Here is a 57,671-nt window from a genome sequence, read left to right on the forward strand (position 1 = left end):
GAGAATCACTAGGTTTCATCTCTCGCTCGTTCGACTTGCATGTGTTAGGCACGCCGCCAGCGTTCATCCTGAGCCAGGATCGAACTCTCATCTTATATCCGTGTTTCCGAAGGAAATTCGGATGCCGCCCAGCCGGCGAGGCTGGTTTCGGCTTTAGCCGAAATCAAACGAAAATGCCTGCGCAAAGCGCATTCAAATGGCATTTTCTCTGATTTCATGTTAAGAGATTTCTCTCTTTAAGTTCATCCCGTTCAGAACTCACTAGCTTAGCTTGTTCTGTCCGTTATTCTTTACTGCGAATAAATTCGCTTGACCTCTTTGGTCGCTGAAAAATTCAAATTTCTTAGAATCTTCAGGGTCTGTGTATTAATCGATCTTTGATTTTCAAGGTTCTTTATGTGCTTTTCAGGAGAACTGTTGTTTAGCTCTCGCTGACAGCTTGTACACTATATCAATTTCGTTTTTGATTGTCAAACACTTTTTCAAAATATTTTCCATCTCTTTTTCCGACAGACAAAAAATCACTTCGGAAGCGGGATTCCGATTTCCGAAGTGATCTCAATACCATTCTCTTCGCGCTTATGATCAGAATAGCGATATCATCTCAGATTGAATTTGCCAACCTCTCCAGAAAGACTCTTAGCCATTCTTGTCATTTCTTCACTTGCAGCTGCACTCTGCTGTGCTGTAGCTGCATTGGTCTGAACTACAGATGATATCTGATCAATTCCTTCAGTAACCTGCTTGATACCGTTAGCCTGCTCAGCAGAAGCAGTTGAGATTTCCTCAACCAGACTTGTGATCTGCTTTGCTCCGTTTGAAACTGATTCAAGAGCCTGAGCTGTATCTGCGGAAATCTCTCCGCCCTTCTGAACCGCTTCAATAGTCTGTTCGATTAGAAGCGCTGTATTCTGCGCAGCTTCCTGAGACTTCTTTGCAAGGTTACCAACTTCGTCAGCAACTACAGCAAAGCCTTTTCCAGCCTGACCTGCTCGTGCAGCTTCGATGGCAGCATTGAGAGAAAGGATATTGGTCTGGAAAGCGATATCATCAATGGTCTTGATGATCTTGGAAATCTCATTGGATCTTTCAACGATCTCTTCCATAGCCCGGGACATCTCATGCATCTTTCCGTTACTTGTGACCATATCTTCTCCAACCTTGTTTGACAGTGCAAGAGCCTGCATTGACATATTGGCAGTATCATCAACCTTGGAGGATATATCGTTCATATTTGCAGAAAGCTCTTCGATAGAGGATGCCTGCTCAGTTGCACCCTGTGCCAGCGCCTGAGCTCCTGAAGAAACCTGTTCAGCTCCTCTGCTTACATTGTCAGCAGCATCATTGATTCCTCCAAGAGTAGAATTAAGATTCGTCAGAACCTGTTCCATATTACTCTTAAGCTTTGCGAACTGTCCTACATACTCTCTCTGAAGACGAACATTCAGATTACCCTTGGACACTTCGGACAATGCATCAGAAATTTCATCAATGTAACCCTGATAATTGTTCATCTGTTTTATAGTATGCTTAAAAGCCTCTGCCAGAACGCCTACCTCATTTTTAGCCTTAACATCCAGTTTTACATCAAAATCGCCTGCAGCAATACTTTCGGCTGCCGATGTGACCTTTCTGATAGGTGTTATGATCCATGTACCCAGCATAGCTGAAATAACAAAGAGAACTACAAACCAGCAAAGAATAAAGATGATCATATTTATAACGATCTTATTCATTGCCTCATGGGCTTTTGAAACATACATTTCCTCAGCTTCATCAAGATCATCTATCCATACACCTGTTCCAAGCACCCACTGATAAGGTTCATAGGCGCAGGTATAATTCTTCTTCGGAAGTGGCACAGTCTCATTAGGCTTTGCGAACTGGAGATCAGTAAATCCTCCTCCATCCTGCATTCCGTTCTTTATCATTTCCTGAATGAAATAAGTTCCATTCGGATCAACAGATTCCCATCTTGACTGACCCTCTGTATCTCTTCCCAGAAGAACCACATTGATACCCTCATAGGTATCGATCCAGAAATATCCGGCTCCGTCATCATATCTCATATCACGCACCAGATCAGCCGCCAGCTTCTTTGCCTCTTCTTCAGTATATTTACCTGCCAGCTCATCCTGATGAATCCTGTCGATTACACTTATAGCTATTTCCGTTTCCTGCTTGAGTTTCTGCATAACATCCTGTTCAAGTCTGCTTCTGTAGGCTGCGACCTGATCATAGGTATTTACAATTGTGCCATGCACAGAAAAAACAGCTATTCCTATAGCTGTTAGCAAAGCTGTAGCCAAAAGCAAAACAACGATAGTGAACTTCAGTGAATTAATACCTCGAGTAGCCGTATTCTTTTCCATCTCTTTTTCCTCTCAAAAAAACCTCTGCACGCCTTTGCAAGATTAAAGAGTCCATTGAAAAAATCACTTTTCATTAATTGATACTTTCTCCTCAATCAAAACTCCGTAGGAGATACTTCGTCATTTTTGTCCAAAAAAATAACAGATAACCCGATATATTTGTAAAATCATGAAATCCACCCAGCCATTCATATGAATACAGGCATTATCGCAAAAAAGAACTGTCGCAACTGCAACAGTTCTTTTCCACAAACATATCCATATGATTTAAATGTATGAAACCGATCCCGGATCTCTCCCGGCTATCACGTTCCAACCACATTTAGCACTTTATATCTGATAATTCAGGCTCTTCCATTAAGAAAATCATCAATTCCCTTTGCGGCAGCCTTACCTGCACCCATTGCAAGAATAACTGTAGCTGCACCTGTAACAGCATCTCCACCTGCAAATACTGCAGTCTTTGATGTCTGTCCATTCTCTTCCTTGGCAATGATACAGCCATGCTTGTTTGTATCAAGACCTTCTGTAGTCTGCTTGATAAGAGGGTTAGGGGATGTTCCGAGTGACATGATGACCATATCACAGTCAAGATCATACACATCTCCTGGAATCTCCTCAGGTCTCCTACGTCCTGAAGCATCAGGCTCACCAAGCTTCATTCTCTGAATCTTCATGCCCTTTACCCAGTCATTCTCATCAACATAGATCTCAACCGGATTCTGAAGAAGATCAAAGATAATGCCTTCTTCCTTGGCATGGTGAACTTCCTCTACTCTTGCAGGAAGCTCTTCCTCGGAACGTCTGTATACAACATGTACCTCTGCGCCAAGACGAAGGGCTGTTCTTGCAGCATCCATGGCAACATTACCGCCACCAACTACAACAACCTTCTTACCAACCTTGATAGGTGTGTCTGCATCCTCACGGAATGCCTTCATGAGATTGTTACGTGTAAGGAACTCATTTGCCGAATAAACACCGTTTGCTGACTCACCTGGAATGTTCATAAATCTGGGAAGTCCTGCTCCGGATCCTACGAATACCGCATCAAAACCTTCATCGTTAAGAAGATCATCGATTGTGAGAGAACGTCCAACGATAACATTGGTATCGATCTTAACTCCAAGCTTCTTAACATTCTCGATCTCAGGACGTACTACTCTGTCCTTAGGAAGACGGAACTCAGGGATACCGTAAACAAGAACACCGCCCGGCTGATGGAATGCCTCAAAGATGGTTACATCATATCCAAGCTTTGCAAGATCACCTGCACATGTAAGACCTGAAGGACCGGATCCGATAACAGCAACCTTCTTACCATTTGGCTCTCCTGCCTTGGCAGCAACATAATCATGCTCTCTTGCCCAGTCTGCAACATATCTCTCCAGCTTACCTATAGAAACTGCCTCGCCCTTGATGCCTCTTACGCACTTACCTTCACACTGTGTCTCCTGAGGGCAAACACGTCCGCAAACCGCAGGAAGAGCAGATGACAGTGCGATAACATCAGCAGCACCTGCGATATCCTTCTCCTTGATCTTTGTAATGAAATCAGGAATGTGAATAGAAACCGGACATCCCTTCATACAAAGCGGATTCTTACAGTTAAGACATCTTTCAGCCTCAAGAACTGCTTCCTCATCATTGTATCCAAGACAAACTTCATCAAAGTTTGTAGCTCTTACCTTCGCATCCTGCTCACGAACAGGAACTCTTGTCATAGAATTATTCATCTTGTGCCTCCCCGATCATTTATCTGCTTCGCATCCGCCGGAGTGTGTAGCACCCTCCTGAAGTGCCAGCATCGCTCTGCCTTCTTCATCCTTGTACTGTCTCTGACGCTTCATAGCGAGGTCAAAGTCTACAAGGTGTCCGTCAAACTCAGGTCCGTCAACACAGGCGAACTTAACCTGATCGCCAACAACAAGTCTGCATGCTCCGCACATACCTGTTCCGTCAATCATTATAGGGTTCATGGATACGATAGTAGGAATGCCAAGATCCTTTGTTGTGAGGCAGGCAAACTTCATCATGATAACAGGTCCGATGGCAATACACTGAGTGTACTTTTTGCCCTGCTCGTTAACAAGCTTCTTGAGTATGTCTGTAACGACGCCCTTGTCTCCATAGGAGCCATCATCAGTACATACATAAACATTGGCAGCAACCTTACGAAGATCATCCTCCATGATCAGAAGGTCTTTGCTTCTTGCTCCGAGGATTACGTCAGCCTCGATACCATGGGCATGAAGCCACTTTACCTGAGGATATACAGGTGCTGCTCCTACACCACCGGCTATAAAAATAATGGACTGCTTCTTGAGCTCATCAATCGGAGTATCTATCATCTCTGATGGCTTTCCGAGAGGTCCAACAACATCTGTAAAGCAATCTCCGGCCTTGAGTTTGCTCATCTTCTCTGTAGAAGCTCCGACTACCTGGAAAACGATAGTGATAGTTTCTTCTTCTCTATCATAGTCAGCGATGGTAAGCGGAATTCTCTCTCCAAGCTCACCGAGCTTTACAATCAAAAACTGACCGGGTTCGCATTTCTTGGCAACAAAAGGTGCTTTAACAACCATGAGCCAATCCTTATCAACTAAGTGCTCTACTTTAGTGATTTCGTACATGATCTCCTCCATGATATTCATCGAAATTTGCAAGGATCTTTAGGCGCAAAGACTCTATTCCTAAATCCGATTTGCAATCAGCTACAATTATAAACATTTTGAACTTCATGAACAATAAATTTTTAACAATCATCAGAGGATATTGCCAAATATTGTAAAAAAAATATGTATACACTGTGCAGATACCATAATTAAATTATTCAAAATTATCCCGAATTTAACAAAAAACTGTTGGCAATCCAAAATAAAGTTCCTACAATATATATGTTAAAAATAGTTGCGATTTTCATTTTTCGGCTTTACAATTATCTTTCGCGCTATGACGCCAGAATAATTTCAGCAGGAGGTACGCCATGGATGAACTGAAGAAGCAGGATGAAACTCTTGTTTTAAGTCAGGAAACAACAGAAGCGGGAAAGCCTGTTTCAACTGATGATATTAATACAACTACCGATTCAATCAGTAGCGAGGCAAAAAAGACCGATAATCTGACGAATAACGACAACTCATCTTCTGGATCACGACAGAACAAACGTCGAAATGATATTCCGGATGAAGATGATGAGGATGAAGAGCCGGAAATTCCGGAGGAATCAAGACCCAATCTTACTGATCTTTTCGAATCTATTCCGGATGAAAACAAAAAGGATAATGATGAACGAAATCTTATCCATACTGATTCAGACGATTTTGATGATTCAAAATCCTCTGACGAGGATGAAGAAGACGAGGACGAGCTCGAAGACCTCATCGACGAAGGTAATAAAAAAGACATCAGTGATTACTACGAAGACATGCAGACCGCAGACTTCGTTGAAGAGATCGATGATCTGGATGACGAGGATATCGAAAAGCTTCCTGAATTCCTCAACACAGAACAGCTGACCGAGATCATGGAGGAGGCTGACGACGAAACCCGTCAGCGTATCGGTGATCATCTTTCAGATGACACACTTCTCGAAATGTTCGAAGAGATGTCCAAGGATGATATCGTTGATATCCTTGGCGAGATGGAAATAGCCAGACGAAAGCGCCTTCTGAATCGCATGAAGTCCGGCGATCGTAAGATCATTCATACTCTCTTACAGTATCCGGATGACAGTGCCGGCGGTATCATGACTACTGAGTATATCGCTCTCCGTGAGGACAGAACCTGCGCAGAGGCACTGGATACCATACGTGATATCGGTCCAAAAACCGAAGTTATCGAGACCATCTATGTAACCGATGAGGATCGCCTGAAAAAACTGGTTGGAACAGTCGATCTTCGTGATCTTCTCAGTTCACCACGTAATACCAAGCTTTTGGACATCATGGATGACCAGGTGGTCTCAGTCGAACCCGAGGTCGATCAGGAAGAGGTTGCACAGGTCGTATCAAAGTACGACTTACAGGCCATTCCTGTAGTTTCCAGCAAGGGTTCCATACTTGGAATCATCACTGTCGATGATATCATCGATGTAATCAATGAAGAGCATGATGAGGATATCGCTCACTTGGGAGGTACATCAGCAGAGGAAGGTCTCGATACCACTCTTTGGGAATCCGCACGTTTACGTCTCCCATGGCTGCTTGTGAATCTTCTCACAGCATTCCTTGCATCTTTTACTGTAAAGATTTTTGAATCCACCATAGCTCAGGTCGTAGCATTATCCGCCACCATGACCATAGTTTCCGGTATGGGCGGCAATGCAGGTACACAGACCATGTCCATCATGGTTCGTGAGCTTTCAAACGGAGACGTGGATTTCAAGGAAAACTGGAAGTCTTTTGTCAAAGAGATATTACTCGGAGTAGTAGATGGCGCAGCCACCGGACTTGTGACCGGAATTATAGTTTCACTGGTTTATGGCAATGCTTTCCTCGGACTCATCATCTTCCTTGCCATGATAGGAAACCTCATAGTCTCCGGTATTTTCGGTTTCCTAGTGCCTTTGATCCTTGATAAGATGCATGCAGACCCCGCACTTGCTTCAAGTATATTTGTAACCACCGCAACAGACGTTTTGGGATTTTTCATTTTCCTTGGTCTTGCGGAGCTTTTCCTTCCGGTTTTGATCTGAAGCATGTAATTTTTCCATTGCCGCTTTCTATGGCCGGGATGTTAACTTAATCCGGTTTTGCATAATGCCTGCGCATTTCAACGTAAATCGTTTTATACCTAAATATCACAAAAGGGTTACCGCTTTTTCGGCGGCAACCCTTTTTTATTTTTATGTATGATAGTTCTATTTTTCAGGTCTCAATAAATTCAGAAATCAACTTCTGTATCATAGTAGCAGCACTTAAGCAGCTTTTCCATCTCCTCCTGGCTCGGCTGACGAGGATTGGAGCCTGTACATGCATCGCCGATAGCAAGCTCTGCGATCTTAGGAAGTCTCTCGAGGAATACCTCTTCAGGAACGAATCCCTGCTCTGTTGGATATGAATCCTTGCCATAGTTCTTAATGCAGTGAGGAATGTTCATATCATCATTCATCTTGCGGAGATACTTGATAAGAAGCTCAACCTTCTCGTCATCATTGGAGCCACCAAGGTGCATATAGTCTGCGATCACCCCATATCTCTTCTTTGCTGTCTCATCCTTTGCGTTGAATGCAATTACCTTTGGAAGGTACATGGCATTGGCAGCACCATGGATGATGTGTGCACCGTAATCAGCAAATGCAGCGCCTGTCTTATGAGCCATGGAATGAACGATTCCGAGAAGTGCGTTGGAGAAGGCCATACCTGCAAGGCACTGGGCATTGTGCATAGCATCACGTGCTGCCATATCCTCATTGTATGACTTAACGAGATTTTCCTGGATCATCTCGATGGCATGAATAGCAAGAGGATCTGTAAAATCACAGTTTGCTGTAGAAACATATGCTTCAACAGCATGTGTCATAGCATCCATACCAGTGTGAGCAACCAGCTTCTTAGGCATGGTCTCTGCAAGCTCAGGGTCTACGATGGCAACATCAGGTGTGATCTCAAAATCAGCGATAGGATATTTAACACCATTCTGATAGTTAGTGATGATTGAGAATGCTGTTACTTCAGTTGCTGTACCTGAAGTTGAAGATACTGCGCAGAAATGTGCCTTACGACGAAGTTCAGGAATACCGAATACCTTGCACATGTCTTCAAATGTGCAGTCAGGATACTCGTACTTGATCCACATGGCCTTTGCTGCATCGATCGGTGATCCGCCGCCGATTGCAACTATCCAGTCAGGCTTGAACTCTGCCATGGCTACTGCGCCCTTCATTACTGTCTCAACAGAAGGGTCTGACTCGATACCCTCAAAGATCTCTACCTCAAATCCTGCCTCTTTGAGATAATCCTCTGCCTTCTGAAGGAAGCCAAATTTCTTCATGGAACCGCCGCCTACACAGATCATAGCTCTCTTTCCCTTAAAATTCTTGAGCTCTGCTAATGATCCCTTGCCATGATATACATCTCTTGGTAAACAAAATCTTGCCATATCACAATCTCCTTTAGTCTTTTAGTGCCCGGTTGGCAATCTATATTCAAACCTCAACGCCAATCGTTATTTTTTTAACGTTCTTCAACATTATATCACTGCCTGTGACCGGTAACAATACAAAAGCCTGAAACTTTGATAAAATTTTAACCATTCTTTTTGTTAATGTTTCTCCTTGACAAATCTGATACAATAGTCGGTGATAAATTATGCTTTTTAATTTAATAAATATAGAAAGAGGTATATATGCTTAAAATCGAAAGAACTTCTGTTATGAATCTCGAAAATGCCATGAGGGGAGCCCGCAATCCACTTAACTCATGGGCACGTTCAGACAGTTCCTATGATGAGGACGGAAATTATATCCTTGGTCCTAATGACCTTTCACTTGCGAAGCGTCTCCGTATTGCCGGTTCTGACCACCGTAAATACGTTCGTATGATCATGGTATGCTGTGACATCACAGCTCCTATCTACTGGTGGAAGGAGTATGACACATATAAAGTAGCCACCGTTGCGAACTCGACTTCTACCATGCACAAGATCCACAGCAAACCTATCGAGTACGATGACTTTTCCCACGATCACCTTACACCGGATGCAGAAAAGATCATGAAGGATTACATCGCTGAGATCGAGAAGATCCGTCAGCGTTACATGGAAGAAGGAAAGAACAAGGAAGACTGGTATGATCTCATCCAGATGATTCCCGAGTCCTACAATCAGATGAGAACAGTAACCCTCAACTACGAGACTCTCATCAATATCTACTTTGCACGCCGTAATCATAAGCTTCAGGAGTGGCACACCTTCTGCGAGTGGATCGAATCACTTCCATATGCTAATGAGATCATCATCGCAAAGAACGACGAATCTCAGCCTGAGGCATAATTGAAAATAGCATCCTGAAGCAGCTTAATGGAAATCCGCTTAAGATGCTTTAATAAAGTAAAAAACCACGCTATCGAATCCGACCGGGACTCAATAACGTGGTTTTTCTTTTAAATTACAAGTATAACGTTAAGCGATCCGATATCTTCAGTCTAAGACAGGATAATATATCCCCATTACACCGGTATACTCTTCCCGAGAATAACCGAATATATCAACCTTTCCTTCACCCTTTTACCGGTGATGGACTCCAGCGCCTTTCCGTAAAGCTCCAGCTGCTTTTTATATCTTCCTATAAGAATATCTGCCGATTTTACACGGTCAGTCTTATAGTCAACAAGGACTATCTCATCATCCTCTATAAAAAACGCATCGATGATTCCCTGAAGCAATATATGCTCGGTAACAGTTCCTGTGCCGAACAATTCATTGTGGGGAAGATTCAGCATAAAATGCTTCTCTCTGAAAAGCATTCCGTTTTGTTGAGCTTTTCTGAAACGTTCCGCAAGATCGCTGTTCAGGAAAGCTCTGAACCGTTCCTCCTTCAAAAGCTTATACTCTGCCTCTGGAAGCTTCTCTTTAAGCTGATGCATAAATCTCTCGGGGGCATCCTCATAATCATACTTTTCAAAGGCATGGTGGTAGGCATCACCGATCACGGCGCCCTCTACGCTGTCCCTGCCTTCGGATGACTGCTGAGATGCGTAAACATTGCCGGAAAGCCCTTCCGTATCGGAATGATCTGCCGTTATCATCCAAGGTGCTGCCTCCTTAGACTGTCTCACCTCTTCAAACTTCTCGATCTCAGCTTCCTTGAGCTCGGAAACAGAATGCTTCGGATAAAGTCCTACTGCATCCTGATGAGCATATTCATATGAGAATTTATGAAGTTCTCTTCTGTACAGCTCATCATCGGTCTCAAGCTCCATGATCTGCCGTATCAGGGCCTCCTGCTGCTCCTTGAGGCTTTCATCCCTTTCATTCATGCTCCTCTTTATATCCGCGAGAGTATAGGTCTTAACAGTGATAGGATCGGCAATGTTTCTTCCCTCACTGCTGCCTTCCAGCTTCATCCTTCCTTCAGCCATAACTATCCAGTCAAGGTAATTTGAAGCATTCCTGACCGTCGTACTGCTGAGTTCTGTTTCCGCATCACTGAACTTTTCCAGAATCTTCTCCGCATCATTTACAGTGGCTGTAAGTATAAGCTTGTGAACCGCTCTTGTCATGGCTACATAAAGAACACGAAGTTCTTCTCCCAGCTGATCTGTTTCCAGCTTTTCCTTTATGGCCGCTCTCTTCAACGACGGAATCTTAACCTTATTTTCCAAGTCAATGTAGTTACAGCCTATACCATATTCGGAATCTATAAGTATCTTTGCATTGAGATCCTGCTTGTTGAACTTTCGCCCCATTCCTGACAGAAAAACTACCGGAAACTGAAGTCCCTTTGATTTATGTATGGACATGACTCTGACGAGATCATCCTGATCGGAATAGATAGAGGCTTCTCCCTGATCATCATCATATTTCTTCAGCTTCTCTATATACCTGATATAGTCAAAAAGTCCCTTGTATGAGGTCTTCTCAAAGGACAGAGCCATATCCACCAGTGCATCGAGATTAGCCTTTCTTCTGCTTCCTGACGGCATGGCTGTCACATAGTTGTAGTAGCCGGTCTCATCATATATTCTGTAAAGAAGCTCGTGTATAGATAGGTAATGGGACATCTGCCTGAATCTCTCTATATCTCTGTAAAAATCCAGAAGTTTATCCGCAAGCTCCTCACTCAGCGGCTCACTGCTTCCCGCCTTCTCTTCATCATATATACTGTATATTCCATAGGTATCCTCATCCTTTTCCTTCAGGCTTCGAGACTCCGAATCTTCGGAAACAATGATACACGGCAAATCATCCTGCCCCCCTACATTACCGTTTTGTATATCAAATACAGGGCGAAGAGTGCCTCTTGCATTGACTATCTCCGCCATCTCATCGTCTGTGAACTTATAGATATCGGAATGCATGATGGCAGCAAGCGGTATATCCTGCTGCGGGTTATCTATGACATTCAGGAGACTCAGAACAGTCTCCACCTCCACGGTGTTGAAATATCCTTCATTGCTTGTGCAGTATGCAGGTATTCCCTCTTCATTCAGCACATCAACGATGGTGTCAGCCCATGATCCCGGAGAGCGTGTCAGTATGACAATGTCTCTGTACGGGGTCTTTTCCTGTCTTTCGTGAAGCTCATGTATACGGTGGGCTATGAGACGTGCTTCCGCCTCTTCCTTTGCCAGCTCCTCACCTTCAAAAAGCTCCTTTGAAAGAGACTTGTCATTCTCCATGATGAGAAGTTCAGTCATGTATTCAGACTTCAGCGCATCATCATATTCCGCGTCGGGGAATCCATAATGAAGAGCCGCCTTCTCTGTGTAATCAATTCCACCCACAGGAGCGATCATGACACGTTTAAACACATCGTTCGCCGCACTTATGACCTCATTTCTGCTTCGAAAATTCTTACTCAGTTCTATAGTCGGATAATTCACATCATTGTATTTCCTGAGAAAAAGATCAGGTCTTGCCTGTCTAAAGCTGTAAATTGACTGCTTCACATCTCCCACCTGAAAAACATCAGGTCTTCCGAAGCGCTCGGAAGAAAGGGCGGCTATAAGCTCCTCCTGTACATAGTTTGAATCCTGATATTCGTCAACAAGTATCTCACGATACCTTTTAGCGTAGTCATCCGCGATCTGAGAAAAGCTCCTGTTTCCCTCTTCATCCACAGTATAGAGGATCTCCAGTGCCTTATGCTCCAGATCTCCAAAATCCAGCATATGACGTTTTATCTTCTCATCCTGAAATCTCCCGATGAATTCCCTTGTGAGACCCACAAGCACCTTTATACCAGCCTGTATACCGGCCTCCATCTTCTCTTCTGTTTCTTTATCCAGAATAACTATTCCTTCGGCTATGGACTTAAGATCCTTTTTAACAGCATCTCTTATATCCTTCGCCTTATCCTTAAGCTCTGCCTTTGAAGCCTTTAGTCTGCCAAAGCTACCATTAACCGACTTTACAGCGGCCGCAAAGCTCTCTATATCGGAGGCTTCAAAAATCGCATCTATAGCGTTGAGATTCGCGGTAAACTCATCTATATAGACCTCCGGTCCCTCCGGATCCTCACAGATGGATAATGCATATTCCATATTCGCCGCGTCATCCCTGACTCTCGCCTTGAGCTGATTAAGATAGAATCTTTTCCAGTTATGTTCTCCCTCGTTCTGATCTATACAATTGTCAAGATACTCCATGGGCCATGGATTGGCTTCGGCATAATCGTGAAGTCTGAGAATAAGCTCTTCGATTCCGGAGTCCCCTTTTCCTCCGGAAAAAGTATCCACAAAATTCAGAAAATCCACATCCTCCTGAACAGCATAATGCTCCTCCAGAAGATCTGAGATCACATCACTCTTCAGAAGTTTCAGCTCACCGCTGTCGCCCATTCTGAATCCCGGATCCAGATCTATAGCAGCATAGTTTTCCGTTATGAATCTCTTACAGAAGGAGTCAATGGTCGAGATATTGGCATTCTGGATATTTCCGGCCTCACGAATGAGTCCCGCATCATAAGGGTTCTCCGAAAGCTTTTTATCTATGGCTGCTTTTATTCGCTCTCTCATCTCCTGAGCCGCTGCATCCGTGAAGGTCATGATGACCATCTGTTCCAGTGACAGAGGATCATCCTTATCCATTATTCTGGATATCACATGTTCAACGAGGACCGCCGTCTTGCCGGAGCCCGCAGCAGCAGCCACCAGCAGATTTCCGTATTTATGGTCTATGACCCTTTGCTGATCATCCGTCCACTTCATCCTGAGACTCCTCCGGCATTATTTCTTTCCAAATTTCTTCGGGTTTCATCATTATCTGTTTCCTGTATCTGTATCCGTCGATACGTCTGTCAAATTTACATATACTGTGATAAGGACAGTAATCACAGGCTGTGCTGTTCTTACCGAAATCCATGGGATCCACCGAGATCCTTCCGCATTTTATTTCCCGGGCAAAACGCTGCATGAGCTTATCGACATACTTTTCAAGAGCCGAAAACTGACTTGTGGAAGCGACATATTTTTTACTGAGGTCTACGGCATCCCCCTTTATGGTAACCGGAAGAACCTCCGAATCCTTCACTATGTCTTTATCAAGCTTTTTCACTATATTAAGCTCAGAATTTACAAGTCCGTCCACCTTAAGCTCCTTTAGAAGCTCCTTTTCAGCATTCTCCGCGGTTCTTTCAGCTTTATACTCAAGTACCGGATCCTGAATCCTGTAGTACAGCATGGCTGCAGGCAGCACCTCCTTATTCTGATTTCTGTTTCTGTAATCCGTCATGGCATAGCTCATATAAGTCACAAGCTGCAACTGCAGACCGTTATAGATCTTAGTGAGATCAAATGCGGTTTTACCGGATTTGTAGTCGATTATCTTCACATATACATGGTCATCGTCTCTCGCAACATCAACTCTGTCTATCCTTCCCCTGAGTCTCAGTCCGTTTCTCACATAATCGAACTGCTTTTCCATACCATCCACATAAAACTCTCCATGCTTAAGCTGCTCTGAAAGCGCCCAGAGAGTAAGCTTTGTAATGCTTTCAGCCTTATGAATGAGATACTGGTTCCTGGCAGTATCAAAAAGCATCCCGTAATTGTAGGTCTCCGCCACATCACGGACGCTGCTTTCAGCAAGCGCATTAAGCTCATCAGAGCCAAGCTCCTCCAGTTTTTTATGCATGTTAAATGTATCCCTGAAGCTCTTCTCGATGGCCGAATGATAGAGATTTCCTATATCGAACATCTGAACCTCAAAGGTCTCTCTTTCGCTAAGCTTCAGTCCATACTGAAGGAAATGGGCATAGGCACACTGACCGAATCTTTCAAGCCTTGTGATGGAACCGCTTATCATGTCTCCATAAAGCATGTCTGCCACTTCCGGCTCAAGCTCAGCATCAACATAATGTGTAAATGCTGCGGAAATGAGATCCAGAGTCTTCTTTCTGTAATTCTCATCATCATAAAGAAGCCTAAGTAACCTAAGAAGCTTCTCATATTCCGAACCCCCAGTCACAGGCTGACCGACAGTTTCAGGGAGCTCCGAAGCGATAAAACGCACCGCTTCCTTTTGGGTAAATATCTTTGGCTTAAGCCTTCTTAATTTCTTTATCTTAAAATCCGAGAACATATCCTTGATATCCCCGATAAGTCCCGACGGCTTTACTCCCTTTCCATCCCTTCCCTTCATTGGATAACTGAGTATAAGTCTCTCAGATGGATTTAAAAGCGCTCTATATATGTAGAATCTTTGTATCAATGCTTCTTCGGTGCGGTCCGGAGCAAGCTCTGCTCCTATCTCTGAAAACAGCTTCCTGTCTCTGTCAGTGATTATCTTGTGGTCACTCTCTGCCTTGGGAACCTCCGTGGAGGTGATACCGGCAACGAAAAATACAAGAGGATTAGAGAAACGGGATCTGGTCAGATCTCCAATGACTACCTGATCCATAGTAGCCGGAATGACCCTGACAGAAGCCTCAGAAAGTCCTGCCTCAAGTATATCCCTGAAATCACTTACCGAAATAAGTGTATCCCCGAGAAGCTTTGACATCTGGTCAAGAACCGTATCAACCTCCGATATACTGTCCTTTATGAACTCCGCACGATTCTGGTCGCCATCTTCTCTAAGCCTTTCTGTAAGAGAAAGGACATATCCTTCTGCCTCGGACTCTATCATAAAGTCCTTCAGAGCCTGTACCTTACCGGAAACATCCGTATCACGACTCTTAATTTTTTTGGAAAGGGAAAGCAATGGCCGGAACAGCTTCTTACGGAGAGACTCCATCTCGCTTTCACTGCCATCTCTTTCGGTCCAGACATTGTCATACTTCGTGATTCCGCGTTTACCTGTCTTACGGAGGAAATTATCCATGATATCTACCTCATGCTCCTCTTCGGGATCCTCCTTCGGACATGATCTCAGATATCTTATGACTGAATCAAAGCTGAAATTCTGATCTATGGTCTCAAGAGCAGAGCATAGTATGCCCGCATAAGGAGAATCCATGAGACTCCCGGGGTCATCAAAAAAATAAGGGATCCCCGCCTCAGAGAACACCTTATACACTATATCTCTGTAGCTTTCGGGATTTGTAAGTATGATGCCTACGTCTTTGTATCTCATCCTTCCGCTTCGGACCAGCTCTTCTATTTCCGATGCTATGGCTTCGATCTCCTGCCTTTGATCCGCCGCCTCCCATATACTGAGGGCTGAACCAGCCTCTGTTTTCCCTGCATTGCCACCGAACCTGTAGATCCTTCTCTCTATAATGTCTAGAGCATGACCATGTGGAGTATCAAATCTGAAGGCAGGTCTGTCCGCTCCTCTCTCCTCTCCGGTCCATGCGTCGAAACGATTTACATCTATCTCGGGGATCAGCTCAACCTCAAGCTGTTTTGCCATCTTTGTGAGCTTCTTTATGGTCTGCCTCGAAAGATAGAAAAGATCCTCAGGTCCGCGCTCATCATATATGGATTCCCTTGCGTCAATGCTTACATCGCAGGTCACCAGTGTCTCTTTGGCTGTCGGAAGGATCTCCTCCATGATATCAAGCTGCACCGGTGTAAAACCGGTGAATCCGTCAAATGCAACGACAGCCCCTTTAAGAAGCTCTGATTCAGGCATGCTCCTGTAGAGCTTATCCAGTATCTCCTCCTGTGTGAGGTAGCCATGCTCTGTCATATAATCCTGAAAGCCCTCCAGGATAAGGGCAAGATCGTGAAGCTTATTCTTTGTGTATACGGATTCCGCATGCTCTGCGGCAGAATCTACCATCTCAGGAGTGATGCGGTACTGATAGAATTCCGAAATCTGGGATTTCAATTCAGTAAGGAATCCAGCTTTGTTAAGCTCCCTCTGATAAAGCTTAAGCTTGTCCTTTATCTTTTCTGTTACAGACCGAAGTATCATGACCTTTCCCATGTCATCGATCACAGCCATCTGACTGATGGGGATATCCAGTTCCTCAAATACACGGTATGCAAGTCTGTTGAAGCTTAAAACATCTATATTCAGGATCCCGTTTCCCTTATTGAAGAGATGTCCTGTTATCCTCTTCTGCATGGCAAGAGTGTCCTGTTCGGGAACTATCAGGAACCAGTTCTTCCTGAGATCCTTAGGGGCTTCTTTTAAAAAATACTGTAAAATATATTCTGTTTTTCCGGCACCGCTGGCACCGAAAACAAATTGAAGACTCATTTAATTACTCCAAAATTTATCACAAATAATAAAATCGACATAAGATCGTATCGAATCGTGCAAAGTCGGCTCTATACGGCAGTTTCTTTTGAAAACTACCATGAGTTCCACGATTCATCCACATTATACTCCATTCGCCTTCATATTATCACTAAAGCAATCCTTCACAGATATCATTCTCGCATCTGGTCATATATAATTTTCAAAAACTGGTAGTTCAAATACTTCCAGCTGTTTTCTATAATGCAATACAACATAAAGATGTCAGAGACATTGACTCAGGCTTTTAACTATTGTGGTCTTGTCCTACGACACTAACACAAAATTTATAACATCTGGTTGGGGAGGAACAAATCATGAATCAGTCTAAAACTTACAAGCTTTCACTTGCTGCACTGTTTGCAGCCCTGTCCTATGCAGTTTTTACATTCTTACAGATAAAGATACCTGTTGCAGGAGATATGACTTCCATCCATCTTGGCAATGCAGTTGTCGTTCTTGCTTCATTTATAATAGGAGGTCCTCTGGGCGGTCTCGCAGGTGCCATCGGAATGAGTATCGGCGATTTCTTTGATCCGGTTTATGCACCTCTTGTTCCAAAGACTCTTATCTGCAAAACCATCATCGGTCTCATCACAGGTTTTGTTGCTCACAAAATAGGTCACATCACAACAAGCGATGATCCGAAGCACGTTCTTCACTTTGCCATCCTTGCCGCAGCTGCAGGTCTTACTTTCAACATCTTTGCTGATCCGATCATCGGTTACTGGTACAAGATACTCATCCTCGGAAAGCCTGCTGCAGAGCTTTCCCTTAAAATAAACTTTGTATCAACCATCATCAATGCAGTCATCTCTCTCATTGTTTCAACTGTTGTTTATACAGCATTGAGACCTGCACTCAAGCAGTCAGGATTCTTCCTTAAGCTGGCACATTGATCTCATATCCGGGTTTTATCCAAAACACAAAAAGGTTCAAATCACTGCTTACGCAGATGATTTGAACCTTTGCTTATTTTAAGAACAAGTTCATGCCTTTATTTTCATTCCGGCTTTGATGAATCTGAACATGCGGACAGCTCCCTTGTAATAGAGCTCCTCTGCCTTATCAAGTGCCTCCTGAAGGGGCATCGGACCATCAACGGTAGTCATGATTGAACCGATGCCATGCTCATAGATCTTTTCATAATCCTTTCCGAGTCCACCGCAGAGAGCAGCAACAGGAACCTCCTGCTTCTTTGCTCTGTCACCTACGCCCTGCATAACTTTTCCGAAGCAGGACTGCCAGTCTGTACGTCCCTCTCCTGTCACAACAAGGTCAACACCCTTAAGACGCTCATCGAAATCAATAAGATCAAGTACTGTCTCGATACCGGACTTCATTTCCGCTCCAAGGAAAACCTTAAGGGCTGCGCCCAGTCCTCCGGCTGCTCCTGTCCCCTTTATCTCGTCAGGGTTGATATCAAACTCCCTTATGATAACATCACGATAGTTCTGCATTCCCTTTTCAAGCTCATCAAGTATCTCAGGAGTTCCACCCTTCTGCTTTCCGAAGGTGTAGGTCGCACCATCAGGACCGCAAAGAGGATTTGTAACATCACACATAACTGTAAAATGTGCCTTCTTTACAGCAGGATCAAGACCTGTCATATCGATATGCTGAACCTTTGCAAGATCACTTCCCTTTCCCTCAAGAGCATTACCATCCTTATCCAGGAATCTTATTCCGAGGGCCGAAGCAAAGCCCATTCCACCGTCATTGGTAGCTGAACCGCCTATGGCGATGGCGATCTCTGTGTACCCTGCATCGAGGGCTGCCTTTAAAAGCTCACCTGTACCATAGGTTGTGGTATTAAGCGGATTTCTTTTCTCCATCGGGACCATAGGAAGACCTGATGCTGCAGCCATCTCAAGTACAGCCTCAGTATCAGACAGCTTTCCGTAAAAGCCATGCTCTGTCTCCATGAGAGGTCCATGAACGTCAACGTAGACCATCTCACCATTTCTTGCCTTTACAACAGCTTCTGTTGTTCCTTCACCACCGTCAGCAACAGGAACTCCCCCTGTCTCACACTCTCCGAAAACCTCATGAGCTGCTTTTGTAAGAAGTTCGATGGTCTGGTCACTTGATAATGTTCCCTTAAAGGAATCCGATGCCAAAAGTAGTTTCATCCGTATTTCTCCTTTGCAGCTCCTGCTGCCTGTTTTTTATAAAAGAAATGCGAATACTTATATCCAACATTCGCAAATCAAAAATCATATAAGTCTTGTTTTACAGTCTATATTAAACAAATCTCACTGTCAGGCTCTAACCTGCAATAAATAATCAGTCAAATTTGAAAAGATTAAGTCCTGTATTTGTGATACTGTCCTTTTCTCTTCCCACGTGACCGTCAATGACTGTTATGAAAATCTCTGATGTACCGCTGATGCGTACAGCCTTAAGATGACCTCCGTAGGTGTGACCCTCAGCGTCGGAGGCATTGATATGAACATGAAGATATGGCTTTCCATCCATCTCTGTGATGTTTCCAACGATTGAAGTTATCTCAAGAGGCTTGTCCAGCTTTATTTCACTGAACTCCTGCTTCTCAACATCATATAAACCCATTACGAGATGATCAGCTGCACCAAGTCCTACTATGGACCCAAGGTTTATTTTCTCCTTCTCGCAAAGCTTTACTATGGTCTCCATGACCTCCTCACCGCGGTCTATACGTAAAACGATCTGATTTCCGAATACTCTGTAATCCATGATTCTGCTCCCTTCATTTGAGATATCAGCTCTTCAGGTTCTTCTGAACCGGCAAAGCTGATACTGTTTTTTCAATGATACTGCACCTGTGATTTCTTTTCGAAGCATTATCCTGATGTTTCGGAAAGAATACATCAAATATCCGATACATAATTCATTTCAAAAGTCTTGAGCCAAAAAAGTCAATCATTTCTTACATGCAATAATTATGAAGCTTGTATAAATTATGCTTCAGCGATTGAAACTCCGGTCATGCGCTCATAGTACTTTATTATATCGTCATGGTCGCAGTTTTCCTCACCATGATTCATAAGCTCCTGCATAACTTCCATCATCTGGGCTGTCATAGGAACAGGCATATTTATAGCATGTGCCGCGTTTAAAGCATTGGTAAGATCCTTGATATGGAGCCTGATACGAAAGCCCGGCTCATAGTTTCCTGAAAGCATCATAGGAGCCTTCGCATCCATAACTGTTGAACCTGCAAGACCGCCTCTGATTGCCTCATATACAAGTCTTGGATCTGTTCCGGCCTTCTTTGCAAATGTAAGAGCTTCTGCCACAACACCGATGTTTGCAGCAACGATCATCTGATTTGCAAGCTTTGCAACATTACCTGAACCGATAGGTCCTACATAAACAACTGATGAAGCCATAGCCTTAAGTACAGGAAGGAACTTGTCAAAGGACTCCTTCTTTCCGCCTGCCATAACTGAAAGTGTACCGTCGATAGCCTTTGGCTCTCCTCCGGAAACCGGGCAGTCAAGAAGCTCGATACCGCTCTTTTCAAGCTCTGCCGAGATCTTCTGTGATTCAACCGGGTCGATGGATGACATATCAAGAACTGTGATTCCACTCTTTCCACCCTCAACAACTCCGCCTGCACCAAGAGTAACCTCACGAACCTGCGGGCTGTTGGGAAGCATGGTGATGATAACATCACATCCCTGTTTTACTTCATCTGCCGCATTCTTTGCGCCTTTAGCTCCGAGAGCCACGAACTCATCTATAACTTCCTGCTTATGCGTTGTTACGACTACATCATAGCCTGCCTTTATAAGGTTCTTTGCCATTGGCTTACCCATGATTCCAAGTCCTACAAATCCGATCTTCATTTTTTTCTCCTCTGTTCTCTTTTGTGAAATTACCAAAAGCTATGTTTGTTTTGAAAAGTCCAAACAAATTAAGCCTTACGAATCAGGCACTACAATCTTATTAAAACGCGAAATCATAAACAATCCGAAATCCGCACAAAGGGGCTTCGCTTTTTTAACATAAATGTCTAAATGGGTTTTATTTCATTCATACTGTTTCAATACGATTCATCATATTTCGTTTTTATGCTCATGTCATGAGATTATACTTCCTGAGCTTTCTCCAGAGGGTGGTCTTGCTTATTCCGAGCTCCACAGCGGTTCTCTCACGATTTCCCATGTTCTTACTGATGGTTTTCAATATACGTTCTCTCTCCAGATCCTGAACCGTCATGCTGCGACCGGATTTTTCTGATATATTCGTATGGTTCAGAATTTCGGGCTTTTCGTTTTCATCATAAAATGCCTCTACCGATGTGCCGACTTTTTCTTTATCCCCACCGGCTATTTCCTCGAATCTGTTTACAGATCCTTCAACATAAAGCTCAACATAAAGCTCTTTTATATCTACAGCTTTCAGATTTCTGTGTTCTGCAGTAATAACAAGTCTCTCTATAAAGCTTTCAAGCTGAATTCTTCCTCCGGTCCAAGACTTTAGCTCCAGCTCCTTCTCGCCGTCTTTTGTTAGAACGTGGTACTTTCCGTAGCGTTCCGTTATACTCTGCATGTAGACATTGGCAAGATAAACGATATCCTCAGGTGTCTCTGAAAGAGACGGGATATTTATGGCAAATGCCGACATCCTTGCATAAAGCTCCGGTATGAGATACTCCCTGTAGTTTCCGGTCTTTGCCACCATGATCACATTTCTGAACATCAGGATCTCCATCAGCTTCTTCTGAGATCTTTCATCCAGATACTCGATGTTGTTTATGACGAGAGTACCCTTAAGAGAGTCATTGACCTTTCCATTCCGGCCGTACAGATCATCGTAAGCCGGCTTTCCCTTCTCACAGTCATAAATCACCAGCTTTTCCTGGGAATGTCTGGAGCTGTTATGCATGGCATTGATAAAAGCTCTGTGGAGATTCCCCACAGGCTCCACTATGAGCTTCGGGCAATCCGTCCGTGAAAGCTTTTCAGCAAGATCCACAGTCTTCTGCATCTTCCGGCTCTTATACGGAAAGTTTACAAATGAGTTTTCCTTTTTTCCTGTGCCCTTTTCCCTGCTGATTACTGCATGCACAGGAATCTCACCGTTCTCAAAGGTATCTGCAAGAAGAAACGCTTCCCTGATCGCATTTTTTACCGAATCCTCTGTGTTTGCAAGATACAGTGAAGGGATCCCTGCATTATCAGCCATGTTCAGTACCGTTGAACCTCCGATGATAAGGTCTGCCCTGTCTTCGATGGCCTGCATGGCCGCTGGCTTCAGAAGCTCCGGATTCTGCACCAGATACTCCCTGAGATTCACTCCACACTTTTCACCTATCCCTGTCATGTCACAGGCCATATTCTTTGACATGACTATAGCGATATTAGGGTGCTCCTTGCCTAATATCCTCCTTGCTCTTCCAAGCATATCTATGAGACCCTGCTGTGTCATGATTATCTCCACAACAGAAACATCCGTATACTGCTTTATAACTGTGGCCTGAAGCCCTCTCGCGATGATGATGTCCGCCCCCTGATTTATAGCCTGACGGGCTTCCGTCACAGCACTTTCAGTTTCGATCACCTTCATCATGAAAAGACGTTTTTTCATCTCCTGTAAAGCATCATGTGAAAGTCTGAACAACTCATCATTCGGTACCAGCAGCGCTATATTTGCCATATCTCCTCCGGTTTCAATATATTTCATATTATTTCAATATTCTAACATATCAGATAATAAAAATCACATTCCTGTATTTCTATTTAATACTTCAGATGTACACTGGTCCGATCAGAATAAATATCAAAGCTCAGTATCATCTATAATAAAAGAGGCACCGATTTTCATCGATACCTCTAAATCCGTTATATTAAAACTTCTATTTAAATTTTCTCCAGGTTTTACTGCATGTCCAGATATTCCTTGTGAACAGGTGCAGGATATGCCTTATCTATGAGGGCGAGATCCTCTTCCGTCAGTTCGATGCTGTCCGCATGAGCATTGGACAGGGTATGCTCAGGTCTTGAACTTCTCGGTATGGCAATGGTATGACCATTCCTTATGTTCCATGCAAGAAGGATCTCGGGAACAGATACCTCGTATTTCTTTGCAAGCTCCTCAAGCGTCTGATTCTGCATGAGGCCTCTCTTTAAGGTACCTGCCTGAGCCAATGGGCAATAGGACATAAGTGCCACGTCGTGCTCCACCATCCACGGGAGAAGCGAATACTCTATGCCTCTTGAACCTGCATGATAAAGTACCTGATTCACGAGACAGTTCTTTCCATCCGGCACACTCCAGAGCTCCTCCATGTCGTCTATATCGAAGTTGGATACTCCCCATGCTTTGATGAGTCCCTCTGCCTTAAGCTCCTCAAGCCTTGCTACAGTTTCAGACAACTTAAAGGATCCTCTCCAATGATAAAGATAGAGGTCAAGATAGTCCACACCCATGCGGGAAAGACTTCTCTGAAGAGCCTGACGCATGCGCTTTCCTCCTGCATTCGTGGGAAGGACCTTCGATACAAGATAGAGCCTGCTTCTGTCCACGGTACTGATAGCCTCACCAAGCATATCCTCTGCCGCACCGTTTCCATACATCTCTGCAGTATCGATAAGGGTCATTCCTGCTTCGATGCCTTTACGTATACCCTCTATTTCTCTTTTTCTGAGAAGACTGCTTTCTCCCAGATACCAGGTACCCTGTCCGAGAGCCGGTACTTTTATGCCATTTCTAAGTGTCACTTCATGTTTCATAACTGCCTCCCATCATCCTGTGTATTAAATTAAATATACCACATGAATGATGATTATTTCATTGAATATATAAGTTATTTTAAGTATTTTCCAATTGGGGTCACCGTTGTTACTAAGACAGGACCATCAAAACAGGCAGTGAGAATACATCCATGTCTCACTGCCTGGCTACTTTGTTTTGGGAAATTTTAAAGCATTAAGAATAGTGATATAAGATCAAATGAGTCCCGCTTCCTTCATTACATTTCTGAAGTGCTCAAGGGTTGCCTCGTTTGTTGTAGGAAGTGACGGAAGATATGGATCTCCCACGTTCTCTCCGCGGATGTTTGCCATATCCTTTGCCGCTACAGGGAATGAAGCCTTGTCCATGGCAAGTCTTACAGGATTAAGCTTGAACTGGGCTTCACGGGAACCCTCGAAATCACCTGCAACATACTTATTGTAAACATCACCGATGAGCTCAGGCATGAAGTTTCCTGCTGTGCAGACACCGCCCACTGCTCCGAGACAAAGGGAAGCAAAAAGAAGTGTGTCCTTTCCGCCAAATACCTTGAAGTTAATGTCTCTGTTTCTTCTTATGAACTCCTCTGTAAGAGTTATATCACCTGAAGTATCCTTCATTCCAACTATGTTAGGAATCGCATGGGCGATCTCTGTAACGAAATCAGCAGTCATTCCGTAGCCTACACGGCCTGGATTGTTGTAAAGAAGCACCGGTGTCTCAGGGATAGCCTCTGCGATGGCTTTGAAATGATTGAAAAGCTCATCATGTGTAGGCTTAAGGAACATTGGCTGTAAAACAGATACACATGCTGCACCATTAGCTACAGCCATTTTTGCAAGACGGATGCACTTCTTTGTATTTATAGCGCCTATTCCGAAATATACAGGAACTCTTCCAGCTGCCTGATCCACCATGATCTTTAAGCCACGTTCCATTTCGTCCTCTTCAAGCTGGTAGAACTCACCGTTTGAACCGAAGGCAAGAATTCCCTGGAGACCACCGTTGATAACGTAGTCTACCTGCTTACGCATGCCGGCTTCATCGATTTTTTCGTCCTTATCGATCACTGTGATGATAGGCACCACAACGCCTTTGATAAAATCTGTATTCATCTATAGACCTTTCTGATTTATATTGCCGGCTCCACAGTTTTACCCAACAGGGCTGACAATATATTTCAGGCTCTTAAGTACCCATCAAAACGCTCGATACGAAAGGGCCTGACTCTTTATTTTTTTATTTCTTTACGATTGAAACGCCAGTCATTCTCTCGTAATATCTTACGATATCATCGTGATCGCATGAACCCTCATCATGGTTCTTGAGTTCCTGCATAACCTCCATCATCTGTGCTGTCATAGGAACAGGCATGTTGATAGCATGTGCTGCGTTAAGAGCATTGGTAAGATCCTTGATGTGAAGATCGATTCTGAAGCCCGGCTTGTAATTTCCCGAAAGCATCATAGGTGCCTTTGCATCCATAACTGTTGAACCTGCAAGTCCGCCGCGGATAGCCTGATATACGAGCTCAGGATCTGTTCCTGCCTTCTTTGCAAATGTAAGTGCCTCAGCAACGATGCCGATGTTTGCTGCAACTACCATCTGGTTTGCAAGCTTTGCAACGTTACCTGAACCGAGAGGTCCAACGTAAACTACTGAACCTGCCATAACCATGAGCATGTCATAGTACTTGTCAAATGTCTCCTTCTTGCCGCCTACCATTACGGAAAGAGTTCCGTCGATAGCCTTTGGCTCTCCGCCTGATACAGGAGCGTCAAGCATGTCTACACCGATCTTCTCAAGATCAGCACCGATCTTCTTTGACTCAACCGGGTCGATGGATGACATATCGATGAGAACGGACTCACCCTTGCGGAAGCCCTCTGCAAGACCATTCTCGTTGAATACTGCTGCTCTTACATGTGGTGAATTAGGAACCATGGTGATGACAACATCTGAGAACTCTGCAAGATCCTTACCGCAGGTACCAGCCTTAGCTCCGCATGAAACAACATCATTAACAGCTTCCTGATTGAAGTCATATACCATAAGCTCATGGCCTGCCTTTAAAAGGTTCTTTGCCATCGGGCGTCCCATGATACCAAGTCCGAGAAAACCAACTTTCATTTCTAAATCCTCACTTTCATTCTTAATTTAATAGCTTTTTCACATCTTTTTTACTCGCATCATCATGATATTAAATTGACGATTCTGCCTCAACACGTAAAATAGCCAAAAAAATTATTTATTCTGCATATTTTGTCAAATGTTTCGAAATGTGTTCTTTTGATTTCGATATGTTTCAATTCATTTCATAAGTGCCTTTACCTGACGCACTCTCTCATCGATAAAATCCGCCCATACCGTATCATCGAGATAGGGCTGTGACTCATGGGTATAGCTTCCCGCCCTGTCCAGGATCTCTATCTGGTTCGGATGTGACGGAAGGGCAATGTCTACATGAATTTTCTTAAGCTTTTCCGCGTCATTAAAGAAACGGTCTCTCAGGTCCGGTGTGAGATATCTGCTTGTGCTGTAATACTCATCATTCATGGTATTGCCCCCGACTCCTCCATGCATGGCAACAGTATAGGTCTCACCATTTACAGGATTCTTCTCATCCCAGAAAAAGCTGGTGCAGCCTATGGTATGCCCCGGTGTAAGAAGCGTACGGATAGATATATCACCGAGAGTTATTGCGGTATCATCACTGTAGTGACGGTCCACCTTTATGTGCTGTACATGCCACATATCCTGAGGGAGCTCCGTCTCCTCCGGAACCTTCTGCATGAATTCATCATCTTCCTTTGACATATAGATGGGGGCTCCTGTAAGTGCATGCATTATTGCTGCTCCTCCGAAGTGATCCAAATGTGCATGGCTTATGAGGATATACTTTATATCAGACATTTTGTAGCCGAGCTTATAGATGGAATCCACCATCATATATGCACTTTCAGCTATTCCCGTATCAAGAAGTATAAGTCCCGCACCTGTGTCAATGATATATGCGCCTACCCATTTCTGTCCGCCCACATAAAAGGTCCTCGGTGTCAGCTGAAAGGGCTCCACCTCTATCTTCCAGGGCTCCTCACACAGGGTCCTGACCGGGTCAGGTATTGGTTTTGAACATTTAAACGACATTTTCACCTCCATGAGTCATGATCGATCCGAATTCACTCGTATCAGTCTTGACTCTTCATCTAAGTTTGAAAGTTCACATTCAAACCTACTCTTTATTTATTCCCGTTTAATTTCAGCTCTTCATGAGCTATCTGTTTATTCTCTTTCCTGAAAAATCTTGCATACAGCGCCTTCAGAACAGGTGAGAACACACAGCAGATGGCGATGACATTGAACACACAGGAAATTGGGCGGGTGAAGAATGTAGCAACTGTCTCTGTATTCTGGAAGGCCTTAAGCATGTTGCTCTCCATAGTAGGTCCCAGAATGAATGCAAGGATCAGCGGTGACTGGGGTAGTCCGCCGTAAGCCATGATGCAGCCCACAACTGCAAAGAAAAGCATCATTCCGCACTTATAAAGACTTGATGAATCAACATAGGCACTGATAAGAGAGACAACTATAAGAGCCGGATACATATAGTGGTAAGGCACCTTCAGTATCTGGGGGAATATCCTCATGCCAACAGCCTGAAGAACAAAGCAGACTGCCGCACAGATGGCAACAACCACGAACATGAGATAAACTATATCTCCGCTGTTCCTGAACACCATGGGTCCCATTTCAAGACCGTGTATGGTGAGTGCTCCTATGAGAAGGGCTGTACAGGAGTCTCCCGGGATTCCGAGAGCTGCCATGGGGATCATGGCACCACCGATGGAAGCATTGTTGGAAGACTCCGATGCCCAGATTCCCTCCGGATTACCTGTCCCGAAGGTCTCGGGATGCTTAGAATTGTTCTTTGCAGCAGAATATGCCACAAGATTTGAAAGCCCTGAGCCCATGCCCGGGAGGAACCCTATTCCGAGACCGATAAGGAAGGAGCGGCTAATGTTTACGATATTTTCTCTTATGTCTGAGAGCTTGATACCGATTCCCTTTATCATGCTGTTGTCAACAGTCGGAAGTGGATCGAAGCCCTTTGCATGGGCAAGTATCATCATGCTCACACCGAAGATACCGATAAGAACTACCGTCATACCGAGTCCTCCCATGAGGTACATGTTGTCAAAGGTGAATCTTGCCTGAGCGTCTATAGGTGAATAACCCACTGACGCAAGAAGTAGTCCGAGACAGGCGCTGGAAAGTCCCTTAAGCATGTTGCCCTTTGAGATGGCAAGCACCATGGTGATGGCCATGAAGCAAAGACCAAAGTACTCCCAGGGTCCGATGGCAAAGGCAATGTTCGCAACAGTCTGGGCAAGTATGGCACCCACCACCGCACTGAAAAAGGTACCTATAAAGGAGGCCGTCATACCGATGGCAAGGGCTCTTCCGGCCTGTCCCTTCTTTGCCATAGGGTGTCCGTCAAAGCAGGTGGCAACCGATGATGGGGATCCCGGAATTCCCAGAAGGACAGAGCCTATGAATCCTCCGGAGCAGCCTCCGATCCAGAGCGACAAAAGGAATATGATGGCAGGTCCCGTTTCCATGCCGTAGGTAAGGGGCATAAAAAGCATGACCGCCATGGTGCCGTTAAGTCCCGGAATGGCACCGAACACGATGCCGATGACATTACCCGCCAACAATAAAAGCAGATTTAAGGGGTTTGTTATCTGCGTGATTATGAATGCTGCATTTTCAGTCATATCTTATCTCCTTATCTGAATATTCCCGTTGGCAGCTGATAGCCGAAGGCCATCTGGTATGCCAGAAAGATGACTGCCGTAACTCCGGCGGAAAAGACGATCCTGTGGACCGGCTTTTCCGCATAGCCCTTCGCATACCAGCTAGATAAGGAATAAAGATATACCGGTGTTGCGATAAAGAAGCCAAGATACTGCATGGCAAGTATGTAAAGGGCTATAGCTCCGATGTTAACTGTAAGTTTTATCCAGCCTTCCTTAACCAGAAAAACCTTCTCTTCTTTCTTTTTGCAACCTTCCAAAAAGATCCCTGCGCCGCATATAACAAATCCAACCGCCGCAAGACCCGGTAGTGCCTTAGGTCCTGGATAGGTGGACCTGAAAGGTACAGAATAGGTGCTTATCATGACAAAAACAAACAATCCCAGCAGCAAAATGACTGTGCCTGTGATCTGATCTCTGGAAACCTTCATGTCATTTCTCCTTATTCTCTTCTCAGAATTACTTCTGAACGAGGCCCAGCTCTTCAACAACGGAATTGATTGCTTCCTGCTGAGCCTTGATCTTTTCAGGGCCTTCCTCGAAGCTCAGGAATTCCATAGCCATTCCTGCAGGCTCCAGAACTTCATTTACTGCGTCAGACTTTGCAGCGGCTGCGTAAGCCTCATAGAGTTTCTTCGCAATCTCATCATCCATATCCTTAGGTCCTGCAAAGATATTGTAGGAGGCAAATGAGCAGTCGATGCCTGACTCTGTCATGGAAGGAACATCGGGAAGAACCGAAGATCTGGCACCCTCTTCACCGTTAGTGATGACTGCAAGGGCATTGGCTTTACCTGACTCAACATACTGCTTGGCCTGGTTAACATTTACGATGCTGGCATCAATTGTATTTCCAACAAGGGCTGTAAGCTTCTCTGTATCTGAACCTGCCTCCACATACTTTACGCTTATACCTGAAGCCTTTGCGAGAAGTCCGGTCATTACATGTGCTGTTCCGCCTGTCTCTATACCCATCTTGATTTCTGAGGACTTTCCCTTATTTACGAAATCCTCGATGGTCTTCATATCGGAATCTGCTGAAGTTACGAGAACATACTGACCTTTTTCTGTTCCCTGGCTAACACCCCAGATCCTGAAGTCATCATAGGCTGTCTTGTCATATACCTTTGTGGCTGACTTGATAAGCATAGTGGTGTGATACTGGAGCACTTTTGAACCATCACCTTTAGCTGTACGGACTGTCTCCATGGAAACCACTCCGCCGCCGTCAGTGTTATTTACGATAGTGACATTTGAACCTGTCTGCTTTGCAACTTCCTGACCGAGGGTTCTTGCCATGACATCGGTTCCGCCGCCTGCTTTTGCAGGTACCTGGACCTCAACACTCTTAGGAATGTCTCCGGATGACCCGGATCCGCCTGCTGCTCCGCAGCCTGTAAATGCAGCTGCTGTCATAGCTGCTATGCAAATTCCCAACAATAAACTCTTTCTGTTCATATTTCCTCCTGACATTTTGTGAAGCTTTAAATACTGTCCCGGACTGTCTACTTTGCCGACGATGCACAGACATTTACTGTGCTATAAAAGACAGCCCCGGAAATCGCTTAAATTCATTATCAATATCGCTTCATTTAATTATTGACTGTATTATAAAGTGGCAGTAAGCTTAACAGAACTTAATAGCTCTTTGGTTGTAGACTTATTTATTTTAAGTCTGCGCGTTCCTGTTTTATGAAAATGCTTACATCCGGATTCCTGCACAAAAAACATTTTGCTTCTTATGCAATATCACTTAAATTACTCGCTTTTTTCTTCATCTTTTATTTTTCTCAGCTAAGCTCATAAAGTTTTATGGGTAATTTTGATTTTTTAAACATCCCGGGACAAAGGAGAAACATATAGAATGGATTTGAAATCTTTGGAAAATATCATTTCAATTTATGACGAGGAAAGCATATCAAAGGCTGCCGAAAAGATGTATATCACCCAGTCAGCCCTGAACCAGCAGCTCCTCAAGCTGGAAAAAGAGCTGGGGACAGCTCTCTTTGAAAGACGTTATCACAAGATGATTCCCACCTTTTCAGGGCGCCTTTATGTATCTGCAGCCAAAAAGATCCTGACCATAAAGAACGATACTTATAAGATAATCAGGGACAGTGCAAGCAACAATGTGGGCGAGATCAGCATTGCCTGCACACCTGAACGGGGAGCATCCACATTCTCAGACATCTATCCACAGTTTCATCAGGAATTTCCGGATTTCACCATCAATCTCAAATGCGCAAGGGTACCGAAGATGGCGCAGATGCTCCTGCACAGAGAAACAGAATTTGCATTCCTGAGCTATTCAAAAATGATGCCCCTTGATCCTGACCTTGAACGCATAGATCTTTCACCGGAATCCGTGATACTTGGTGTTCCAAACTCCCATCCTATGGCAGAACTTGCCGGTCCGGAAAGCTGGAAAACCCTGCCTTATGCAGACATAAGCCTGTTTAAGGATGAAACCTTCATCATGCCCTCCCAGGATACTATACTCAGAAGGATGCTGGACGTTTTTTTCAGGGAGAAGCATCTGCATCCGAAGATTCTGTTTGAATCAAGCAGCTCCGTAACTGTACTTAAGATGGCCATAAACCAGATGGGGCCTGCATTCTTCCCCCAGTCCTATGTGAATGAGAAATTTCCACTTGCTTACTTCCGTGTTTCCCCGGAGCTTTCATGGATGAGATGTGTCGCCTACCGAAAGGGCACCTATATTACCGCTCCCGAAAGGCGGCTTTTCGAGCTGTGGAAGCAGGTACTGAACAGCCCTTCTGTCATCATGGTGTAATGCGGCAGCGTGGTACTGTCATGTCACCGACATGATAACGGCACTTTCCTGCGTGACATGCTTCGTTCGAAATGATCTTTAATGCAGCGATTTCATCTCCTTCCGGATTCTTATCCAAAAAAGTCCCCCTAAAGAAGACTTTGGATATTTCCATTGTCTCCTTTAGGGGGATCATTTCATTCCTGTCGGATTTAAACTGTTTATATTATTGGATCGTATGTCGATAACGGATCTCTCCGTATGCTATCAACTCACTTATATGTTTTTCTATAGACCGGATTTTTTTATCTTACAAGACTCGGCTTCTTGTGATCATACTTCCATCCCGGGATCAGATACTGCATGGATTTTGCATCATCTCTGTCATGGCTCGGAAGACTGTTGTAAAGCCTGTTTGCTTCCATTACACGTTCCATGTTGAGGTGGACACCAAGACCCGGTGCTTCCGGAACCTGAAGCTTTCCATCAACGATCTTCGGTGTATCGTAAAGGAGATTCTGTCCGTCCTGCCAGATCCAGTGGGTATCGAGAGGTGCAGGTGTGCCTACAGCCGCAGCTCCCACCTGGGCAAATGCAGCAAGAGTGATATCAAAGTGATTGTTCGAATGCACGCCCCATGTAAGGCCCCATGAATCAAGAAGCTGAGACATACGTATAGCACCGTCAAAGCCCCAGAAATGAGGGTCTGCAAGTATGATATCGCAGGCATTGAGACTTACTGTGTGATAGAACTGTCTCCAGTCTGTGGCTATCATGTTGGTAGCAACCTGGAACTGTGTGGCATTCTTAAACTCACGCATGATCTCACGGCTTGAATAACCCGCCTCAGGGCCGCAGGGATCCTCCATGTAGGTTATCACATCATGCATATCCTTCGAGAGTTCGATAGCCTCCTTAAGGCTCCATGCACCGTTAGGGTCAATGTTTATGCGGGCATCCGGGAAACGCTTCTTAAGGGCTTTGCAGGCCTCCATCTCATCAGCACCCGAAAGTACACCGCCCTTAAGCTTAAAGTTCTTAAAGCCGTACTTTTCGGAAAGCGCCTCAGCCTCCTCAACGATCCTTTCGGGAGTAAGTATCTCTTCCCTTCTCAGGCGGAACCATGGATCAAAGCTGTCACTCTCATCAAGATACTGCATATCTCCTGCCGGTACCTTCTTCTTATCGGAAACATAGAAGAGATATCCAAGCATCTCAACTTCCTTACGCTGCTGACCTTCTCCCAGAAGATCACACATGGGAACATTAAGGAACTGTCCCATAAGATCCAGCATGGCACACTCTATAGCCCACTCGCTCTTAACAACGAACTTGAGCTTTGAGATATCAAGGGTCTGTATTCCTTCTCCGTCATCGTCTGAAGAAGGATTTGCCATCTTATGTATCTTCTGAAGTATCTGACGGTATTTGGATATGGGCTGTCCCTCAACGAGAGGACGTACCGCATTTAAACATTCGCAGGTGTAATCTCCCCCGTGTATCTCACCGATTCCCTGGTGTCCCGCATTATCCGAAAGGACAACCAGATTCCTGGTGAAGCATGGCGCGTGACACCCTGACAGTGTCATCATCATACTGTCATATCCCGCAACAGGGATCACCTGCATCTTGGTAATAATAGGTGTATCGTTCATTTTCATACCCCTTAGCGAACCATGCAGGGACGCTTGTTATCGAACTTCCAGCCCGGAATCAGATACTGCATTCCGATTGAATCATCACGTGCACCGAGGCAGTTATCGATGTAAAGCTTATTTGCCTTCATGATCTGCTCACGGTCTACCTCAACACCGAGACCCACAGTCTTGTCGATGTCGTTGATGCAACCACCAACGATCTCCATAGGCTTCTTTGTAAGACGCTCTCTGCCTTCCTGCCAGATCCAGTGTGTATCGATTCCGTTAAGCTTGCCCGGAACAGCTGCTGCGCACTGTGCAACCATTGCAAGAGAGATATCAAAGTGGTTGTTTGAATGGCATCCCCACATAAGACCGAACTCGTTGCAGAGCTGACCTACACGAACAGAACCTTCCATAGTCCAGAAATGAGGGTCTGCAAGAGGGATATCCACACTCTTAAGCTGGATACAGTGACGCATCTGTCTCCAGTCTGTATCTATCATGTTGGTAGCTGTAGGCATTCCTGTCTCCTGCTTGAACTCAGCCATGATCTCACGGCCTGAGAACCCGTTCTCTGCACCGCATGGATCCTCTACATAAGCAAGTACCTTCTTGAGAGCAGGTGCAACACGTATAGCCTCTGCAAGGCTCCAGCATCCGTTTGGATCAAGGTCTACTCTTGCATCCGGGAATGCTTCCTTAATTGCTGTAACAGCCTTAACTTCCTCATCCGGCTGAAGAACTCCGCCCTTAAGCTTGAAATCCTCGAAGCCGTACTTCTCATGGGTTGCCTTTGCAAGAGCCACGATGTGCTCAGGATCCATAGCTTCCTCATGACGTAATCTGTACCAGTCGCAGTCTGAATCCGGTTCTTCCTCGTATGGAAGATCTGTCTTCTTTCTGTCACCTACATAGAAAAGGTATGAAAGGAATCTTACCGATGATCTCTGTAATCCGTCACCCATGAGGGAAGCTGCAGGAACCTCAAGGAACTTGCCCATAAGGTCAAGAAGCGGTGCTTCAATAGCAGTGACTACATGTACACCTGTACGTAAGTCAAAGGTCTGAAGACCTCTTACGTCATCCTTGATGTTCTCATCGAGCCATGCTCTTACCTTATTTAATGTATTCTTATAGTCTGAAATCTTTGTCCCTACCACAAGGTCCTTAACTGCTTCGAGAGCATTGGTGATCTTCTGTCCTCCCGGAACTTCTCCGACACCCTCTACTCCGTTAGAATCTGTAAGGATAACGATATTTCTTGTGAAATATGGTGCGTGAGCTCCTGAAAGATTGAGCTCCATACAATCATGTCCGGCTACAGGGTACACTTCCATCTTTGAAATTACAGGTATCATTTTATATTCTCCTTTTCTATAGGTGCTAAACTTTTATATCTTATAAAACAGCACCGTCGACATATGCTGTCTTATATTCAAAGGAATTCAACCATATCCAGAACATGCATTAGTTCAGGATACGGATCGCGGAGGAGTGTTCTTTCATCCACCTCCTGGCCGGCAGTAAAACCGGCTGCGAGAAATCTGTTTTTTATAAATATATCTGCGGATTTATCATTGATACTTACTCCGATCTTTCCCGGAGTATAATCGGAAAGTGACTTCAATTTAGCGAGAAAACTGTCACTTAACTTCTTTCCGTTGTCTTCAGCTTCAATGTTTTCATAAATATGGAATCTTCTGGGGAAACCCTCGGGAAGCTCTGATTCTCTGTAGGAATCCTTTGAAAAGAAATCGGTTCTTGAGGAATCCCTCATGAGTTCATCCTCCACTATGGTGAACTTCATTCCTGTTCCTTCAGGCAGCTCAATGTGAATCCAGTTTCCGGTATTCACCTCTGCAGCGATTCCCTTATCATTTTTTCTGTCCACAACCGAAACGTCTGTGGCTGAGACCTCCATGCCGTTTTTCATTCCCTTTATGGCCTTGAACCCGTTAAAGGTCTTCGGTACAAAAGGTATGATATGAGCCTTCTCAACGGTCTCTTCTGTGATATATGTACCCTTTTCCTGTATTTCCGAAGCATTTAATGTTTCTTTCAGGGTCAGGGAAATATTTGCATCCTCGCAGTGCTTTATGTACTTTTTCTGAGCCTTGCGGAACACAAAAAACTGAATGAGCAGTGCAGCGATGAGTAAACCGAATGTAAGATAGAACTGTCTCCTGAGAGACACGATCAGTACTCCCACGAGTACCGCCATCATGATATACGCAATGATATGAACTCTCTTGTTTTCCTTCTTCAGATCACTTATATGATCCTTAACTGTTTTTCTGGTATCCAATTCCTTTTACCTCTCTTTTCATAATGTCTTAAGCCCTATTATCGCAAAGGCAGCTGACACTATTTTCAACAGGATTCGGGATCATGTAAAGTGTATCTTTGCATCATCCTGAACTCTTTTGGATGGCCCGGAAGAACCGGGCCGGAGATTTTATCATGACATAAGTGCCGTAAGCCGGTGTCGCATCTTAGACAGATTGCAGAATTCTCATGACACTTATGTCATATCATAGGAAGTTGTATTATGAAGTTTTACCGAAGTGCCCGGTACACAGGCACTTCAATATAATGATATTCCGATTAAGAACCGAATACTTAATTCTCTACAGAAGCAGCTACTTCCTTGAAGATCTCAAGATAGTTCTTGTCATTCTCTACAGAATCCGCAGCTGAGAGGTAGTAAGGATTGATCTGCATGTTCTTGAGATCCTCCTGGCACTTCTCATTCTCTGTAACAGCCTTTGTTGTGTCCTCAAACCACTTGATAACATCCTCAGAAGTTCCTGCAGGGAAGTAGAAAGAATAGTCACAGTCAGGATATACAAGGTCAACACCCTGCTCCTTAAGTGTAGGTACATCCGGCATAAGAGTTGATCTCTCGGCTGTCGGGATACCTACGCAGAGAAACTGTCCTGCATCGATATAATCCTTTGTGTTAACGAATGCACCCGGCATCATGTCAACCTGACCTGAAAGCATGGCTGTAACCTTATCTGAATTTGATCCAACATCTACGAGATCAAGGTCGATTCCCGCAACCTGCTCGAACTTCAGGAATTCGTAGTATGTATAAGCACCAACCTCTGTGCAGGCCTTGAGCTGTCCAGGATTTGCCTTTGCAGCTTCTATGAACTCCGAAAGGCTCTTATACTTCTCAGGATTTACATAAAGACCCTGAGCATCATTCTTTGCAAATGTTGGTCCCAGTGTGAATGCTGTATAATCGTAATCAGTGATACCTGCTACATTTGCAACGTTTACGAGGTTGTGTCCGTAAAGAACTGTGAGACCGTCGTTTGCTGCTGAAAGAACCTGGTTTGCTGCAACAGATCCTGATGCACCTGAAGCATTGACAACTACGAAATCTGCACCTGTAATCTCCTTTGCATACTGTGCAAAGATTCTTGCTGAAAGGTCTGTATCTCCGCCTGCTCCTGCAGGAAGTACCAGTGAGATAGGACCTGAAGGTGTCCATCCTGAAGCATCAGCCGGAGCCGCGCTTTCTGCTGCATTTGTCTCTGATGCCTTAGTAGCTGCAGCTGTTTCCTTTGCTGCGGCTGTTGTTGATGCTGTGTTTGAGGAACCGCATGCTGCAAGTCCAAGTACCATTCCTCCTGCAAGTACTGCTGATAAGATTCTCTTTTTCATTTTATTCTCCTTTTATTTACTCTCCCCTCAGGAAGTCTGATTCATGATGTTCCGTTATCAAAAGAATCACTTCACGGTTTTTATCCCATATACTTCCTTCGGAGAAAAACATACGTGTTCATGGAAGGAACCCTTCTCTGTAATTTCCTTTTTATTCCAATACTTATGCCGCTGCTCTTGCTTCAAGCTTTTTCTTTTTTGTGGCTACTACTTCCTTATAGACTGACCAGATCAGAACTCCGCAGGCTATAAACCAGAAGAAATCGAAGATCGGATGTGAGAAGAAAGCTCCGAAGCTCTTGTAACTCATTATTCCTCTTCTTAAGTAGGTCTCTGTCATGGATCCAACCAGGAAGCAAAGAACAAATGGAGTTGTTGGAAGTCTGAACTTGTGGTAAACATAGCCGACAACACCGAATACGATAATCGACTGTACATCGAAAACTCTGTTGTTTGTTGCGTAAGCACCTACTGCACAAAGTACAAGGATAAGCGGCATCAGGATATGCTTAGGAACTTTGAGTACCTGTACGAATGCCTTGATACATGTCCACTCCACAAGAAGCATTATGAGATCACATACCATACATGCTGCGAAGATTCCGTAAACAACGTCCGCATTCTTTACGAAGAGAAGGGGACCTGCTGAAAGACCGTGAATCAGGAAACCGCCGAGCATCATAGCTGTAACTCCGTCTCCCGGTATACCGAGAACCAGAAGCGGGATCATTGCTCCACCGATGGTAGCATTATTGGCACACTCTGTTGCCACGATACCTTCAGGCTCACCTTGACCGAAGGTTTCGGGATGTCTACTCATGTTCTTTGCGGTTACGTATGAAAGCATTCCCGATGTGGAACCGCCGATTCCCGGAAGGATACCGATTCCGGTTCCGATGATTGCCGATCTTACAGCTCCCGGCATCCATGAAATGAACTCCTTCATGGAGAAGCCGAAGCCCTTTACCTTTGTTACGGGGATGGTCTGAACTCCCTTTGCATTCATCTCCTCAGCTGAAATAAGGATATCCGCAACTGCGAAGATTCCGATAAGAGTTGTGAGCTGATTGAAGCCTGCCAGAAGATCCTGATTTCCGAAGGTGAATCTCGGTGTTCCATCGATAGGAGCCATTCCTACGAAACAGAAAACCAGTCCGAAAAGTCCTGCCAGAAGACCCTTCACCATATTTCCCGATGAGAGGATGGCCACCATGGTAAGTGCGAAGAAGCAGATACCGAAGTTCTCAACAGGTGTGAACTTAAGAGCCACGTCCGCTAGCATAGGTGCGAAAAACGACAGAACGAAGAATGAAAAAAGCGATCCGAGGAAGGAAAAAACTATTCCGATTCCGAGAGCTCTCATGGCTTCACCCTTCTGAGCCATCGGATAACCGTCAAAGGTTGTTGCTATGGAGGATGCTGTTCCCGGCATATTGAGAAGTATTGCCGAAATAAGACCTCCGGAGATACCTCCGATATAAACAGCTACCAGAACATTCATACCGAGTGAAGAATCCATGGTGAATGTCAGTGGAAGCATAAGTGCCACCGCCATGGAAGCTGAAAGTCCGGGGATGGATCCAAAGACGATTCCGATGGCAACTCCTGCTATCATGAAAAGCAGGGAAACCGGCTGACAGACAGTAACCACTGCAGCCCCTAATTGTGCTAATGCATTCATTTGTTTTCCCTCCTTACTGTATCGCGAAGATTCCCGCCGGAAGCACTATCTTGAATCCGTAACGGAAAAGCAGATAAACAACTACTGTGAAGACCACATCGATAATGACATATGTGATGATGTCCTTCTTTGTTCTGCTCTGATCAGGAGCCAGTATATAGATCTGAATCAGAAGATATACCAGTGTACTGATGATGAACCCAACCGGCTTTAAGATATTTACATAGACCGTTGCAGCCGCAAGACTTCCGAGAACTCTCTTGTAGTCCGAGGTATCCTTGTAACCGGAAGTCTCAAGTTCTGTTTTCTGCGCCTTAAACCGGCTTGCTGTTTCAACCAGAAGTATGCCTGCCAGAATGAGAATGATGACTCCGATCAGTGTAGGCATGAAATCGGGACCGATCTCCATGACCTTCGACTTTGGAAGGGCCTTTGCTCCTATGATGAGAGCCACACCCAGAACTGCGTAAAAGATGCCGACTACAAAGTCGCCATATTTTCTAAAGAACATTTAAGTTCCCCCTTTCTTTCCGGTCTCCCGGAGGTTCTGCCTCTCGGCAGAGGTTTATCATTTCATAAGACCTTATAACCGATCTCATTCAATTTGGTATTAGTCACTGAATATTGCCTGTTTCGTTGACGGTATTAGGATAACTTACACAAAAACCATTGTAAAACTCGTAAATCTTATGCTTGATTAAGCAAAACTTATCGATACATTGTTATCCATAAGTTAAACTGTTAGCTCTGCTAATGCTTACATTAGAAAATTTAATGATCGTTTTTTGACATAAAAAAACCTCTGCGTCACTGAGTTTATTTCAGGACGCAAAGGGTATTATTAAGTCATTATTCAGGCGTTGATAAAAGCGAACCAGGGAATTCCTGACATCCGCCTTCATAAACAGTGCAACAGAATGTTCAAAGATCAGGTTATAGGCGCAGGATTGAAAACACAAAGATCATTTGCAAAACCATACTGCTCGGTGAAAGGCTTTTTTATACCTGATGCCACATCCAGTATAAAGTCAAAAAGTTCCTCACCCTGCTCTTTAATGGTTTTTTCACCGACAGCTGCGGGTCCGGCATTAAAATCAATGATATCGGACCACTGCTCCTTCATCTCATTTCTGGAGCAGAGCTTGATAACAGGAGCCGCTGCGAGACCATAGGGCGTACCTCTGCCTGTCATAAATACCTCAAGTCCCATACCGGAAGCAAGCTGTGAAGGCCCGCAGACAAGATCTGATGCAGGTGTAGCTGCAAAGATCTCCCCGTGCTTTGTAGGGCGGTCTCCGGGAGAAAGAACCTCAACTATAGGTGAATATCCGGACTTCGCAATGGAACCCATGGACTTCTCAATGATATTGGACAGGCCTCCTTTTTTATTACCGGGAGTTGTATTGGCTCCGCGGTCCACACCCCCGGCCTTAAGGTAATTGTCATACCACTTCATCTCTTCAACAAGCCGCTTTCCTACAGTTTCATCGATACATCTGTGGGCAATGAACTGTACACCGTCTCTTACCTCTGTGACCTCTGAGAACATGGCAGTACCGCCGCCGGAAACCAGCAGATCCGCAGCATACCCCGCCGTAGGGTTCGCGGTGATTCCAGAAAATGCATCTGATCCGCCGCACTGCATACCTACCAGAAGATCAGAAAGCGGAAGCTCCTCTCTTCTTCTCTCATTGAGTATTTTAAGCTTCTTTTCCGCCATCCCGATTATTGCATCCATCATTGCCTGATAGCCCTTGTGCTCCTGCAGGATGATGACATTGTCCTCATTGTTAAGCTCCGGCCACCACTCACAAAAACGATCAACTGTAAATTTTTCACAGCCGAGAGCAACCAGCATAAACACTCCTCCGAAGTTGGGATGCATGGCGATGTTCCTTATTATCTTCTGGGGAATGTACGCATCCGGCGCATCTATTGCAACACCGCAGCCGTACGGGTGGTTGATGGCCACAACATCGTCAACATTGGGATACTTCGGAAGTATCTCAGCCTTTATCTTACGGATGGCAACGTTCAGGACTCCGGCAACACACTGAACCGTTGTGTTTATGCCGAGGATGTTTCTGGTTCCTGCATAAAATCCGTCCGGATTTTTATAGCCCATCCATGTGGTTCTCTTCGGCTTCGGAAGATCTGTGCGGATATTAGTTGCGAACTCCATGCTGTCAAGATCCGGTGCCGGCGCCATGATGAGATTCTTTTCATTTATCCAGCCTCCCACAGGAATATCCTCTGAAACAGTGCCTAAAACAACACCGTAACGTATGACCTCCGAGCCTTTCTTTAATTCTGCCAATGCAATCTTGTGAGCCTGTGGTATATCCTCAGCTGTTACTATTCCGGGCAGCACCTCTGTCCCCTTGGGAATGTCTCTGATAGCTATAGCCACATTATCCCTGTCAGTTATTCTTATACACAATCTTTCAGCCATATATGCAAGCCTCCCTCTCATCGCAATTTTTCATTGTGGATCTTATTTTTGTTTATCATTTCAGCTTCTCATAGAAACGGCATTTTCAGCACTGTTTAAGCCATAGCTTGTATACTTTTGTCTGATTTTCCCTGATATTACTAAAGAAAATAAGCCTTGCTACGGTTTTAAATGATAATTTGTTACAATGTTTTATCTTCATTTACAAAACTATCTGTTCTGTGTAAAATGAGTATAATTGCGCTGTTTGGTTAAGTAAAATTAATAAAAGTGAATCATGTATAAGTTTTACTAATGTGGAGCCCTTTTTACTGTACCATCCGTAAAGCTTTCTTTAGTATTTCAGATTTTCTTTTACACTTCATTTTTTGAGAGGACCATATGGACACTAAACTGATAGAGTACATAATAAAAATAGCTGATGAAGGTTCCATAACAAAGGCAGCCGAAAAACTGTTCATTACACAGTCAGCTCTTTCTCAACAGCTCCAGAAGCTGGAAAAAGAAGTAGGTACACCTCTTTTTATCCGTAACAAAGCTGCATGGGCACCTACTCCCGAAGGACATGTATATCTGGACAACGCCCGTGAGATGCTTCGCATCAAGCAGAAGACCTATACCATCATCGCAGACATGGTGAACAAGCATAACGGATATCTTTCTGTGGGCATGACTCCCGGAAGAGGATATGATATGTTCTCATATGTATACCCTATCTTCCATAACATGTATCCCGAATTCACTGTTGAACCAAGGGAACTCAGTGTAAAACAGCAGCAGGAAGCCGTACACAGAGGAGAACTGGATATAGGTTTCGTCACTTTGACAGACTCACAGAAGATCAATGATGAGTATATAGACCTCTATAAAGAGGAAATATATATTGCCATTCCGGAAGAGTATCCCGTTAGTCCCGAGTATTTAAAGACCGGGGACAAGTATCCGACTCTTCCGCTTTCAGCCCTGCAGTATGAGCCCTTCGTAATGATGTATAAGGAATCCACCATCCGTAAGACCGTTGATCAGATCTTCCGTGATGCCGGGTTTGCTCCCACTGTACTTTTCGAAACATCAAGCAATATCACTATCCTGTCTATGATCAGGGCAAAGCTTGCCTGCGGTCTGCTTCCATATCACTATGTAAAGCAGAAGCCGGAGGGAATCAAATTTTTCAGACTCCCCTTCAGGCCTACATGGAAGGTCTGTGTCACCTATCCAAAGAACGCATATTTAAGTAAAGCCGCAAAGGACTTCATTAAGCTCGCCAACGGCTACTGGCAGGATGATAACTAAGGAAACACTTTATTACGCGTTTTAATAAAAAAGAGGTATCGGTAATAGCCGATACCTCTTTTCTTATCCAACATTTATTCGATTTTGCTATTAATACGATTAAGCTCTTGGATTTGTGATCTGTGCCTGAGCTGCTGCAAGACGAGCTACAGGAACACGGAATGGTGAACATGATACATAATCAAGTCCGATCTTGTGGCAGAACTCTACTGATGAAGGATCTCCACCGTGCTCACCACAGATACCGATGTGAAGTGCCGGATTAACAGGCTTTCCAAGCTTGATTGACATCTCCATAAGCTTACCAACGCCTGTCTGGTCAAGCTTTGCGAAAGGATCGCTCTCGAATATCTTTGTATCATAGTAAGCATTGAGGAACTTACCTGCATCATCACGTGAGAATCCGAATGTCATCTGTGTAAGGTCATTTGTACCGAAGCAGAAGAAATCAGCTTCCTTAGCAATCTCATCAGCTGTAAGAGCTGCTCTTGGGATCTCGATCATAGTACCAACCTCGTACTCGAGCTTAGCACCTGCTGCAGCGATCTCTGCATCTGCTGTCTCTACTACGATCTGCTTAACGAACTTAAGCTCCTTGATCTCACATACAAGTGGAATCATGATCTCAGGCTTTACATTCCACTCAGGATGGTTCTTCTGAACCTCAAGAGCTGCACGGATAACAGCCTTTGTCTGCATCTTTGCGATCTCAGGATATGTAACAGCGAGACGGCATCCTCTGTGACCCATCATAGGGTTGAACTCGTGAAGTGAGTTGATGATAGCCTTGATCTCCTCTACTGACTTGTGCTTTGCGTCTGCAAGCTTCTTGATCTCATCCTCTGTTGTAGGAACGAACTCGTGAAGAGGTGGATCAAGGAATCTGATAGTAACAGGGCAGCCTTCAAGAGCCTCATAGAGAGCCTTGAAATCGTTCTGCTGGTATGGAAGGATCTTCTCCAGAGCTTCTTCTCTCTCTTCTACTGTATCTGAGCAGATCATCTCACGGAATGCAGCGATTCTGTCTTCCTCGAAGAACATATGCTCTGTACGGCAGAGACCGATACCCTCAGCACCGAGCTCTCTAGCCTTCTTTGCATCAGCAGGAGTATCGGCATTTGTACGAACCTTAAGCTTTCTGAACTGATCAGCCCAAGCCATGATACGTCCGAACTCACCTGCGATCTGTGCATCAACTGTTGCGATCTTTCCATCGTAGATGTTACCTGTTGTACCATCGATAGAAATGAAGTCTCCCTCATGGAACTCCTTGCCGCCGAGAGTGAACTTCTTGTTCTCCTCATCCATGTTGATGTCACCGCATCCTGATACGCAGCACTCACCCATACCACGGGCAACAACGGCAGCGTGTGATGTCATACCACCACGAACTGTAAGGATACCCTGAGCAGCCTTCATACCTGTGATATCCTCAGGAGAAGTCTCGAGACGAACGAGAACTACCTTCTCTCCTCTTGCAGCCCACTCTACAGCATCATCAGCTGTAAATACGACCTTACCGCAGGCAGCTCCAGGAGATGCACCGAGACCCTTTCCGATAGGTGTTGCAGCCTTAAGTGCAGCTGTATCGAACTGTGGGTGAAGAAGTGTATCAAGGTTACGAGGATCGATCATAGCAACAGCCTGCTCAGGTGTCTTGTGACCCTCATCTACGAGATCGCATGCGATCTTAAGAGCTGCAGGAGCTGTTCTCTTACCGTTACGGCACTGAAGCATGTAGAGCTTCTTGTTCTCAACTGTGAACTCCATATCCTGCATGTCATGATAGTGGTTCTCAAGAGTCTCACAAACCTTGATGAACTCAGCATAAGCCTCAGGGAACTCCTTCTCCATCTGAGCGATAGGCATCGGTGTACGAACACCTGCAACTACGTCCTCGCCCTGAGCATTGATAAGGAACTCACCCATGAGCTTGTTCTCACCTGTAGCAGGATCACGTGTGAATGCAACACCGGTACCTGACTCGTTGTTGAGGTTACCGAATACCATAGGCATTACGTTTACTGCTGTTCCCCATGAATAAGGGATATCATTATCACGACGATATACGTTAGCACGTGGGTTATCCCATGAACGGAATACTGCCTCGATAGCGAGCTTTAACTGCTCTACAGGATCTGATGGGAAGTCCTTTCCGAGCTGCTTCTTGTACTCTGCCTTGAACTGCTCAGCAAGTTCCTTAAGATCGGCTGCTGTGAGGTCTACATCGAACTTTACGCCCTTCTTCTCCTTCATCTGGTCGATAAGCTGCTCGAAATACTTCTTACCAACCTCCATAACTACATCTGAGAACATCTGGATGAAACGACGATATGAATCGTATACGAAACGCTCGAAAGCAGGATCAGGATTTCCCTTGATCATAGCTGCTACTACTTCGTCGTTGAGACCGAGGTTAAGGATAGTATCCATCATACCAGGCATAGATGCACGTGCACCTGAACGAACTGAAACAAGGAGAGGATTCTGAAGATCGCCGAACTTCTTACCGTTGATCTCCTCCATCTTCTTAACACCTTCCATAGCCTGACCCATGATCTCATCGTTGATCTTGCGTCCGTCCTCATAATACTGAGTACAAGCTTCTGTTGTTATAGTAAATCCCTGTGGAACAGGAAGTCCGATATTTGTCATCTCTGCAAGGTTAGCGCCCTTACCACCAAGAAGTTCACGCATGGTAGCATTACCTTCGGTGAACATATAAACCCATTTTCTAGCCATATTGATTCTCCTCCTAATCATACATACATTTATAAGTGTTTACTGTATACAGTCACCTTCTTGCCAGATACCCACGGCAACTGTCACAAAAACACTCATGATTTATCCCCTTCAATCGGATAAAATCACCATTTGAGATTATATATGACTATATTTTTTTAGTAAAGTGCACTTCTTAATGTAAACGGTTACATTTTAAAAATTTTTTCACAATCCCCGAAAAGCCTTAGAAAATCTAAGAAAATCCAAGAATATCTAAGATTCATTTTTTTGTATTTTAGAGAAATTTTTTCTTTTTTGCGCTATTCAACAGAACATTTGTCCAAAGCATCAAAACATAAAAAATTACCTCTGTTAAATCCAGTATACAAAAACTTCCTTCACTCCTATTTTTTTACCTCCTCTTAAATCAATACATTACGTATATTACTTTAATAATCTTAAGTATTCTTGTCCCGAACTATATCCGTAACTTTCTTTTTACCGCAATAAAAAAGCTGATATTTCCCGTCCTAAATCGGACAAAAAATATCAGCCGTATCCATCATTTATCAGACCTTAAAGCGGTAGCCTACACCCCAGATAGTTTCGATATATTGAGGCTTTGCCGTATCCATCTCTATCTTTTCTCTTATTTTTTTGATATGTACGGTAACAGTGGCGATATCACCAACCGAATCCATCTTCCATATCTCTTTAAACAGTTCAGCTTTTGTATATACATGATTTGGATGTGATGCAAGAAAATACAACAGATCAAATTCTTTGGTGGTAAAGATCTTTTCATCATTACCTACCCAAACACGTCTTGCTGTCGGGTCGATCTTCAGGCCACGTATCTCTATCATGTCATTTCCATCTTTTCCGTTGCCTATGAGTCTCTCATATCTGGCAAGATGAGCCTTTACTCTGGCCACAAGCTCTGATGCAGAGAAGGGTTTCGTCATATAGTCATCGGCTCCGAGTCCAAGACCTCTGATCTTATCAATATCATCCTTGCGGGCAGAGACTATGATTATAGGGATGTCCTTTATAGAACGGATATCCTTGCATACCTCAAATCCATCTCTTCCCGGTAGCATGAGGTCAAGTATGATAAGGTCAAAATTCTCTTTAAGTGCTTTCTCCAGCCCCTTTTCTCCATCATCAGTGATCGTAACCAAAAAGCCGGAAAGCTCAAGATAATCTCTCTCAAGTTCTGCGATGGACTGCTCGTCTTCAACTATCAGGATCTTCTTTTTATCCTCATCCATTTACCTGTACCTCCTGAATACTTCGAATATACTTGCGAAGAACAAAATGTATCGTAGTTCCTTCTCCTTCCACGGAAGATGCCCAGATCCTTCCTCCGCTGTCCTCCACTATTTTTTTAACAATGGAAAGACCTATGCCGGATCCACCCTTCATGGAATTTCTGGAACTGTCTGCTCTGAAAAACCTTTGGAATATATACGGAAGATCTGTTTTAGCTATACCCTTTCCGTTGTCCCGTAGATTTATCTGTATAAAATCTCCGGCATCTTCAAGGTTCAGGGCTATCCTCTTCTCTTCCTTATCCATATATTTTACCGAGTTTGAGATGATGTTGTTTATAACCTTTCTTAGCTGCTCCGGGTCTGCGATCATCTCTACCTCAGGTTCTATACTGTTTGTAAATTCAAACTCTATTCCCTGGGACTCCATATCAAGTCCGATCTCATCCGCACAATCCTGAAAATAGTCCTGAACTATCATGTGCTGGAAATCATATGGTATCTTGTTTGACTCTACTTTTACATAGTATCTCAGCTCGTCAATGAGCTTATCCATATCATTAGCTTTTATATTGATAGTCTGGATATATTTCTTCTGCATTTCAGGACTCTGGGCTATACCGTCCAGTATACCCTCGGAATATCCTTTGATGGCGGTAAGCGGGGTTTTCAGATCATGGGCAATATTCGTTATGAGCTCTCTGTTGGCATTGTCATTACGGATCTTTTCATCCTGCGTCTCCTTGAGTCTCATACGCATTTCATCAAATGCCTGCATCAGCTCACCGAACTCATCATTGGTCTCTGCCTCCAGCGTAAAATCCAGATCACCTGATTCTATTCTTTTGGCGGCTGCCTTCAGCTCATCAACAGGCTTGACTATACCCATATAGATCCAGCAGATGAAGAAAAGGCCCGCTACTATAAGAGTCATCATATTCATGCTCATGGTCGTATAACCCTTGAACATAAGATACATCAAAATCAACGGCAGAATAGTACTGATACAAAAGCTCACAGCTACTCGCCCCATAAGACCTACATGTTTCATGGCACATCCCTCTACTACCTATATTTTCGTCTCATTATACCATATGTATTACCCCTATTTTTAAAAGAAAACCTAGGATTATAGAGAAAAATCCGGTATGAACATAAGTTCATACCGGATTTGAATATATTCTATAAGTCCTGCGCATGGCTTCACTTACGCTTACGCAATACTACAGCTTAGAATGCAAGCTTCTCCTCGAAGTAGCTCTTAAGCTGATCGATAGGAATACGCTCCTGCTTCATGGAATCTCTCTCACGGATAGTTACACAGTGATCATTCTCTGAATCGAAATCGTATGTTACACAGTAAGGTGTTCCGATCTCATCCTGTCTTCTGTATCTCTTTCCGATGTTTCCTCTGTCATCATACTCAACATACCAGTACTTGGCGAGCTCATCATGAATAGCCTGTGCACCCTCGGCAAGCTTCTTTGAAAGTGGAAGGATACCGATCTTTACAGGTGCAAGTGCCGGATGGAAATGAAGAACTGTTCTCTCGTCTCCGCCCTCAAGCTGCTCTACATCGTATGCAGCGCAAAGGAAAGCAAGAGTTACACGATCTGCTCCGAGTGATGGCTCTACAACATAAGGAATGTAGTGCTCATTTGTCTCATCATCAAAATATGACATATCCTGACCTGAAACCTCCTGATGACGTCCGAGGTCATAATCAGTTCTGTCAGCGATACCCCAAAGCTCGCCCCAGCCAAACGGGAAAAGGAACTCAAGGTCTGTTGTTGCCTTTGAATAGAAGCTGAGCTCTTCCTTCTCGTGATCTCTTGCACGAAGCATGTCCTTAGGCATACCGAGGCTCAGGAGCCAGTCCTGGCAGAACTGCTTCCAATATGCGAACCACTCGAGATCTGTATCAGGCTTACAGAAGAACTCAAGCTCCATCTGCTCGAACTCTCTGGTACGGAATGTGAAGTTTCCAGGTGTGATCTCGTTACGGAATGACTTACCGATCTGTCCGATACCGAATGGAAGCTTCTTACGTGATGTTCTCTGAACATTCTTGAAGTTTACGAAGATACCCTGTGCTGTCTCAGGACGGAGGTAAACTGCATTCTTTGCATCCTCTGTAACACCCTGGAAGGTCTTGAACATAAGATTGAACTGACGGATACCTGTAAAATTATGCTTACCACAAGTTGGGCACTCTACCTTGTTATCCTCGATGAACTTCTCCATCTCTTCGTTGGACCAGCCGTCTACAGAACCGTTAAGCTCCATAGCATTTGCTGCTGCAAAATCCTCGATGATCTTGTCAGCACGGAATCTCTCATGACATTCCTTACAATCCATAAGAGGATCAGAGAAGGAAGCAAGATGTCCTGATGCGATCCATGTCTGTGGGTTCATAAGGATAGCGCAGTCAATGCCTACATTGTACTTTGACTCCTGGATGAATTTCTTCCACCATGCCTTCTTTACGTTGTTCTTAAGCTCAACACCGAGATTTCCGTAATCCCATGTGTTCGCAAGACCACCGTAGATCTCAGAACCCGGATAAACAAATCCTCTTGACTTTGCAAGGGAAACGATAGTGTCCATTGTGTATTCTTTTGCCATTTTTTCCTCTTTCTGCCGCCGGAGTGCGGCTAAGAATAAAGTTTATTGTTTTCTCGCTTACGCGTTACTCCCAACTATACATCCGGATCTCTGAAAAATCCAGCAAAACATTACTTCTGTATTTATGTGGTTTTGTGTTCCTCAGACCTACTTTATCACCCCCGGTTGATAAAGCCCGTTATTTCAATGTCTTCAATATCTCCAGGGATCTGAAATTGTGGGGGATCACACCATGCAGCAGACGGTCAACATTATCCGCAAACTCGGAAAGGACTTCCTCCTTAAGTGTAAATGTATAAAGCTTCATTACCGGTGTCTCCAGAACGTACTGCCATGCAAAACGACATGCCTGAGAACAGGGCATAGGCGGTTCTTCCGTATACTCACCGTTTATATACATAAGTCTCAGCTCGTATATCCTGCGGACGAGAACATTATCAAGATTCTCATTGAGTATGGCTTTAAGGGACAGATATATGAGATTCACTGTCTCTTCCGCCTCAAGATTTTCCTGCGAGATATAATCAGCAAACTCCAGAATATAGGATCCGTAGCAGGCATTGACCAGATCCAGGGCGATCTCTTCAAAATAATTATTGACCTTCACAGATCTCAGATTGTAGCCGCTCCTGCCCTTTGTAACATTAAAGGTACCAAATACAAAATTTCTCGTACCCGCCATAAAAGAAGATCCGGGCTTTTTAGCCCCGGAGGCCCAGACAGTTATCTTGCCGTATTCATTTGTAAGCACAGAAAGTCTTTTATCAAAGTCGCGGGATGGTGCTGAATTTAGCACCACCCCGTGAAGTTCCATTTCATCCTTCATTTTTTACGTCTCGTCCTTGTAGCCGTAATTCTTCAAAAATGTATCCGAATCTCTCCAGTCCTTACGCACCTTTACGAAAAGCTGAAGGTTTACCTTTTCCTCTACCATCTTCTCTATCTGGATACGAGCGCCTGTCCCTATCCTTTTCAGCATGGAACCGCCCTTACCTATGATGATTCCCTTATGTGCATCTCTTTCACATACTATGGTAGCCTTGATATCCCAGAGACCATCGTTTCTCTGATGCATCTGATCAATGAGAACTGCTATCCCATGAGGTACTTCATCCTGAAGCTTACGGAGAGCCTGCTCACGTATCAGTTCTGCTGCGATCTCCCTCATAGTCTGATCTGTCACTGTATCCTGATCAAAGTATCGGGGTCCCTCAGGAAGGTACTTAAATACCGCCTTTTTAAATCCTTCGATATTCTGGGCTCTCGCCGCGGAAAGCGGAACGATCTCGTCAAAGGGCATCAGAGATTTATATTTCTCTATGGCAGCGTCCAGCTCCTCCGGCTTGTCCTTCATGGTGTCGATCTTGTTCACCACCAGGACCTTCGGTTTACTGGAGGCTTTGATGACCTCTGCAATATGCTGTTCTCCCGCACCTATATAGGTAGTCGGCTCTACAAGCCATACGATGACATCCACATCCTGAAGCGTCTTCTCCGCCACATTATCCATGTACTCACCAAGCTTATTCTTTGCCTTATGTATGCCCGGTGTATCAAGGAAAATGATCTGACCTCTCTCATCGTCATAGACAGTCTGGATTCTTCCTCTCGTAGTCTGTGGCTTGTTGGATACGATAGCTATTTTCTGTCCGATAACATGATTCATCAGTGTTGATTTACCTACATTAGGTCGTCCTACCAGTGCTACATATCCTGTTTTAATTTTTTTATCACTCATATATATCTCTCTTCAAACAGTTCCTTCCCGGAGAGCCGTCTCCACGGGAAGGAATCATACTTACTTAAAAAGGTCCTCTGTTGTCAGGAACTTATCCTTATTCTCTTCTATGAGCTGACCGTTTCCAATGGTGCAGGCTGCACCCTTCAAAAGTATAGCCTCCATGTAATCTGAAAGCTTTCTGATATCAGCTTCCTTTGTTGCCAACACCTGATCACGCTCTTTCTGAAGCATGTCATTGGATACCTTTGACATAAAGGCGCTGACTGTAAGAGCCGCTTTTGCGGAGTTTGTTCTTGGTGTATCCATCTCGGAGATGGCACCTATGATGTATTTTGTCATATCTCTCTCCGAGGTCGTAAAGCTTCTTACATACTCTGGAAGTCCCTGATATATGTCCAGAGTCTCCTTGAGATGAGGATCTCTGTAGGACACGAAATATCCCTCTCCGGATCTTCCGAAACCTGACATGCAGCCGTAGGCTCCTCCCTTTACTCTTAAGTTAAGCCACAGATACTGATAATTGAGTATAACCTTCAGTACTCTGAGACTTCCTGTGTAAGGAAGCTTCTCTGTATCAAAACGTCCGGTACGCGCAACATAGTTCACCTGTGAAGGTGTCTTGAAGCCCTCATTGAGATTGCCTGAAAGCTCTATCTGAGCTCCATCGTAAGACTTCTCTCCCTTATATGGCTTATATCCCTTATCAAGCTTTTTACAGTTTTCCTGCTTCTTTACAGCGCCGGATGTGAACTTCTTTATAAAGTCCGAAAAATCCTTTCTGAAGGCATCATAGCCCTTCTTCTCGGCAGCTATGGAAACAAACATATTCTCTGCACGGAAAAGCTTGTCGGAAACCTCCCAGAGCTTTCTAACCAGCTTCTTTGGATCCTTCTGGAATTCCGCCGAGATCCTGTTTATGAACTGATAATAGCCTATACCACCTGTAAGATCTGCATATCTTCCGGTACCGGAGAAATACGAGGTAGCTCTGTTTACAGCAAAGCTGTGGCTTGCACCTTCAACTCTCATACGTTCTCTGGAGCGGGCCTCATTGAGGATCTCCTGCATACGCTTCTTATCCTCGAACTTTGTCGTATGAAGTATCTCATCTATGATGTCAAATCCGAAACGGAATCCATCATAAAGAAGCTTTATCTCAACACTGAAAACACCCGTATATCTTCCGTAATTTCTGATATCAGGATATGCATTGGTATCAAAATTGATGCCACCCGCATTTAAAAGAATATCCGATGTAAGATCCTGGAAGCTGTGCTTTTCGGTATCCATGTAGCCAAGTACAGTCTTCAGAAAACCGGCGTAAGGAAGCTCCTCCTCCGTAAGGGATGAAGTATTGAAGTTGAATCTGAGATATGCGATTCCTCTGGTGTTAAGCTCAGTGTTTACAACCAGTGTATCGGACAGCTTCTCTTCCTTCCACTCAAACTTATCCGCCTTCTTATTGATATCGCTAATGCTTAAAAGCGGCAGCTTATTGAGAGCCTCTTCACTTGTCGGCTCCGCCTGATACTCCTTAAGCATTCTGGTGTCGGATACGCACTTTTGGATCTCCTGCGGAGTCATCTTTGCCTTGATATCCGAAAGCTTCTTCTTAAGCTCCTTCTCGCGCTTCTCAGTGAGACCTCTCTCCGGTGTCAGGATCACCATGGCTGAATGATTATTATCCAGGAGATACTTCTCGATAAGCTTCTCAAAATATCCCTTATTTACATCCTCACGAAGCTCCTTGTAGAATTTCTCACACTCGAGATAATCCCATGGCTTTCCGCCATACAACCATGTATCAAGAGATGTAAGGGAATAAACAAGCCCCTTTGGAGTACGTCCGTAATCAGCCTCTCTGTACTGGAACTCGTCATGATTTATAGCCGCAAGAAGAGTCTTCTTATCAAGGCCCTCTTTCACAAGCTTCTTAAGAGTAGAGTTGATGATATCGAGGAATCTCTCCTTTTCCTTCTTCTCCGTTCCCTTTGCTGTTACTGTAAAGTACGGCTGCTTTATTCCGTCCTGGAATCCACCGAAGATATCCTCACCTATACCTGCATCCACAAGAGCCTGCTTTAGAGGAGCTCCGGGAGATGAAAGAAGCGCATAGTCAAGAATATCAAAGGCAAGGTTAAGCTTGTTGTCCACCGCATCCACAACCGCATTCCACGAAAGATAGCTGTTGTTCTCCAGCGGTTCATTATCACCTACGGAGTATGTGATCTCCTCCTCATGCATCTTACCGAATGGCTTTTGGAATGCTATGTCTGAATTCGGCTCTATCGCATCGTACTTTGAGAGGTATTCCCTATCAAGCCACTCCAGCTTCTTCTCCATGTCCATATCACCGTAAAGGAATATATAGGAATTCGACGGATGATAGAAACGTGCATGAAACTCCTTGAACTGCTCGAAAGTAAGATCCGGGATGTTCACAGGATCTCCGCCGGATTCATTGCCATAGGTTGTGTCCGGAAAAAGCGCATGCATGATATATCTTTCAAGAACGGACTCGGGATTTGAAAAAACTCCCTTCATCTCGTTATATACTACACCGTTATATATAAGCTCTGACTTTTCATCCTCCATCTCATAATGCCAGCCTTCCTGCAGCATGATACGGGGATCCTTTACAGAATTCGGATGGAAAACCGCATCCATGTAAACGTTCATAAGATTGTCGAAATCCTTGTCGTTTCTTGACGCAATAGGATAAACAGTCTTATCGGGATAAGTCATGGCATTTAAAAATGTATTGAGAGAGCCCTTGGCAAGTTCTACGAAAGGATCCTTCAATGGGAATTTATCAGATCCGCAGAGTACTGAATGTTCTGTGATATGAGCAACACCGGTGCTATCCTCTGCAGGAGTACGGAAGGCAATACCGAAAACCTTATTGTCATCTTCGTTTTTCATCGTGAATATCCGGGCACCGCTCTTTTTGTGCCTGTAAATTCCCGCATCTGTAGACAGTTCATCAATTCGTTTTGTCTCTATCAGCTCATAGTTCTTCATAAGCCGTTCTCCTCTCCGTCATCCCCTTATATTTCGCTGTGCGAAGGGATGACGCTGCTTGACGTTTTCCTCTGAAACCATCAATTCTATGCTTTATATGTTACCTATCAGTCTGTCCTTAAACAGCGCCACTGCCTCTCTTGTTGCCAGATGAACCAGCATAAGCTCATCTGTTTTGGTGGCCATCGGACAGGCATCAGGAAAACCATACCTTTTCGCTATCTCCCCTGCCCGGAAAAGATTGAACTCCGATGTAATGATCCCGATAGATAACGGACGCTCAACTCCGATAATTATATCATCTCCCGGCCATTTTCTACCATCTATAGCACTATTATGTCTCACACGATTTGCCAGCATCTTCTGTTCATGATCCTGCTTGATAGTTCTCAGAGAAAATCCAACCTTTTCCTGAGTTGAATCAGAATAAAACTCAAGGAGAAGATTTTTTTCAGGAACCCCCGCTTTTATCATGTAATGATACATGACTGTTGCTTCAGTACTTCTGTCATAATCGCTTCTTCCACCCGAAAGCACAAATACCGTGTTAGGATTCTCTCTGGCATATTCGATGGCCTTATCCAGCCTTCTCTTCAGGGACTTGGATATCTTATTGTCCACGAGATCCGTTCCCAGTACTATCACATAATCCAGATTTTTCTGTGCAACTGTAGAAGCATTACTGAATATAACGAGAAGCAGAACAGCCAATGTACTCACACAGAGACCGTATGTGGTAAAGGCAAAGATAAAAGGTCGAAGATTTATTTCCTTCTTTTCTCTGTTTCTGTGTTTTACATATCTTACGAGTCCAAACATCAAAAAGTTAATAAACGCAAACAAGGGCCAGAACCACATAAATGCGGTCAGCCCATGATTTACGAATATTGCAGCGTCATATGCAAGGGACGCTATCCCTATAGCAATAAAGCTAAGTTCCATACTTTTTCAGTCAACATACCGAAGCATAATGTTTTCTTTCCATATGACATCTCACTTCGGAAGTTTCCTTTCTATTTAGTCAACATCCACCTTTTCTGCTGTTTCTTTTCTGATAATGTCTCCGGAAGAAGGCTGTACAGAAAATCTAACCTTGATCTGCTGACATGCATGAGGACATGATTCCTGAGGAACATCTGTCTCAGCATCACGGATCTCCAGAACCTCGATAGGTATATCCTCACCGTTAGGCTTCATGATCTCGATGGTCTCTCCAACCGAGAACTTATTCTTCTGTTCGAGATAACACCAGCCCTCAGAATCGGTCTCTCTGATAGTACCGAGGTAAACAGAACCTGTAACATAAGTGTTGTTGTCGTAGATGTGATCCTCTGCAGATGGCTTTCCATAGTAGAATCCTGTAGTGAATTCTCTGTATGTACACTTCGCGATCTCAGACTTGTACCACTCCATATTTGCACGGTACTTCTCTTCGCTCTCCTTCAGATCATCAAGTGCTTTACGATATGTTCTGGCAACTGTTGCTACATAAAGAGCAGTCTTCATTCGACCCTCGATCTTCAGTGAATCGATGCCTGCATCAATAAGCTCAGGCACATGCTCTATCATGCAGAGATCCTTTGAATTGAAGATAAAGGTTCCTCTGTCGTTCTCGTAGATCGGATAGTACTGTCCCGGTCTCTTTTCCTCAACGATATTATACTTCCATCTGCATGGATGTGTACACTCCCCGCGATTGGCATCTCTTCCCGTAAAGAAATTACTGAGCATGCATCGTCCTGAATATGACATACACATTGCGCCATGGATGAATGCCTCTATATCAAGCTCCTCAGGAATATGTTCCCTGATCTCCTTGATCTCCTTCAGGCTGAGCTCTCTCGCACATACTACTCTCTTGGCTCCCATCTTCCACCAGAAAAGGAAGGTTTCGTAGTTAGTGTTGTTAGCCTGAGTTGAGATATGGATCTCTATTGTCTCAGGCAATGTCTCCTTCGCGATCATGAACATGCCCGGATCAGCTACCAGTACAGCATCGATGCCTGTTGTGGAGAGCTCCTTGAAATATTCACGTGCCTCATCCATATCACCATTATGTGCCAGGATGTTGGCAGTTACAAATACTTTTACATTTCTTTCATGAGCATATGCCACGCCCTCACGGATATCATCTATGCTGAAGTTCTTGGCATTGGCACGCAGTCCGAATGCCTCTCCGCCGATATAAACCGCATTGGCACCGTAGTTCACCGCAACCTTAAGTACTTCCAAAGATCCTGCAGGAATCAATAACTCTGTTTCTTTTAACATTCTTTCTCCTCTTTATAACTCATATCAAGACTTAATTGTCAAACAACGATATCGCACCTCTATACACGAAGCACTCCCACACTTAAGTCCTATTAACGTTTGGCACTGACAGATATTCCATCTCCATCAGTAAGGATCGCAGTTTCCAGACACTCATTATGCTTGAGTTCAAAAAGATACTCTCTCATACGTGTATGGATGGTACGATCTCTTCTTTCAACCTGATAACGGCTGTTTGTGATGCTTCCATCCTGAAGTATATTGTCACTGAAAAGCACGGCTCCACGTGGCATCATCTTCAAAATGTCGGGAAGCCAGTTTATATACTGCCCCTTTGCCGCATCCATAAATATAAAATCAAATTGTCTCCCCGACTCCGCGAAGCTCTTTATGATCTTTCCCGCGTCATCGTCAATCAAATGTATCCTGTCTTTGTATACACTTCCGGATATGTTCCTTCTGGCTTCACTGACTCTCGGAGCATAATTCTCAACGGTCGTTATCTCACCGTCCTCAGGCATAACCGATGCCATGGTAAGAGCAGAGTATCCCACTGCCGTTCCTATCTCCAGGATACGTTTGGGACTAAGCATAGTCACAAAACACTTAAGAAGCGCCGCCGTTTCATCCCTGATTATGGGGACTTCCGCTGCAAGCGCTTCTTTTCTGACCTTATCCAGAAGCTCACTCCGATCAGGTTCAAGTGAACGTATATAATTCACCAGTCTCTCGTTTGCAATCAAAGTTCCACTTCCTATTTTCCATCAATTCTGTGCAGCACTGCCGGCAGAAGCATTACCACCTGCGAACTGCTGCTCTGCAGCACTTTCTGCCGCCTGTGACTCGAGGGCTGCATTGGCAGCATCCTGAGCAATCATATTCTCATCCTCGGTTCCGCCGATCACTTCTATTCCGCCTTCAGTCTCAGGCGCCGCAGTCGTGGCTGCCTCAGCATCAACAAGGTTCTTCTCCATGAGCTCACGGTTCTTCTTGCCTTCCTGTGTGAGATACTGAATGATCTCCGAAGCAGTCATGGACTTACTGATACTATAGATGCCCGGAGCATAATCTGCTTCATACAGCTTCGACTGAACCTGAAAGGCAGTTGTGTTATCTATGAAGCCCCCCTTCAGAAGAGCCTCTGCGATCTCCTCCACAGATTCATCCTCAGTGATGACGAACTCCACCTCCGGTGCATTTTCTCCAGCCATGGCATGATCATACAAAAGTCCGTGACCGTAGCTGTATGCCTCTCTGACTCCGTTAGTCAGAGCATATACAAGAAGCGCTATCACTATAACACGCCATGCAAGTCCGATAAGAAAGCTCGCGACTTTCTCAATAGCATCCTGCCCCATCGATTAAACCTCCATGATGATAGGAAGAATAACAGGATTTCTCTTTATACGCTTCCAAAGGAAGTCACTGAGAGAATCCTTGATGATATTTTTGATCTTGCCCCAGTCATTTACATGACGAACCAGACAGTCATCAACAGCATCCTGAACATGTACTCTTGCTTCTTCCATTAGATCCTCCGACTCACGAACATAAACAAATCCGCGAGAGACGAGATCCGGTCCTGCAAGAAGATGTCCTGAATATTTTTCAAGTGTCAGAACCACAACAATGATACCATTCTGTGCCAGATTCTGACGGTCTCTGAGAACTATATTTCCAACGTCTCCGACACCGAGACCATCTACAAATACTCCGCCGGCCTGAACATGTTCCTTGACCTCAGCCTTGTTCTTTCCGTCCTTAACACTGAGCTCCAGAACATCTCCGTTTTCGATAAGGAGACAATTATCCTTATTAACTCCGACGGACTCACAGATTTTTGCCGCCGCCATACGATGATGGTACTCACCGTGTACAGGAATAGCGAACTCCGGCTTCACAAGAGAATACAGAAGCTTCAGATCATCCGCGCAGGCATGTCCCGATACATGGGTATCCTGAAGGATAACCTGTGCATGAAGCATACAAAGCTCATTTACGACCTTGTCTACAGCCTTCTCATTTCCCGGAATCGGATGTGATGAAAGTACTACTACATCGTTTGGCTTAATGCGCACCTTACGATGCATACCGCTGGCCATACGGCTGAGAGCGGCCATGGACTCTCCCTGCGAGCCTGTCGTGATAAGTACTGTCTGCTCATCAGGATAATTCTTAAGCTGATCTATATCTATAAGTGTTCCCTCGGGAATGTCTATGTAGTTAAGCTCTGATGCCACGGTAATGACATT

At 44.4% G+C, this 57,671-nt stretch carries 42 protein-coding genes and 1 rRNA gene (1 of these 43 running past the window's edge); 5 read left to right on the forward strand and 38 right to left on the reverse strand.

Annotated features, from left to right (window positions below; all coding sequences use genetic code 11):
* The 4 genes from BXO88_RS16675 to BXO88_RS01450 all read right to left on the reverse strand — a co-directional run.
* A 16S ribosomal RNA gene (locus BXO88_RS16675) occupies positions 1 to 95 on the reverse strand; the annotation flags it as partial.
* 504 nt (positions 96 to 599) lie between these two features.
* The gene (locus tag BXO88_RS01440; RefSeq protein ID WP_078036007.1) at positions 600 to 2,372 is read right to left on the reverse strand and encodes a methyl-accepting chemotaxis protein; all 1,773 of its coding nucleotides are present in this window, start codon (positions 2,370 to 2,372) and stop codon (positions 600 to 602) included.
* A 344-nt stretch (positions 2,373 to 2,716) separates the two neighbouring features.
* Positions 2,717 to 4,108: an NADPH-dependent glutamate synthase gene (gene gltA, locus BXO88_RS01445; protein WP_078036008.1), complete on the reverse strand. Its 1,392-nt coding sequence runs from the start codon at positions 4,106 to 4,108 to the stop codon at positions 2,717 to 2,719.
* 15 nt (positions 4,109 to 4,123) lie between these two features.
* Positions 4,124 to 5,005: a sulfide/dihydroorotate dehydrogenase-like FAD/NAD-binding protein gene (locus tag BXO88_RS01450; RefSeq protein WP_078036009.1), complete on the reverse strand. Its 882-nt coding sequence runs from the start codon at positions 5,003 to 5,005 to the stop codon at positions 4,124 to 4,126.
* A 353-nt stretch (positions 5,006 to 5,358) separates the two neighbouring features.
* On the opposite strand from BXO88_RS01450, the gene mgtE reads away from it, so the two are divergent.
* A complete protein-coding gene (gene mgtE / locus BXO88_RS01455; RefSeq protein WP_078036010.1) occupies positions 5,359 to 7,068 on the forward strand; it encodes a magnesium transporter in 1,710 nt (569 codons plus the stop codon).
* Between the two features lie 188 nt (positions 7,069 to 7,256).
* Here mgtE and BXO88_RS01460 read toward each other — a convergent pair whose 3' ends face one another.
* Positions 7,257 to 8,474: an iron-containing alcohol dehydrogenase gene (locus BXO88_RS01460; RefSeq protein ID WP_078036011.1), complete on the reverse strand. Its 1,218-nt coding sequence runs from the start codon at positions 8,472 to 8,474 to the stop codon at positions 7,257 to 7,259.
* 246 nt (positions 8,475 to 8,720) lie between these two features.
* On the opposite strand from BXO88_RS01460, the gene BXO88_RS01465 reads away from it, so the two are divergent.
* Positions 8,721 to 9,365 carry a hypothetical protein gene (locus BXO88_RS01465; RefSeq protein WP_078036012.1) on the forward strand — a complete coding sequence of 215 codons (645 nt, stop codon included), beginning with the start codon at positions 8,721 to 8,723 and terminating at the stop codon, positions 9,363 to 9,365.
* Between the two features lie 176 nt (positions 9,366 to 9,541).
* Here BXO88_RS01465 and BXO88_RS01470 read toward each other — a convergent pair whose 3' ends face one another.
* Together BXO88_RS01470 and BXO88_RS01475 are read right to left on the reverse strand one after the other, a co-directional pair.
* Positions 9,542 to 13,243, reverse strand: coding sequence for a UvrD-helicase domain-containing protein (locus BXO88_RS01470; RefSeq protein ID WP_078036013.1), 3,702 nt, complete (start codon positions 13,241 to 13,243; stop codon positions 9,542 to 9,544).
* Complete coding sequence (locus BXO88_RS01475) at positions 13,227 to 16,682, reverse strand: PD-(D/E)XK nuclease family protein (RefSeq protein ID WP_078036014.1); 3,456 nt, start codon at positions 16,680 to 16,682, stop codon at positions 13,227 to 13,229. Before BXO88_RS01475 ends, BXO88_RS01470 begins: the two co-directional genes overlap by 17 nt.
* A 356-nt stretch (positions 16,683 to 17,038) precedes the next feature.
* Here BXO88_RS01475 and BXO88_RS01480 point away from each other — a divergent pair, with 356 nt between their 5' ends.
* Entirely contained in the window at positions 17,039 to 17,620 is a 582-nt protein-coding gene (locus tag BXO88_RS01480; RefSeq protein WP_078036015.1) for an ECF transporter S component, read from the forward strand.
* A 90-nt stretch (positions 17,621 to 17,710) separates the two neighbouring features.
* Here the strand turns inward: BXO88_RS01480 and BXO88_RS01485 are convergent, their stop codons facing one another.
* The 11 genes from BXO88_RS01485 to BXO88_RS01535 form a co-directional block, all read right to left on the reverse strand.
* On the reverse strand, positions 17,711 to 18,853 hold the full coding sequence (locus BXO88_RS01485) for a glycerate kinase family protein (RefSeq protein WP_078036016.1): 1,143 nt from the start codon (positions 18,851 to 18,853) through the stop codon (positions 17,711 to 17,713).
* Between the two features lie 154 nt (positions 18,854 to 19,007).
* Positions 19,008 to 19,436 carry a PPC domain-containing DNA-binding protein gene (locus BXO88_RS01490; RefSeq protein ID WP_078036017.1) on the reverse strand — a complete coding sequence of 143 codons (429 nt, stop codon included), beginning with the start codon at positions 19,434 to 19,436 and terminating at the stop codon, positions 19,008 to 19,010.
* Positions 19,437 to 19,660: 224 nt separating this feature from the next.
* Positions 19,661 to 20,551, reverse strand: a complete 891-nt coding sequence (garR, locus tag BXO88_RS01495) for a 2-hydroxy-3-oxopropionate reductase (RefSeq protein WP_078036018.1) — start codon at positions 20,549 to 20,551, stop codon at positions 19,661 to 19,663.
* 229 nt (positions 20,552 to 20,780) lie between these two features.
* Positions 20,781 to 22,364 carry a PrpR N-terminal domain-containing protein gene (locus tag BXO88_RS01500; protein WP_168171586.1) on the reverse strand — a complete coding sequence of 528 codons (1,584 nt, stop codon included), beginning with the start codon at positions 22,362 to 22,364 and terminating at the stop codon, positions 20,781 to 20,783.
* 221 nt (positions 22,365 to 22,585) lie between these two features.
* On the reverse strand, positions 22,586 to 23,440 hold the full coding sequence (locus BXO88_RS01505; RefSeq protein ID WP_078036020.1) for an aldo/keto reductase: 855 nt from the start codon (positions 23,438 to 23,440) through the stop codon (positions 22,586 to 22,588).
* Between the two features lie 216 nt (positions 23,441 to 23,656).
* On the reverse strand, positions 23,657 to 24,556 hold the full coding sequence (locus BXO88_RS01510; RefSeq protein ID WP_078036021.1) for a dihydrodipicolinate synthase family protein: 900 nt from the start codon (positions 24,554 to 24,556) through the stop codon (positions 23,657 to 23,659).
* A gap of 124 nt (positions 24,557 to 24,680) precedes the next feature.
* A complete protein-coding gene (gene garR / locus BXO88_RS01515; protein ID WP_078036022.1) occupies positions 24,681 to 25,571 on the reverse strand; it encodes a 2-hydroxy-3-oxopropionate reductase in 891 nt (296 codons plus the stop codon).
* Between the two features lie 180 nt (positions 25,572 to 25,751).
* Positions 25,752 to 26,588 carry an MBL fold metallo-hydrolase gene (locus BXO88_RS01520; RefSeq protein WP_044994894.1) on the reverse strand — a complete coding sequence of 279 codons (837 nt, stop codon included), beginning with the start codon at positions 26,586 to 26,588 and terminating at the stop codon, positions 25,752 to 25,754.
* A 92-nt stretch (positions 26,589 to 26,680) separates the two neighbouring features.
* Positions 26,681 to 28,216 carry a tripartite tricarboxylate transporter permease gene (locus BXO88_RS01525; protein ID WP_078036023.1) on the reverse strand — a complete coding sequence of 512 codons (1,536 nt, stop codon included), beginning with the start codon at positions 28,214 to 28,216 and terminating at the stop codon, positions 26,681 to 26,683.
* Between the two features lie 11 nt (positions 28,217 to 28,227).
* Entirely contained in the window at positions 28,228 to 28,686 is a 459-nt protein-coding gene (locus BXO88_RS01530) for a tripartite tricarboxylate transporter TctB family protein (RefSeq protein ID WP_078036024.1), read from the reverse strand.
* A 28-nt stretch (positions 28,687 to 28,714) separates the two neighbouring features.
* Positions 28,715 to 29,713: a Bug family tripartite tricarboxylate transporter substrate binding protein gene (locus BXO88_RS01535; RefSeq protein WP_078036025.1), complete on the reverse strand. Its 999-nt coding sequence runs from the start codon at positions 29,711 to 29,713 to the stop codon at positions 28,715 to 28,717.
* Positions 29,714 to 30,119: 406 nt separating this feature from the next.
* On the opposite strand from BXO88_RS01535, the gene BXO88_RS01540 reads away from it, so the two are divergent.
* The gene (locus tag BXO88_RS01540; protein ID WP_078036026.1) at positions 30,120 to 31,049 is read left to right on the forward strand and encodes a LysR family transcriptional regulator; all 930 of its coding nucleotides are present in this window, start codon (positions 30,120 to 30,122) and stop codon (positions 31,047 to 31,049) included.
* On the opposite strand, the gene BXO88_RS16925 is transcribed toward BXO88_RS01540, so the two are convergent.
* From BXO88_RS16925 to BXO88_RS01575, 8 genes are all read right to left on the reverse strand, one after another.
* Positions 31,039 to 31,167 (reverse strand): hypothetical protein, encoded by a 129-nt coding sequence (locus tag BXO88_RS16925; RefSeq protein WP_256363625.1) that lies wholly within the window; start codon positions 31,165 to 31,167, stop codon positions 31,039 to 31,041. The two genes, BXO88_RS01540 and BXO88_RS16925, sit on opposite strands and share 11 nt — an antisense overlap.
* A gap of 166 nt (positions 31,168 to 31,333) precedes the next feature.
* The gene (locus tag BXO88_RS01545) at positions 31,334 to 32,689 is read right to left on the reverse strand and encodes an enolase C-terminal domain-like protein (RefSeq protein ID WP_078036027.1); all 1,356 of its coding nucleotides are present in this window, start codon (positions 32,687 to 32,689) and stop codon (positions 31,334 to 31,336) included.
* A gap of 5 nt (positions 32,690 to 32,694) precedes the next feature.
* A complete protein-coding gene (locus BXO88_RS01550) occupies positions 32,695 to 34,026 on the reverse strand; it encodes an enolase C-terminal domain-like protein (RefSeq protein ID WP_078036028.1) in 1,332 nt (443 codons plus the stop codon).
* A 77-nt stretch (positions 34,027 to 34,103) separates the two neighbouring features.
* On the reverse strand, positions 34,104 to 34,973 hold the full coding sequence (locus BXO88_RS01555; protein WP_078036029.1) for a hypothetical protein: 870 nt from the start codon (positions 34,971 to 34,973) through the stop codon (positions 34,104 to 34,106).
* Positions 34,974 to 35,287: 314 nt separating this feature from the next.
* A complete protein-coding gene (locus BXO88_RS01560; protein ID WP_078036030.1) occupies positions 35,288 to 36,340 on the reverse strand; it encodes a tripartite tricarboxylate transporter substrate binding protein in 1,053 nt (350 codons plus the stop codon).
* Positions 36,341 to 36,503: 163 nt separating this feature from the next.
* On the reverse strand, positions 36,504 to 38,021 hold the full coding sequence (locus tag BXO88_RS01565) for a tripartite tricarboxylate transporter permease (protein ID WP_078036031.1): 1,518 nt from the start codon (positions 38,019 to 38,021) through the stop codon (positions 36,504 to 36,506).
* 13 nt (positions 38,022 to 38,034) lie between these two features.
* Positions 38,035 to 38,532 carry a tripartite tricarboxylate transporter TctB family protein gene (locus BXO88_RS01570; RefSeq protein ID WP_044994903.1) on the reverse strand — a complete coding sequence of 166 codons (498 nt, stop codon included), beginning with the start codon at positions 38,530 to 38,532 and terminating at the stop codon, positions 38,035 to 38,037.
* A 417-nt stretch (positions 38,533 to 38,949) separates the two neighbouring features.
* A complete protein-coding gene (locus BXO88_RS01575) occupies positions 38,950 to 40,473 on the reverse strand; it encodes a UxaA family hydrolase (protein WP_078036032.1) in 1,524 nt (507 codons plus the stop codon).
* Between the two features lie 381 nt (positions 40,474 to 40,854).
* Between BXO88_RS01575 and BXO88_RS01580 the strand changes: the two genes are divergently transcribed.
* Positions 40,855 to 41,766: a LysR family transcriptional regulator gene (locus BXO88_RS01580; RefSeq protein ID WP_078036033.1), complete on the forward strand. Its 912-nt coding sequence runs from the start codon at positions 40,855 to 40,857 to the stop codon at positions 41,764 to 41,766.
* A 99-nt stretch (positions 41,767 to 41,865) separates the two neighbouring features.
* Here BXO88_RS01580 and ppdK read toward each other — a convergent pair whose 3' ends face one another.
* From ppdK to BXO88_RS01640, 12 genes are all read right to left on the reverse strand, one after another.
* On the reverse strand, positions 41,866 to 44,508 hold the full coding sequence (ppdK, locus tag BXO88_RS01585; RefSeq protein WP_078036034.1) for a pyruvate, phosphate dikinase: 2,643 nt from the start codon (positions 44,506 to 44,508) through the stop codon (positions 41,866 to 41,868).
* A 551-nt stretch (positions 44,509 to 45,059) separates the two neighbouring features.
* Positions 45,060 to 45,761, reverse strand: a complete 702-nt coding sequence (locus tag BXO88_RS01590) for a response regulator transcription factor (RefSeq protein ID WP_078036035.1) — start codon at positions 45,759 to 45,761, stop codon at positions 45,060 to 45,062.
* Positions 45,754 to 46,812 carry a sensor histidine kinase gene (locus tag BXO88_RS01595; RefSeq protein ID WP_078036036.1) on the reverse strand — a complete coding sequence of 353 codons (1,059 nt, stop codon included), beginning with the start codon at positions 46,810 to 46,812 and terminating at the stop codon, positions 45,754 to 45,756. Before BXO88_RS01595 ends, BXO88_RS01590 begins: the two co-directional genes overlap by 8 nt.
* A 179-nt stretch (positions 46,813 to 46,991) precedes the next feature.
* On the reverse strand, positions 46,992 to 48,386 hold the full coding sequence (locus BXO88_RS01600) for a glycine--tRNA ligase (RefSeq protein WP_044994910.1): 1,395 nt from the start codon (positions 48,384 to 48,386) through the stop codon (positions 46,992 to 46,994).
* A gap of 178 nt (positions 48,387 to 48,564) precedes the next feature.
* The gene (gene recO / locus BXO88_RS01605) at positions 48,565 to 49,212 is read right to left on the reverse strand and encodes a DNA repair protein RecO (protein ID WP_078036037.1); all 648 of its coding nucleotides are present in this window, start codon (positions 49,210 to 49,212) and stop codon (positions 48,565 to 48,567) included.
* Between the two features lie 3 nt (positions 49,213 to 49,215).
* The gene (era, locus tag BXO88_RS01610) at positions 49,216 to 50,124 is read right to left on the reverse strand and encodes a GTPase Era (RefSeq protein WP_078036038.1); all 909 of its coding nucleotides are present in this window, start codon (positions 50,122 to 50,124) and stop codon (positions 49,216 to 49,218) included.
* Positions 50,125 to 50,184: 60 nt separating this feature from the next.
* Entirely contained in the window at positions 50,185 to 53,148 is a 2,964-nt protein-coding gene (locus tag BXO88_RS01615; protein ID WP_078036039.1) for an insulinase family protein, read from the reverse strand.
* 93 nt (positions 53,149 to 53,241) lie between these two features.
* Positions 53,242 to 54,090, reverse strand: coding sequence for a YdcF family protein (locus BXO88_RS01620; RefSeq protein ID WP_078036040.1), 849 nt, complete (start codon positions 54,088 to 54,090; stop codon positions 53,242 to 53,244).
* A gap of 75 nt (positions 54,091 to 54,165) precedes the next feature.
* The gene (locus BXO88_RS01625) at positions 54,166 to 55,419 is read right to left on the reverse strand and encodes a peptidase U32 family protein (RefSeq protein ID WP_078036041.1); all 1,254 of its coding nucleotides are present in this window, start codon (positions 55,417 to 55,419) and stop codon (positions 54,166 to 54,168) included.
* A gap of 92 nt (positions 55,420 to 55,511) precedes the next feature.
* Positions 55,512 to 56,162, reverse strand: coding sequence for an O-methyltransferase (locus BXO88_RS01630; RefSeq protein ID WP_078036042.1), 651 nt, complete (start codon positions 56,160 to 56,162; stop codon positions 55,512 to 55,514).
* Between the two features lie 21 nt (positions 56,163 to 56,183).
* Entirely contained in the window at positions 56,184 to 56,777 is a 594-nt protein-coding gene (locus BXO88_RS01635) for an endolytic transglycosylase MltG (protein ID WP_078036043.1), read from the reverse strand.
* A gap of 3 nt (positions 56,778 to 56,780) precedes the next feature.
* Positions 56,781 to 57,671, reverse strand: partial view of a ribonuclease J gene (locus tag BXO88_RS01640; RefSeq protein WP_139355482.1) — the 3' portion only. It continues 780 nt past the right edge of the window; 891 of the gene's 1,671 nt are visible here — the last part of the coding sequence; its start codon lies off the right edge, out of view — the gene reads right to left on this strand; its stop codon occupies positions 56,781 to 56,783.

Origin of the sequence: Oribacterium sp. C9 (genome assembly GCF_002007235.1) — a bacterium.
In the GTDB taxonomy this organism is placed as follows: Bacteria; Bacillota; Clostridia; order Lachnospirales; family Lachnospiraceae; genus Oribacterium.

Coding starts and splice junctions, on each gene's coding strand:
- BXO88_RS01440 (WP_078036007.1), bottom strand. CDS start 2,372: ATGGAAAAGAATACGGCTACTCGAGGTATTAATTCACTGAAGTTCACT.
- gltA (WP_078036008.1), bottom strand. CDS start 4,108: ATGAATAATTCTATGACAAGAGTTCCTGTTCGTGAGCAGGATGCGAAG.
- BXO88_RS01450 (WP_078036009.1), bottom strand. CDS start 5,005: ATGTACGAAATCACTAAAGTAGAGCACTTAGTTGATAAGGATTGGCTC.
- mgtE (WP_078036010.1), top strand. CDS start 5,359: ATGGATGAACTGAAGAAGCAGGATGAAACTCTTGTTTTAAGTCAGGAA.
- BXO88_RS01460 (WP_078036011.1), bottom strand. CDS start 8,474: ATGGCAAGATTTTGTTTACCAAGAGATGTATATCATGGCAAGGGATCA.
- BXO88_RS01465 (WP_078036012.1), top strand. CDS start 8,721: ATGCTTAAAATCGAAAGAACTTCTGTTATGAATCTCGAAAATGCCATG.
- BXO88_RS01470 (WP_078036013.1), bottom strand. CDS start 13,243: ATGAAGTGGACGGATGATCAGCAAAGGGTCATAGACCATAAATACGGA.
- BXO88_RS01475 (WP_078036014.1), bottom strand. CDS start 16,682: ATGAGTCTTCAATTTGTTTTCGGTGCCAGCGGTGCCGGAAAAACAGAA.
- BXO88_RS01480 (WP_078036015.1), top strand. CDS start 17,039: ATGAATCAGTCTAAAACTTACAAGCTTTCACTTGCTGCACTGTTTGCA.
- BXO88_RS01485 (WP_078036016.1), bottom strand. CDS start 18,853: ATGAAACTACTTTTGGCATCGGATTCCTTTAAGGGAACATTATCAAGT.
- BXO88_RS01490 (WP_078036017.1), bottom strand. CDS start 19,436: ATGGATTACAGAGTATTCGGAAATCAGATCGTTTTACGTATAGACCGC.
- garR (WP_078036018.1), bottom strand. CDS start 20,551: ATGAAGATCGGATTTGTAGGACTTGGAATCATGGGTAAGCCAATGGCA.
- BXO88_RS01500 (WP_168171586.1), bottom strand. CDS start 22,364: ATGGCAAATATAGCGCTGCTGGTACCGAATGATGAGTTGTTCAGACTT.
- BXO88_RS01505 (WP_078036020.1), bottom strand. CDS start 23,440: ATGAAACATGAAGTGACACTTAGAAATGGCATAAAAGTACCGGCTCTC.
- BXO88_RS01510 (WP_078036021.1), bottom strand. CDS start 24,556: ATGAATACAGATTTTATCAAAGGCGTTGTGGTGCCTATCATCACAGTG.
- garR (WP_078036022.1), bottom strand. CDS start 25,571: ATGAAAGTTGGTTTTCTCGGACTTGGTATCATGGGACGCCCGATGGCA.
- BXO88_RS01520 (WP_044994894.1), bottom strand. CDS start 26,588: ATGTCGTTTAAATGTTCAAAACCAATACCTGACCCGGTCAGGACCCTG.
- BXO88_RS01525 (WP_078036023.1), bottom strand. CDS start 28,216: ATGACTGAAAATGCAGCATTCATAATCACGCAGATAACAAACCCCTTA.
- BXO88_RS01530 (WP_078036024.1), bottom strand. CDS start 28,686: ATGAAGGTTTCCAGAGATCAGATCACAGGCACAGTCATTTTGCTGCTG.
- BXO88_RS01535 (WP_078036025.1), bottom strand. CDS start 29,713: ATGAACAGAAAGAGTTTATTGTTGGGAATTTGCATAGCAGCTATGACA.
- BXO88_RS01540 (WP_078036026.1), top strand. CDS start 30,120: ATGGATTTGAAATCTTTGGAAAATATCATTTCAATTTATGACGAGGAA.
- BXO88_RS01545 (WP_078036027.1), bottom strand. CDS start 32,689: ATGAAAATGAACGATACACCTATTATTACCAAGATGCAGGTGATCCCT.
- BXO88_RS01550 (WP_078036028.1), bottom strand. CDS start 34,026: ATGATACCTGTAATTTCAAAGATGGAAGTGTACCCTGTAGCCGGACAT.
- BXO88_RS01560 (WP_078036030.1), bottom strand. CDS start 36,340: ATGAAAAAGAGAATCTTATCAGCAGTACTTGCAGGAGGAATGGTACTT.
- BXO88_RS01565 (WP_078036031.1), bottom strand. CDS start 38,021: ATGAATGCATTAGCACAATTAGGGGCTGCAGTGGTTACTGTCTGTCAG.
- BXO88_RS01570 (WP_044994903.1), bottom strand. CDS start 38,532: ATGTTCTTTAGAAAATATGGCGACTTTGTAGTCGGCATCTTTTACGCA.
- BXO88_RS01575 (WP_078036032.1), bottom strand. CDS start 40,473: ATGGCTGAAAGATTGTGTATAAGAATAACTGACAGGGATAATGTGGCT.
- BXO88_RS01580 (WP_078036033.1), top strand. CDS start 40,855: ATGGACACTAAACTGATAGAGTACATAATAAAAATAGCTGATGAAGGT.
- ppdK (WP_078036034.1), bottom strand. CDS start 44,508: ATGGCTAGAAAATGGGTTTATATGTTCACCGAAGGTAATGCTACCATG.
- BXO88_RS01590 (WP_078036035.1), bottom strand. CDS start 45,761: ATGGATGAGGATAAAAAGAAGATCCTGATAGTTGAAGACGAGCAGTCC.
- BXO88_RS01595 (WP_078036036.1), bottom strand. CDS start 46,812: ATGAAACATGTAGGTCTTATGGGGCGAGTAGCTGTGAGCTTTTGTATC.
- BXO88_RS01600 (WP_044994910.1), bottom strand. CDS start 48,386: ATGGCAAAAGAATACACAATGGACACTATCGTTTCCCTTGCAAAGTCA.
- recO (WP_078036037.1), bottom strand. CDS start 49,212: ATGAAGGATGAAATGGAACTTCACGGGGTGGTGCTAAATTCAGCACCA.
- era (WP_078036038.1), bottom strand. CDS start 50,124: ATGAGTGATAAAAAAATTAAAACAGGATATGTAGCACTGGTAGGACGA.
- BXO88_RS01615 (WP_078036039.1), bottom strand. CDS start 53,148: ATGAAGAACTATGAGCTGATAGAGACAAAACGAATTGATGAACTGTCT.
- BXO88_RS01620 (WP_078036040.1), bottom strand. CDS start 54,090: ATGGAACTTAGCTTTATTGCTATAGGGATAGCGTCCCTTGCATATGAC.
- BXO88_RS01625 (WP_078036041.1), bottom strand. CDS start 55,419: ATGTTAAAAGAAACAGAGTTATTGATTCCTGCAGGATCTTTGGAAGTA.
- BXO88_RS01635 (WP_078036043.1), bottom strand. CDS start 56,777: ATGGGGCAGGATGCTATTGAGAAAGTCGCGAGCTTTCTTATCGGACTT.